Source organism: Pedococcus sp. NPDC057267 (genome assembly GCF_042668795.1).
Classification (GTDB): domain Bacteria; phylum Actinomycetota; class Actinomycetes; order Actinomycetales; family Dermatophilaceae; genus Pedococcus.
In genome coordinates this window covers 57672-115342 of record NZ_JBHUYG010000003.1, presented here as the reverse complement: position 1 = coordinate 115342, position 57671 = coordinate 57672, and the positions used below count along the sequence as shown (strand labels likewise).

The following is a 57671-nucleotide window of genomic DNA, read 5'->3' as shown; positions in this document are numbered from 1 at the left end:
TGGTTCGTGTCGTCAGCCCGAGCCGGCCGCGCGGCGCGGAACATCCACGACCGCATCGCGACGAACCGCACCAGCGTCGACAGCGCGGTCGCCGCGCCGAGCACCACCGTGACGACGGCGGTGGACGGCCGGGCGTCGAGGAGGTGCAGCAACCCCAGCGCCCCGGCCGTCATCGCCCAGGTGAGGCCGAACACCACGAGCCCCTGGGCCTGGTGCCGAACCCGGCCGGGGCCCTGCACGCCGAACGTCCAGCGCCGGTTGAGACCGGTGTTGACGAGGGTCGCGAGGAGCAGCGCCACCAGGTTGGCCGCCTGCGCGGAGCCGGTCGGGCGCACCAGCGCCGCGAACAGGCCGAGGTGCAGGACGGTGCACAGCACCCCGACGGCCGCGAACCGGCGTGCCTGCTGCCACGCGCGGCCCACCGGGAACCGGCCGATCCGCCGGGCCACGTCGGCGACGGGGAGGGCACCCCGGCGCAGGTCGCGTCGCACGCGCCGCACGCCCCGCAGGTCGTCCAGCGCCGTGGCCACGACGTCGACGCGCGAGTCCGGGTCGTCGTACCAGTCGACGGGGACCTCGTGGATCCGCAGGCCGGACCGTTCCGCGAGCACGAGCAGCTCGGTGTCGAAGAACCACGTCGGGTCCTGCACCATCGGCAGCAGCTCTGCCGCGACGTCGGCGCGGATCGCCTTGAACCCGCACTGCGCGTCGGAGAAGCGTGCGCCGAGCGTGCCCCTCAGCACCAGGTTGTAGCAGCGCGAGACCACCTCGCGCTTGAGGCCGCGGACCACCCTGGCCCCCCGCGCCAGCCGCGAGCCGATGGCCAGGTCCGAGTGCCCCGACATCAGCGGTGCGACCAGCGGCCACAGGGCGTCGAGGTCGGTCGACAGGTCGACGTCCATGTACGCCAGGATCGGCGCGTCCGAGGCCAGCCACACCTCCTTGAGCGCCCGGCCACGCCCCTTCTGCTCGAGCTCGACGACCGCGACGCCCGGCAGCTCGGCGGCGAGCCCCCGGGCCACGGCGACGGTGCCGTCGGCGCTGGCGTTGTCCGCCACCGTGACCCGGAACGGGTAGGGGAAGGTCTGCACGAGGTGCGCATGGAGCCGCCGCACGCAGGCGCCGACCGTGTGCTGCTCGTTGTGGACCGGGACGACCACGTCGAGGACGGGCGCCGCCGGCACCGAGCCGCTCATCACGAGGCCTGGGTGGTGGTCGAGGCCGTGGCGCCGGTGGACGACAGCGGCTGGGTCAGGTCGTAGAAGGTCTGCCCGCCGATGGTCACCTGCGTGTAGTTGGCCTCCACCCACTGCGAGATCTGCGACCCGGTGCCGGAGCCGCCCCCGCCGCCGGGCCCACCGCCCATGCCGCTGTTGGCCAGGAAGTAGTGCACCTGCCCGGAGGCGACGTACTGCTGGAACTGGGCGAGCGTCGGCGAGGGGTCGCTGCCGTTGAAGCCGCCGATGGCCATGACGGGCAGGCCGGTGCCGAGCTGGAGCCCCGCCGCGTTCTGCGACCCGATGGCCGCCGCCACCCACCGGTAGGACGAGGCGTTCGCCGAGAGTGCCGCCACCACCTCGGTCGACGGCGTCGTGGCATCCAGCAGGCCGCCCATGCCACCACGCGCCTGACCGGTCGTGCCGCCCGTGGTGCCGCCGGGAACGGTTCCCTGCATCGTGCCGCCCTGCGTCGTGCCGCCCTGGGCGGTGCCGCCCCGGGTGCCCCTCGCGGCGCCGAGGCTCTGGGGCGGGCCGCCGTTGCCGCCGGGGCCACCGCCGCCGGGTCCGCCCCGACCGGTGTTCGGGCCGGCGGTCACGATGGAGCCGGTGTGCGCCGTGCGCACGGTGTCGATGCTGTATGCGGCGGGGCCGGCGAGCGCCGCCACGGTCGCCCCGGCCACGACCAGCGGAACCGCCCGGCGGTGCAGCTGGGTGATCGCGAGGAGCAGGAACGCGCTCGCCAGGCCGAGGGCCAGGACGCCGACCCGCAGCACGCTGGACCAGTCGGTACGCGAGAGGAGGATGAAGGACCAGGTGGCTGCGCCAGCAGTGGCGACGGCGAGGGCCACCGACCCGACCGGTCGGCGCCGGTGCTCCCAGGCCTCGGCCGCACCCATGCCGACGAGGGCGGCGACGGCGGGGGCGAGGGCCACCGTGTAGTACTCGTGGAAGATGCCCGCCATGAACGAGAAGGTCAGCATCGTCACGAGCAGCCAGCCGCCCCACACGACGTAGGCAGCGCGGCGCAGGTCCGTGCGCGGGGCCCGCCCGCGCAGCCACAGGCCGACGCCGAGCAGGACGAGTGCGGAGGGGATGAGCCAGGAGATCTGGCCGCCGATGGCGCTGGAGAACATCCTGGTGATGCCGGTGGCACCCCAGCCGTTGCCGCCGCCGACCGAGCCGGTCTCGTTGCCGCTGATCCGGCCCAGGCCGTTGTACCCGAAGGTGACCGACAGGAACGAGTTGTCCTGCGAGCCGCCGATGTACGGCCGCATGCTGGCCGGGACCAGCTCGACGATCGCGACCCACCAGCCGGCCGACAGCACCATGGCGGCGGTCCCGGCGAGCGCCCCGGTGATGCGACGCCGCAGCGTGGTGTCCGCGAAGAGCACGTATGCCAGGCCGAAGGCCGGGACGACGAGCAGCACCTGCAGCGCCTTGGTCAGGAAGCCCAGGCCGATGAGGACGCCGACGAGCACGAACCACCGCGCCGAGCCGCGCTCGATCGACCGCAGCGTCGCCCAGGCGCCGAGCGCCATGAGCAGCACGAGGAGCGCGTCGGGGTTGTTGAACCGGAACATCAGGACGGCCACGGGCGTCAGGGCCATCACGGTGCCGGACAGCAGCCCCGCCGCCGCGCCCCAGTAGCGCTTGACCGTGGCATACACGATGCCGACGGTGGCCACGCCCATGAGGACCTCGGGCAGCAGGATGCTGAACGAGCTGAGGCCCAGCAGCCGCACGGACAGGGCCATCACCCACAGCGCGGCCGGCGGCTTGTCGACCGTGATCGAGTTGCCGGCGTCGGACGAGCCGTAGAAGAACGCCTTCCAGCTCTCGCTGCCCGCCTGGACGGCCGCCGAGTAGAACGAGTTCGCCCAGCCGTTAGCGGTCAGGCCGTAGAGGTAGAGCAGCGCTGTGGCCAGGAGCAGGCCGAGCAGCGCCGGCCGGGCCCAGGTCGGGTCGGCCTGGGGACCCTGCCACAGGCGGCGGATCCTCGAGGGCGTCCCGGGCGCGCCGGCCCGGGCTGTCGTGGGCGGCGGCACGGAAGGGGCTCCCGCGTCTGCGGTGCGGTGGAGGGTCATGGTGTCCATGGGTGACACCGTCGGGGCCGGCACTGTGGCCCTGCTGTGGCATCCCTGAGGTGCCCGGATGAGTGCCCGGACCGGACCGGGACGCGTGCCCGGGCAGGTGCCGGGCGAGTGCCGGGGCGAGTGCCCACGTCCGAAATTCGCTGGGCCGCAGGGGTGCCGGGCTGGTAGACAGCACCGGTGCGTAGCGACCTCCCCTCCAGCGACCTCGCCCCCACGGACCTTCCGTCGCCGGACCTCTCGTCCAGGGACCTCGACTTCGACGACCTGCTGCGGCTGGTCGACGAGCGGTCCGCCGCCTTCCGCGCCGCAGTCGAGGCAGCGCCGGACCTGGGCGCCCAGGTGCCCACCTGCCCGGAGTGGACGCTGCTCGACCTCGCGCACCACATCGGCACGGGACGGAGGGCCTGGGCCGCGACGGTCGCAGCCGGACCCGGGGCGACGGGCAAGACGGCTCCCGCCGACCCCACTCCGCCCCCGCGCGACCGCGGAGCGCTCGGGGAGTGGCTGGTGGAGTCGACCCGGCTCCTGCTCGACGCCCTCGCCGAGGCAGGCCCCCACCGCGGGTGCTGGACCTGGTGGGGCGACTCGCAGTCCCCGAGCACGTGCGAGGCGGTGGCCCGCCACCAGCTCCAGGAGGTCGCGGTCCACACGTACGACGCCGAGCTCACCGTCCACGGCACGGCGTCGCTGCCCACCGAGGTGGCGCTCGACGGGGTCGAGGAGTTCCTCGCGACCTGCAACGCGACGACCAGCCCCTGGCCGCACGACCCGGCGACCCTCGACTACGTCGTGACCGAGGGTCGGGCGTGGCGCCTCCACCTGTCCGGCGACGGCGCCCGCGCCGAGCGACTGGCCGCACCAGCCGGGCAGGGTGGGCCCGAGGAGCCCGCGGACGTCTCGGCCCGTGCAGGCGCCTCCGACGTCGTCCTCTTCATGTACGGCCGCCGGAGCGTGGAGGAGATGCCGATCGACGGCGACGTCGAGGTGTTCGACCAGCTGATCGCCTGGGTGCCCGAGTAACCCGGGTCAGCCGACCGGCAGGAGGACCGAGAACCGGGTCTCGCCGGGTCGGCTGGCGAGCTCGACCCGACCGCCGTGCGACTTCGCCACGGCGGCGACGATCGACAGGCCGAGGCCGGTCGAGCCGGCCGCGCGGTTGCGGGAGTCGTCGCCGCGGGTGAAGCGCTGGAACACGTTCCGCTGCAGGGACTCCGGGATGCCCGGCCCGTCGTCGGCGACGCTGATCCGCACCCACGAGTCGTCGGGCTGCACGGAGGTCACGACCTTGGTGCCGGCCGGCGTGTGGGTCCTCGCGTTGGCGAGCAGGTTCGCCACGACCTGGTGCAGGCGAGCCTGGTCGCCGCTGACCTCGACCGGCTCGTCGGGCAGGTCGAGCTCCCAGCGGTGGTCGGGGGCGGCGGCGTGCGCGTCGCTCACGGCATCCATCGCCAGCAGGGTGAGGTCCACCGGCTTGCGCTCGAGCGGTCGTCCGGCGTCGAGGCGGGCCAGCAGCAGCAGGTCCTCGACGAGTCCCTGCATCCGCAGCGCCTCGGACTCCACGCGGGAGAGCGCGTGGCTCACCGACGCCGGAACCGGCTCGCGCTCGCGGCGGGACAGCTCGGCATACCCACGGATGGACGCGAGGGGGGTCCGCAGCTCGTGCGAGGCGTCGGCGACGAACTGACGCACCCGCTGCTCGCTCTCGTGCCGCGCCTGGAGTGCGCCCTCGACGTTGTCGAGCATGCTGTTGAGGGCGAGCCCGACCTGGCCGACCTCCGTCCGCGGGTCGGTGTCGGCGTCCGGCACCCGCTGGGCGAGGGCGACGTCTCCGGAGTCGAGCTTGAGCCGCGAGACGCTGGTCGCGGTGTGGGCGACCCGCTGCAGCGGGGCGAGGTTGCGCCGCACGAGCCACAGGCCGCCGGTGCTGACGAGGACGAAGCCGATGATCGTGCCGGCAGCGACGAGCGTGACGACCTGGTTGACGGTCTCGGTGACGCTGGACAGCGGCAAGCCGGTGATGACGACGGCGCCGGTCGGGGTCTGGCGGGAGATGAGGCGGTACTCGCCGAGGCCCTTGACGTCGAGGGTCTGCGGGGCGGGGCCGATGCCCGCGCTGTCGACCTGGCGCACCTGGGCGTCGGTGAGGGTGCCGTAGTCGGAGGTGCCGGTGACGACCCTGTTCCCGACGACCGTGCCGCCGGACATGATGAGCGTGAGGAAGCGGCCGCCGCCGCCGGGTGCCGCCGGGGGTCGGCCGCGGTTGTCGCCGTCCCCGTCGTTGGGGCCGCCGCCGAGCCGGACCACGCTGGTGCGCAGGTCCTGGTCGAGCCGGTTCTCGAGGTAGCCGCGCAGGAGCAGCACCGTCAGCGACGACGTTGCCAGCGTGACGACGAGGAACAGGCCGACGACCGTGGCGACGAGCTTGGTGCCGAGCGACCAGGTGGAGGGGCGGATCCGCGCGCGGGCCGAGCCCACGGCAGCAGCGGGGCTCATGACGTGGGCTTGAGGACGTACCCGACGCCGCGCATGGTGTGGATCATGGGCTCACGACCGGCGTCGATCTTCTTGCGCAGGTAGGAGATGTAGAGCTCGACGACGTTCGCCTGGCCGCCGAAGTCGTAGTTCCAGACGCGGTCGAGGATCTGCGCCTTGGACAGCACCCGCTTGGGGTTGCGCATGAGGTAGCGCAGCAGCTCGAACTCGGTGGCGGTCAGCTGGACCTGCTCGCCGGCGCGGGTGACCTCGTGGCTGTCCTCGTCCATGGTCAGGTCGCCGACGACGAGCATCGAGGACGACTCGTCCGCGACGACGGCGGTGCGGCGCATGAGGGCGCGCAGCCGGGCGACGACCTCCTCGAGGCTGAAGGGCTTGGTGACGTAGTCGTCGCCACCCGCGGTCAGGCCGGCGACCCGGTCCTCGACGGCGTCCTTGGCCGTGAGGAACAGGACGGGGATGTTGGCGTTGTCCCCGCGCATGCGACGCAGCACCTCGAGGCCGTCGAAGTCGGGCAGCATCATGTCGAGGGCGACGGCGTCGGGCTGGAACTCGCGCGCGACCCGCACGGCCTGCTGGCCGTTGGCGGCGGTGCGCACCTCCCACCCCTCGTACCGCAGCGCCATCGAGAGCAGCTCGGTGAGGTTGCTCTCGTCGTCGACGACGAGGACCCGCACCGGTGAGCCGTCCAGGCGCTGGAGGCGCGGGTTCGTCTGCTGCTGCATGTTCATGGCCTCTAGGAAACACCCGAACCATGTGAGGCCGCGCGGCGGAGCCTGTGCGGATCCTGTGAGCCCTCTGTGCCGAGGACTCAGGACGCCGACACCCCCGGCACAGCCCTGCCACAGCACCGCGCCCGACTCTCGGTCCCACGACCGACTACCTCGTGGAGGCACCGATGACCCAGCGCACGCCGGCCCCCGACGACACCGTCCCGGTGCCGTGGGCCACCACTCGCGCCATGCCGTATGCCGGCGAGCCCGCTGCCGCGCCCGCGGCGCCGCCCGTCGAGGCGCCTGCCGAGGCACCTGCCGAGGCGCCCGCCGCGGCCGGCGCCACCACGGCCCCGGCCCTCAACCCGCCCACGTGGTCGGGCCGCAAGACGGCCATCGCCGCCGCGCTCGCGATCGGGATCTCCTCGATGGGCGGGGTGGCCGCCGCGGCCATGCTCCCGGCGGGCAGCTCGGTCCAGGACGGTCGCGGCGTCCCGGGCGGCCAGTTCGGGCCCGGCGGCCGCGGCGGCTTCGGCCAGCAGGGTCAGGGCGGGTTCGGCCAGCAGGGTCAGGGCGGCTTGGGCCAGCAGGGGCAGGGCGGGTTCGGCCAGCAGGGGCAGGGCGGCTTGGGCCAGCAGGGGACCGGCACCGGCCAGGGCGGCCTGAGCCAGCAGGGGCAGGGTGGGTTCGGCCAGCAGGGCACCGGCACGCAGCAGGGCTTCCCCGGGGCCCCGGGCGACGACGACCAGGGCGCCTCGGCGAGGACGTCGTGACCGCCCTGCTCGCCCGTGTGGCGCTGCTGCGCGGGCACCACGGTCGCGTGGCGCACCGCATCGTCCCCGGCGGGACGCCCCGCGCCAAGGACCTCAGCACGTTCCCGGTCTGCGGCGCGGTGCGACCGCTGTCGTCGCAGCGGCGGTAGCCCGGCTCAGCCGCGGGCGCCGCCGAGGCCCAGCACGACCGCCAGGCCGAGTGCGCTGCGCGGGTCGTACGGCGTGCGCCACAGCCCGCCGTGCACCGCGCCCCGGGCCTCCTCCCGCCACGGCGCCTGCAGCGGCGTCGGGGCGGTGCGCAGGTCGTGCACGAGGAGCGCGGCCATGAGCGTGTTGCTCGTCGCGGGCTCGAACACCTCGATGCCGAACCGGTGCGCCCCGGCGTACGCGCTGGCGAGCGCCCTGTTCTTGACCACCGACCGGGTGCGGGTCGGTGGTGCGACGTTGAGCGACACCGTGAGCCCGTCGCGCCGCGCCGTCGTCGCGCGCCACCGCTGCAGCCGCTTGGCCAGCGCGTAGTTGGGCCCCTGCTGGGGGATGAAGCTGTCGTTGATCCCCGGGTCCGACCCCGGGGCGTAGTTGCGGCGCAGCAGCCGCCCGGCGCTCACCGCCCGCACGGCGGGCCGCACGAGCCGCATCCCGCGCGAGGGCTCGCGGTAGGCACGGGTCGAGTGCTCGACGGCGTCGCCCGGCACCGCGAACACGTCGGTGGGGGTGGCGAGGAAGGCCAGGGCGCTGTCGGGGCGGTGCCGGACCAGCTCCTGCGTCAGCGCGTCGACGGCGGTCGACACGCGCACGTTCGTCGCCCCGTCGGCATACACGTAGTTGCCGAGCACCAGGCGTCCCTCGACCCCACGCAGCCACTGCGCGACCGCGGGCAGGGAGTGCAGCAGGTCCGCGCCGGCGTGCTCGTGCAGGTCGCCGCCGGACCACACCGTGCCGCCGGGCACGGGCAGGTGGAGGGTGCCGGCAGAGTCGCCGGCGACGTCGAGCACCCGCCGCCACAGGTCCGGCCGCGGGAGGTCGACCGCCACCACCTCGCCGCCCCACGACAGGACGCTGCGCAGCGGGCCCATCTCCGCGCCCGCGCCGAGGACCACCAGGCGCAGGTCCGACAGGTCGAGCCAGTCCGGGTTGGCGAGCACCTCGTGCACGGCCTCGGTGGCCGACGGCTCCATGATCCCGCGCCACAGCCAGTCGTCGAGCTGGCGGCGCAGCTCGTCCCCGCCCAGGCGCCGGCCGTGCAGCGGCAGGGTGAGCTCGCGCGCGGGGCGCTGGGTGCCGCGCACCGTCGCGGTCTCGAACGGGACGTCGACCGGCTGCTCGAAGACCGCGTCGAGCGGCACCTCACCCCCCGGACCGGTCGCGCGCATGCGTCCGTGCAGCGAGTCCAGCCCGGCGCGCGCGATGTCCACGGCGGCCTCGCCGTCGCGCAGCAGCCCGGCCTCGACCAGGCGGCGGAAGTGGGTCAGGTAGTCCTGCCGCCAGTTCGTCTCCCGCTCGGCGGCCGCCGCCCCGACCGGGTCGACCTCGCGCAGCGCGTCCGCGACGACGCCGCGTCCCAGCGCCGAGGTGCTGCGTCGGCCGTCGACCTCGGGGAACACCACGCCGCTGGAAGCCATGGCGCGAGTATGCCGGGTGCCGCCGGAAACGCCGAAGGGCCCGGAACCGTCTCGGTTCCGGGCCCCTCGGGCGCTCAGGTCACGTCGTGCCCTCGGGCCTACTCGATTCCTTCGGTCGCGACTCCTCGGTGCTCCGGGCCTCCCTCGGTGGCGCTCGGTCGGGTCCTCACGCCGTCGTCGTCACTCCACTCCGAGACGGGCCTTGAGGCCGTCGAGCTCCACCCGCAGCTGGGTCGGCAGGGTCTCGCCGAACTTGGCGAACCACTCCTCGATCTGCGGGATCTCGGCCTTCCACTCCTCCGCGTCGACCGCGAGCGCCTGCTCGAGCTCGGCATCGGTCATGTCCAGGCCGTCGGTGTCGAGCGACTCCGGCGTGGGGACGTGGCCGATCGGGGTCTCGACCGCTGCGGCCTTGCCCTCGATCCGCTCGATCGCCCACTTGAGCACCCGGCTGTTCTCGCCGAACCCTGGCCACAGGAAGTTGCCCTCGTCGTCGCGGCGGAACCAGTTGACGTAGAAGATCTTCGGCAGCTTGGTCGCGTCGGCGTCCTTGCCCAGGTTGATCCAGTGCTGGAAGTAGTCACCGGCGTTGTAGCCGATGAACGGCAGCATCGCCATCGGGTCGCGGCGCACGACACCGACCTGGCCGGTCGCGGCGGCGGTGGTCTCCGAGGAGAGCGTGGCGCCCATGAACGTGCCGTGCACCCAGTCGCGGGACTCGGTCACCAGCGGGACGGTCGTCTTGCGGCGGCCGCCGAAGAAGATTGCCGAGATCGGCACACCCTTGGGGTCGTAGTACTCCTCGGCGAGGATGTCGCACTGCTCGATCGGGGTGCAGTACCGGCTGTTCGGGTGGCTGGAAAGGACTCCGTCAGCTCCGTCCTGGGGGGTCCAGTCCTGCTTCTTCCAGCTCGTGGCGTGGGCCGGGGTGTTCTCCAGGCCCTCCCACCACACGTCGCCGTCGTCGGTCAGCGCGACGTTGGTGAACACCGAGTTGCCCTTGTTGATGGTCTTCATCGCGTTGGGGTTGGTGTGCTCGTTGGTGCCCGGGGCGACGCCGAAGAACCCGAACTCGGGGTTCACGGCATACAGCCGGCCGTCCTCGCCGAAGCGCATCCAGGCGATGTCGTCGCCCAGCGTCTCGACCTTCCAGCCGGGGATGGTCGGGGCGAGCATCGCCAGGTTCGTCTTGCCGCAGGCGGAGGGGAACGCGGCCGCGACGTAGTAGACCTGCTGCTCGGGGGAGATGAGCTTGAGGATGAGCATGTGCTCGGCGAGCCAGCCCTCGTCGCGCGCCATGACCGAGGCGATGCGCAGCGAGTAGCACTTCTTGCCCAGCAGCGCGTTGCCGCCGTAGCCGGAGCCGTAGGACCAGATCATCCGCTCCTCGGGGAACTGGACGATGTACTTCTCGTCGTTGCACGGCCACGGCACGTCGGCCTGGCCGGGCTCGAGCGGGGCGCCGAGGGAGTGCAGCGCCGGGACGTAGCGCGCGTCCTCGCCCAGCTCCTCGATCCGGCGCAGGACGTTCACGCCGCAGCGGGCCATGACCCGCATCGACACCACGACGTACTCGGAGTCGGTGATCTCGACGCCGAACATCGGGTTCTCGGCGTTGAGGTGGCCCATGACGAACGGGATGACGTACATCGTCCGGCCCTTCATGCAGCCCTTGTACAGGCCCCGCATGAGGTCCTTCATCTTCTCGGGGTCCATCCAGTTGTTGGTGGGCCCGGAGTCCTTCTCCTCGCGGGAGCAGATGAACGTGCGGTCCTCGACCCGGGCGACGTCGATCGGGTCGGACGCGGCGTAGAAGCTGTTGGGCTTCTTCGACTCGTCGAGGCGCACGAAGGTGCCGGCCTCGACGAGCTTGTCGGTGAGGCGGGTCCACTCGGCGTCGGAGCCGGTGACCCACTCGATGGAGTCGGGGGTGGTCAGCGCGGCCACCTCGTCGACCCACGCCTGCAGCCTGGCGTGCGTCGTCCCCCCTGCGCGCTGGTCGGTCTGAGTCGCCTCGGTCGTCATGTGATCGGCCGTCCCTTTCGTCCCGCAGATCCCTCGCCGCGGTTCGTGCGGTGGTGCGTCCACGCGACACCCGGTGGTGTCCACATGGTGAACGCTGCTGATCCGGCCAAGGTACGCCGTCCGCGGAGGGGCCCGGTACCGCAGATGCACGGCAGTGCTCGTGAAAAGCCTCACAACCGACGGGTAGCGCTCGAACTGCTGACAGGTTCTTGCAGTGCTTGCAAGAACCGAGCCGAATTCGCCTGTCGTTCGTGCAGATTCGTCACGGCAGGGTGAGCTCGGGCCGGCTCGCGCACCCGCTCGGTGTGCCGCGTGCCGGCACCCCCGACGGGTGTCCGCGGGCGTCCCCCCGCCGTGCGTGCCTGAGCCGTGTCGACGGCGTCCGGGATCCCGATTTCGTGCCGGGCGGGGGAGCCGGTAGTCTTTCCCGTCGTTGCTCCGCGCACGGACACCAGGATCCGCCGGGGCGACATCTGCGCCCGTAGCTCAACGGATAGAGCATCTGACTACGGATCAGAAGGTTAGGGGTTCGAATCCCTTCGGGCGCGCGGATCGGACACGCGGGATGACCTGCGCAAACACCGTCAGAGGCGGCCCTTGCCGTCGGATCGCGGGCCGGGCTTCGGCTCACAAATCGGCTCAAAAACTATTCACGGACCCCGGTCGGCATCAGGTCGGCCGTGGAGGCGGCCCGTCGTCTGGGCCTGGCCGCGGCGACATCGGGGGATGCTCCGGTCGCGACTTCGCCAGTGCTGTCCCCCAGGGCCGGCGGGCTGGGCATTGGGGTGTCATGGAGACCCTTACCGACACCACGACACCCACACCGGCCGCTGCCGACACGCTGCTGCTCACCCTGGACGAGGCCGCCCGACACCTGCGCTGTGCCCGGCGCAGCGTCGAACGCCACGTCGCCCGAAGCCGCCTCCGCGTGGTCCACCTCGGCCGTTCCGTACGTGTCGAGAGGCGCGAGCTGGAGCGATTCGTCGCCACCATGCGTGACGCCCGCGATGGGTAGGCCCCGCCGGCCACCCGAGCAGACGAGCCCGACGATCTATCGCGGAGCGGACGGCTCGTGGCATGCCCGCGTCACGGTAGGTCGCCTTCCGGATGGCAGGCCGCAGCGCAAGCACGTTCAGCGACGCACCAAGGCCGAGGTGCGGACAGCCGTCCGCGAGCTCGAACGCCACCGCGACACCGGGCGCCAGCTCTGGACGAACGATGACATCACCCTCGCCCAATGGCTTGACCACTGGCTGGACGCGGTCCTGCCGATGACCGCCCGATGGAAGACGTTGTCGACCTACCGCAGCCAGATGCGCTTGCACGTGATCCCCGCATTGGGGGCATGGCGACTGACGGAGCTGCGCCCCGAGCACTTCGAAGAGCACTACCGACGCATGCAGGCCGACGGCCACTCGACCCACGTGATCCGCGCCGTTCACCGCGTCCTTCGCTCCTCCTTCAACGAAGCGGTTCGCCGGCGCAGGCTCACCACCAACCCCCTCCTGGTTGCCCGGCCACCCCGAGCCGAGAACGTCGAGGTCGAGCCGCTGACCGTCGAGGAGTGCCGCCGCGTCCTCGAGGTCGCCCAAACCAGCGACCATCCGGCCCGCTGGTCAATCGCCCTGTCCCTCGGCCTCCGTCAGGGCGAGGCGCTAGGCCTGTTCTGGAGCGACATCGACCTCAGCGACGGCGTGCTGCGCGTCCGCCGATCCGTGCAACGCCACACCTGGCTCCACGGCTGCCCGACGGTCGCCGGCCAGCCGACCTGCGGTCACACCCGCGGCGCCGAATGCGAGCAACGGCACAGCGGAGGACTCCTGCTGGTCGAGCCGAAGACTCGGTCCTCCAAGCGGACCATCGTGCTCCCGCAGCCCCTCATCGATGAGCTGCGTGCACACCGAGCCGGCGTCGGCAGACGACGTCTTGCGTGCGGATCCGACTGGGACGCCACGCACGACCTCGTCTTCCCCGGCCCCACCGGGGGCCTGATCGATCCCGCGCGCGACAACGCCGAATGGAACCGCCTAGTCGCCGCAGCCGGAGTGCGAGACGTGCGGCTCCACGACGCCCGCCACACCGCCGCAACCCTCCTCCTGCTGCAGGACGTGGACCTCCGCACTGTCATGTCCATCATGGGCTGGACCGAGATGGCGACTGCCCAGCGGTACACGCACGCCGTCGACGAGCTCCGTCGGCGCGCAGCAAGCCGCATGGGTGCCCTGCTCTGGGAGGGCCAGCCAGGCCGGTAACCCCAACCGGAGCGAGGGCATGGTCTCTAGGACGGACGCCTGCGATCGGCCGTCGGGCCACGCCGCCGGCCGGCGCCGTGGGCCGAGGGTCGAAGCGACCCGCCTTGGCTGGGTGCCCAGCCCATTGCTCGACTACGTCCGCGCGGTGATGAGCACGGGTGTCGCGAACGTGACCGTCGTGCGTGCGAACCCTCCGTTGTTCGGTCACACGTGCGTCTGCTGGTGCGGATCGACGGCAGGACGCCAGAGGGCTACGCACTTCCATGGCGCCACCACCTGCACGGGGAGCATGATCGCGACGGTCCGTGACCTGAGGCGATCCGTCAGGTAGCCCCCGAGAGGGGTCACGCGCCCACCAGTGGGGCCGGTAGCGCACATCCGGTCGGCAAAGCGCGCCGATATTGGGGGAGGGTCGCCCCTCCCACAACCCTTTCGGGCAAGATGCGGGGCATGTCAGCGTCGATCTACGAAGTCCTGGACGAGCTGCGGGGGCAGTCCACCTCGGAGGCCGACAAGGGCAGCAAGTTGGAGCAGCTGATCGCCGAGTTCCTGCGGACCGACCCGGTCTATGCGGAGCAGTTCAGCGACGTCTGGCTGTGGCAGGAGTGGCCGGGGCGGGACGGCAAGCACGACACGGGCATCGACCTGGTCGCTGTCGATCGGCTCACCGGCGGCAACGTCGCGATCCAGTGCAAGTTCTACGCACCGGGCTCGACGATCGGCAAGGCCGACATCGACTCGTTCCTGTCGGCGTCGGGCAAGGAGGGGTTCGCGCAGCGGATCATCGTCTCGACCACAGACCGGTGGAATGCCCACGCCGAGGACGCGATCCAGGGCCAGCAGGTCCCGGTGCGCCGGATCGGGCTGGCCGACCTGGAGGCGTCGGTCGTCGACTGGGACGCCTTCGACTGGACCACCCCACAGGTGCTGCCGGTCACCGACAAGAAGAAGCTGCGTCCCCATCAGCAGGAAGCCGTCGAGGCGGTGCTGGCGGGCCTGGCCAACCATGACCGCGGCAAGCTCATCATGGCGTGCGGCACGGGCAAGACGTTCACCTCGCTTCGCCTCGCCGAGCAGCTGGTCGGCGCCGGCGGCAGCGTGCTGTTCCTCGTGCCGTCGATCAGCCTGCTGTCCCAGACGCTGCGCGAGTGGTCGACCGAGGCGGAGGTGCCGCTCGCGCCGATCGCGGTGTGCTCGGATCGCAAGGCCACGGCGCGCTCCAAGGCGGTCAACGAGGACATCTCGGCGGTCGACCTCGCGCTCCCGTCGACGACCAACGTCGCCGTGCTGGAGTCCCGTCTCACCCAGGCGCTGGGCGAGACCGACTCGATGACGGTGGTCTTCGCGACCTACCAGTCGATCGACGTGGTTGCCCAGGCACAGCGGCAGGGCGGGCTCGCGCCGTTCGACCTGGTCATCTGCGACGAGGCACACCGCACGACCGGCACCACCTTGGCCGGCGAGGACGAGTCGGCCTTCGTGCGAGTCCACGACGACAGCTACCTGCGCGGCACCAACCGGCTCTACATGACGGCCACGCCGCGCATCTACGACGACTCCTCCAAGGCGAAGGCTGGCGAAGCCAACGCGGTGCTCGCATCGATGGACGACGAAGCCATCTTCGGGCCCGAGCTACACCGGCTCGGGTTCGGCGAGGCCGTGTCCCGCGACCTGCTCACCGACTACAAGGTGCTCGTTCTCGCAGTGGACGAGACCAGCGTGTCCCGCACGTTCCAGCTCCAGCTTGCCGACGAGGGCAACGAGCTGCGCCTCGACGACGCCGCCAAGATCGTCGGTTGCTGGAACGGGCTTGCCAAGCGCGGCGACGCCGAGCACTCCTTCGCCGGCGACCCCGCCCCGATGCGCCGTGCCGTTGCATTCGCGGGCACCATCAAGGACTCCAAGCACATCGAGTCACTGTTCGGCCAGACGGTGCAGCAGTATGCCGCGGCGCACGACCTCGAGGACGCCGCCGGTGAGCCGGTGCTCACTTGCGAGATCCAGCACGTGGACGGCACCTTCAACGCGCTGGAGCGCAACACCCGGCTCGACTGGCTGCGCGCCGACGTCCCAGACGGCACGTGCCGCATCCTGACCAACGCCCGGTGCCTGTCTGAGGGCGTCGACGTCCCGGCGCTGGATGCGGTGATGTTCCTGTCGCCACGCAAGTCCGTCGTCGACATCGTCCAGTCGGTCGGCCGGGTGATGCGCAAGGCGCCGGGCAAGCAGTACGGCTACATCATCCTGCCCATCGGCATCCCGGCCGGACTCACCCCCGAGCAGGCGTTGCGTGACAACAAGCGGTATGCCGCGGTGTGGGAGGTGCTGCAGGCGCTGCGGGCGCACGACGAGCGGTTCAACGCCATGGTCAACCGGATCGAGCTGGTGAAGAAGCGCGACGACAAGGTCAACGTCATCGGTGTCCCCGGCCCCGACGACCGCCGCGGGGACCGGGACCGTACCGGTGACGTGGCCGCGACGCAGGGCACGCTCGGGCTGACCTGGCTCGACGAGTGGCGCGAGGCGATCTACGCCAAGGTCGTCGCCAAGGTCGGCTCCCGCACGTACTGGGAGGACTGGGCCAAGGACATCGCCGACATCGCGCAGCGGCACATCACCCGCATCACCGCCCTGCTCGACGGCGGCGACCCCAAGGTCACCGCCGAGTTCGACCGGTTCCTCGACGGGCTGCGCGGCAACCTCAACGACGGCATCACCCGCTCCGACGCGATCGACATGCTTGCCCAGCACCTCATCACCCGGCCCGTATTCGACGCACTCTTCGGCGGGTACGACTTCGCCGCGCACAACCCGGTCGCGCAGACGATGGAGCGGATGCTCGGCGTTCTCGACGAGCACCGGCTCGACGACGAGAACCACTCGCTGGAGAAGTTCTACGACTCGGTGCGGATGCGGGTCACCGGCGTGGACTCCGCCGAGGGTCGGCAGAAGCTCGTCGTGCAGCTCTACGACACGTTCTTCGCGACCGCGTTCAAGAAGACCGTGGACAAGCTCGGCATCGTCTACACGCCGGTAGAGATCGTCGACTTCATCCTGCGCTCGGCCGACGAGGTACTGCGTCAGCACTTCGGTCAAGGTCTGACCGACGAGGGCGTGCACGTGCTGGACGGGTTCACCGGCACGGGGACGTTCATCACGCGGCTGCTTCAGCTCGGCCTGATCGAGCCGCAGGACCTGGCCCGCAAGTACGCCCACGAGCTGCACGCCAACGAGATCCTGCTGCTCGCCTACTACATCGCCGCCGTGAACATCGAGACGACCTACCAGGACCTGCGCGGCAGCCTCGGCGAGTCGGCCGACTACGAGCCGTTCCCCGGGCTGATCCTCACCGACACGTTCCAGTCCTGGGAGGCGGGCGACCGGCTCGACACGACCGTCTTCGTGCAGAACAACGAGCGGCTCGAGAAGCTCAAGGCACTCGACATCCAGGTCATCGTCGGCAACCCGCCCTACTCCTCGGGCCAGGACTCGGCGAACGACAACAACGCCAACGAGAAGTACGACGACCTCGACCGGGCCATCCGCGAGACCTATGCCGCTAAATCGACCGCCACGAACAAGAACTCGCTCTACGACTCCTACATCCGCGCCATCAAGTGGGCATCATTGCGGATCGCCGAGCGCGGCGTGATCGCGTTCGTCACCAACGGCGGCTGGCTCGACTCCAACACCGCCGACGGCATGCGCCTGACCCTCGCCGAGGAGTTCAGCGACATCCACGTCCTCAACCTGCGCGGCAACCAGCGCACCGCCGGCGAGCAGTCCCGCAAAGAAGGCGGCAAGGTCTTCGGCGGCGGCTCACGCGCCACCGTGGCCATCACCATCCTCATCAAGGACGCCGGGCACGCCGGGCCGGCACGGATCCACTACACCGACATCGGCGAATACCTCTCCCGCGAGGAGAAGCTCGCCAAGGTCGCCGATGCGGAACGAGTGTCGGGACTCAGAGATGTCACCCACCTGACCCCCAACGCCCACGGCGACTGGCTCAACCAACGCCGCGACGACTTTGGTTCGTTCATGAGCCTGAAGGACGCATTCGGTGTCTTCGCGCCGGGGATTCAGACGAATCGCGATGCATGGGCTTACAACGCGAGCCGGGATGCGCTGAGGCGGTCCATGGCCCGAGCGGTCGCTGCCTACACCGCGGCCACTAGAGGCGTCCGCTCGAACGACCCCAGTGAAATCAAATGGTCGTCTTCACTCGAAGCCCGACTTACACGCGGTGAGAGCATCGCGTTGGTTGCCGAAACTGGCCCGGTGGTCATGTACCGGCCATTCGAGAAGACACATTTGTACGCAGACCTTCGATGGGTGCATCGCCCGGGTCTGCTACCGCGGTGCTTTCCTACGAACGCAACTGCCAACCTCGGCTTCTACCTGACGGCGGTTGGATCTGACAGACCCTTCGCTCTGCTCGCGAGTGGCGTTCCGACTGATCTTGCCTTCTGGGGCAGCAGCAGCGGGCAGTTCTTTGCGCGGTGGCGGTACGAGAAGGTCGATCCCGACTACGGGCTGCTGGCCTTCGACGCTGCCGATGACGGCGAGGTGGTCGACGGGTACCGTCGGATCGACAACGTCACGGACGAGGCGCAGGGACGCTTCCACGCGGCATATGGCGAATTGGTCACCAAGGACGACATCTTCTTCTACGTCTACGGGCTGCTGCACTCCCCGGACTACCGCGAGACGTACGCGGCCGACCTGAAGAAGCTGCTCCCGCGCATCCCGCTGGTCACCGACCCGTGGCCGTTCGTCGAGGCGGGACGACGGATGTCCGCGCTGCACCTGGGCTACGAGAGCGTGGAGCCGTACCCGCTGGACGGGCTCGACACACGGCCGCCCGAGGGGCGCGACCCGTACGACTTCTACGCCGCCGGGGCCCAGAAGATGGTGTTCGGCAAGCCCACGGCCGACCAGAAGGCGGCCGGCGAGAAGCGGGACCGGACCACGATCGTCTACAACGCGAACGTGACGCTGCGCGGCATACCGGAAGACGCGTATCGCTATCAGCTCGGGTCGCGGTCGGCCATCGAGTGGATCATCGACCGCTACCACGTCAGGACCGACAAGGCCTCGGGCATCGTCAACGACCCGAACGACTGGTCGCGCGAGGTCGGCGATCCGCGCTACATCCTCGACCTGCTCGCGCGGATCGTCACGGTGAGCGTGGAGACGATGAAGGTCGTCGACGCCCTGCCTCCGCTCGGCCTCATCCGCAACGCGCGATGAGTGGCGCAACGCCCGGCCAGCCTCTTGTTGACCCAACGGCGTTGCGCGTGGCCCGGGAGGCGGCGGGCATTACACAGCACGGACTTGCCCGCTTGATTGGCGTGGCCGGAGGGGAGAGGGTCTCGCGTTGGGAGCGAGGCGCCTCGGAGCCGCGTCCAGAGGCGCTACACCGGATTGCGGAGGTTCTTGAGGTTGACGTCCAAACTCTCCTGATCCCGTCTGAAAGTGGGGCAGACCTGCGGCGCCTACGCGTTCTGGCTGGTCTCAGCGCCCGGCAGGTCGCGGAGCGGACGCATGTGTCCGTCCCGACGTACGCCCGGTGGGAATCGGGCCACATCGAAAGGCTGCCCTCACAAGGCGCATTGGAGACGTTGGCCGAGACGCTGAACGTCACCGTCAGTGAGGTGAGGGCGGCTCTATCGGCTGCGCGGCGCGGCGGAGAGTGAACAGGCCGGCCGTGGTGTGCTGGTCGAGGAGCACGATGTTCGCCAGCACGTCGACAGTGAGCCAGCCCCCGCCCTCGGCCGCGAGCCGCAATTGACCGTTGGTGCGTCCTGTGCGGAGTGAGGCGGACAGCTGTTCAGCGAACTGCTGGTCGTCAGGGTGGATCCACCTGGAGTCAGGGTGCGCGGGGTCCAAGGTCCAGTGCAGGTCCGGGAGCGGGTCGTCTATCCATCGCAGGATTCTCATCGTCCTGAGGTTGAACAGTGCCCTGTGTTCGCCGGGGCGGGCCTCGCTCTCCAGCACGCGCTGCTCGAGCACGACTGGGGGAGGGGCGGCCGGAGTAGTGTCAGCTGGCCCGATGTCATGGGTGATGCCACGCAGAACCACATCGACATGGCCGTCGCGCCGCTCCTCGACCGCGCGGCAGGAGAGGTGCCCGGCGCGCATCTGCCCGTCGTCGCGGCGGATGGCCCAGACCGCCTGGTGCTCGTCGCCGGGCCGGGAGCGAATCATCAATGCCAGCGCTGCGGCGTCGTCGGTGTTGGGGACCAGCCGGGTAAATGCCTCCGCGGTGGCGCGTTCGGTCTGGCGATCCTCGGGCGCCACCCCGTACAGGTCGAGCAGGTCGTCGCTGCCGCCAATGGTGTCGGTGCTGAGGTTGAAATGCCAGGCGCCGGCGGGGCCGCGTCCTGGGGGCGTTTCCCCGATGCGACCACTCCATACCCACACGCCATGCACGTCCCCCCGGTAGGAATGCAGCGGGTAGCCCAGGACGTGCCTGCGCCCCTCGTGGGTCACGAGCTCCCGGGCCGTGCCGCTTGCCGTCACCTCGGTGACGATCTCCTCGACAGCTCGAAGCGATCGACCCCGACCCAGGATCGAGCGCAGCGGGACCATGCGCTTCGGGGTCGACCCGACCCCGATGATGCTTGGAGGGTGCTCCCCTCCGAAGGTCTCGATCAGGAGCCAGTGGTTGGACATGCCATCCCCCTTCATGAACCCTCTTGAGTCTAGGTGCGCCTCGCGCCAAGTCGGCGGGTCAGCACCTGGTACCGGCTGCCGGCGATCCGGGACAACGCGTCCGCAACCTGGGCGTCGGCGCCCACGATGATCCGACGACGACCTAGGCGAGAGCCCCGGAGAATCGCTTCGGCTGCGGCATCGGGGGAGGTACGCGCTATGACGTCGTCAAATCGCTCCACGATGCCTGCTCGGTCGGCTGGTGTTGCGTAGAGCCCGTTGCGCATGACGTCGGTTCTCACCCCACCGGGGATCGCGCAGCTCACCGTCACGTTGGCGGGGGTCTCCTGTTGCAGCGCCTCCGTGAACCCTCTGACGGCGAACTTCGCTGCGTTGTACGCGCTGTACCCAGCCACGCCCACCAGCCCGAACGCACTGGAGACGTTGACGATCCGTGCCCTGGCATGCGTGGCCAGCGCCGGGAGGAAGACTTGACAGCAGGAGATCGTGCCGAGCAGATCGACCTGGATGACCCGCTGGATGTCGGCGAAGTCGGAGTCGACGAGCAGGCCATGATGGATCAGGCCGGCGACGTTGAACAGCGCATCCGGTGGGCCGTCGTCCCCGACGACCTGCCGGGCGGCTTCGACGACAGCACCATGGTCGGCGACGTCGACATCCCAGCTGCTCACAGGGACGCGCAGGTCGCGGCAGCGACCCGCCACCCGCGCTAGGGCGTCGGGGTTGTTGTCGACCAGGACCAAGGCTGTCCCCGCGGCGGCGAGCTGCGTCGCCAACGCCGCACCGATACCTCCACCGGCCCCGGTCACCACCGCACGCCGCGGATGCATTGACTTGCCTCCGATGGATGCCAGACGAAACATCGAATATCCTTCCCTTACTGCGCCCGGGACTCTCTGTTCTCGGGATGGGTCAGCGCTAGGAACCCATCGGCCTGGTCCCCTGCAACGTATCCGCGATCCTCCACGCCGCTCGTCGGCGGACGGACAGAAGTGCAACGGACAGCAGGTTGACCAGAGCAGACAACGTCATGCATCCACCCTTGGGGTGGCCTTCGACGCGCGTCGAGGTGCCCAGGCGAGAAATATGCACTAGTCTTTACGTATCAAGTTGGGCAGCTAGTGTCCCCTCGCAGGACTGATCCGAGCCTTAGCCCAACGAGATCGAGGAGAAGCAGATGACGACCCGAAGCCGAACCCGCGCCCTTCGCGTTGCAACGAGCCTGGCCGCCGTAGTTCTGATCTCCGCCTGCAACGACGACCCCCAACCGCAGCCGCCCGTGACGAACTCGCCGACCACCACCACCTCCACGCCGACGACCACCACCTCGACGCCGACGCCCCTGACTCCCGCCGAGAAGGACATCAAGTCAGCCGAGGAGACGATCGGCCGCTATTGGAAGGTCCTCGACGATCTGGCCGCCGACCCGAAGAAGAGCCTCAACCTCGTCGCGACCGTCGCCCGCGCCCAGGCCGCCGATCAGTCACGGATCGAGCTGGGGACCCTTCAAGCAAAGGGCTGGAAGCAGGTTGGGCGATCGGTGGTGTTGTCGTCGAGGGCAACGACAAAAGACGGCAAGGCCTTCACCGTCACATCGTGCATCGATGTCAGTGGGGTGAACGTGGTGGACAAGGCCGGTAAGTCAGTCGTGCGAACTGGTCGGCCAGATCGGCAGCAGTACACCTACACCGTGGTGAAGGCGCCGCAGGGGTTCTTCGTCACGGTCGACACACTCAAGGGGAAACCATGCTGAGAAGGTTGGCGATCGTTCTGACGATCTTCGGCGCTCTCCTCGGCGGTGCGGCTCCGGCGATGGCTGCGGATCCGCCGATCAACTGCCCTCCGGGGACGGAGCCGTCGCCGAGGACGGGGGAGTGCATCATCATCATCACCGACCCTGGGGGCGGTGGGGGCGGTGGGGGTGGTGACGACGACGTGCCAGTGGTGGTTCAGAAGTGCTTCAACCGCCTCAGCACACCACCGGGCGAGGTGCCGTGCTCCTCGGACAAGGGTTGGTGGTCCAACGCCCAGAACGCCTACTGCACGGCGCTGGCCCCTCAGCCGCCGCTGAGCGACCCGGCGTGGGAGGGGAAAACCACCGGGCAGGTCTACGACTGCTACAGGCCGGTCGACGGCAGCATGGTCACGGGCATCACCTTCTGGATCTGGCTGGCCACCCCACCGGGAGGAGCGCCGCCTGACCCGCGAGTACTGGCCCAGCAGGCCATCGCAAGAATGAACCTGCGCGCCATTACCATCGGCATCGTGCCCGAGCCCGGCCCGGGCAGCATCGGGATCATCGGGATGCCGACGTGGATGTGGGCCCAGAATCCTGGCGCGACGACCTGGGGACCGCAGACGCAGACCGCCTCGGCCGGTGGGTTCACGGTCACCGCAACCGCCAAGGCGCAACGGACCGTCTGGGCGATGGGCGACGGCGCCACGGTCACCTGCACCGGACCGGGAACCCCGTACGCCGACTCCTACGGCAAGAAGTCGTCGCCGACCTGCGGGCACACCTACACCCGACAGGGGACCTACACCGTGAGGGCGACGACCTACTGGGTCGTGACCTGGGCTGGGGTCGGCCAGAGCGGCACGATCCCGCTGAACTTCACCGACACGACCACGATCACCATGGGCGAGGCCCAGGTGCTCAACAGCTGAGCGGCATCGAGGGGGCACCCATGACCATGACCACCGAGAAGGCCGACCAGACCGCCGTAATCGGGGGACGAGGGGCGCGACCGGACAGGCGACGCCGCGGCAAGGCCGCAGCCGGAGACCAGGCACCGGTGACACCCGCGCCGAAGCTTCGACGGAGGCCGGTATTCGTTGCCGCATCGGTGGCCGCGGTGATCCTCGGCGCCCTCTTGGGGGCGTGGGCATGGTCGTCGACGAGCAACACCCATGAGGTGGTCGCGTTGCGCCAGACCGTCACCCGGGGGAAGACGATCACCCAGGGCGACCTCATGACGGTCCAGGTCGGATTGGATCCCGCGCTGAGGACTATTCCGGGCGACCGGATGGGGAGCTTGGTGGGCCAGCGTGCAGCGATGGACATGGCCGCCGGCAGCCTCATCACGACCGAGAACGTGACCAAGACGGTGCTGCCCGCCGAAGGCATGTCAGTGGTGGGCGTCGCGCTCCCGCCCTCGCTGATGCCCGGCGAGGCGCTCCTCGCCGGCGATCGGGTGCGCGTCGTGGCGACGCCCGGACAGCAGGGCGACCTGGGACAGGAGCCGCCCGTGTCGATCGCGGCGACGGTCGTCGGGCTCTACCCGAACTCCGAGAACGGGCAGACCGTCGTTTCGCTCGAGGTGCCAGAGGCTCAGGCGGCCGAGCTGGCGGCCCGCGCGGCGACCGGCAAGGTGGCGCTGGTTCTGGACAGCCGGGAGCGCTGAGCGATGGCCCTCATCGCGCTGTTCTCCGCGTCCGGTTCGCCCGGCGTCACCGCCTCAGCCCTGGGCCTGGCCCTGACATGGTCCCGCCCGGTGCTTCTGGTCGAGGGCGACCCGACAGGCGGGTCCGCCGTGTTCGCCGGCTATCTTCGCGCCGAGTCGGCCCCGCCCAACTCGCTGATCGATCTGGCGCTGGCACAACGGCACGGGCAGCTGACCGAGGCGATCGCCGACGCCACCGTTCGTATGCCGGGCCCGCCCACCTCGGCGGTCTCGCTTCTGCCGGGCACCCGAGCCCACGGGCAGGCGCGCAGCCTCATGCCCATGTGGGAGACCCTGGCGTCGGAGCTAAAGGCGCTCGAGGCGATGGGGCAGGACGTGATCGTCGACGCGGGTCGGCTCGGTCTGGCGGGCAGCCCGGAACCTTTGATCTACGCGGCGGACCTTGCCCTGATGGTGACCAGGACCGACCTGGTGTCCCTGTCGGCGGCCCGCTCGTGGGCCGAGACCTTGCGCACCGGCTTCGAGGGGGTCGGGGGCGGCTCGTCCTTGGGTCTGCTGGTCGTGGGGGAGGGGGAGCCCTACTCCGCTCGGGACGTCCAGAAGGTCCTGCAGATCCCGGTGACGGCCTCACTTGCCTGGGACCCAGCCGCCGCAGACGTCTTCGCCAAGGGCGCCAAGGCGCCGCGCCGGTTCGACTCCTCGCGTCTTGTTCGGAGCCTCATCGCGGCTCGGACATCGATCCAGTCGGCGGTGATCGCGAACCGCGACCAGCTCGCCACCCAGACGACCGGAGGATTGGCATGAGCGGCGACACCACGCCCAACCGGAGCGCACAGCCGGATCCCTCCGACCCGACATCGCTTCCCTTGTTCTCCGCGACTGTGGAGCCCCAGCGCCAGCCCCGCCCCGGCCGCGTGCGGGGATCGTTCAGCATGTCGCCCACTCCCGACCCCGGCGACGCGGCGCGCCCCGGCCCACCGGCGGAGGCCTCCGACGGCGGCGACCTTGACATGCCGCGGATTCACCGGCACGGCGCCGACATCGACTGGGGGCTGGTCACCGCACTCCGAGGCCAGGCCTCGGACCGCCTCAGCGCCGCCCTCGGCGATGACCGCGGGCGGTTGAGCTCGGAGGCGCAACGAGAGCGCGGCCGGGCGATCATCCTCGACCTGCTGAACAGCGAGCACGACGAGCGGGTGAGCGCTGGCCAGGAGGCGTGGAACGCCGCCGAGCAGGACTCCCTGGCCAAGGCCATCGACGACTCTCTGTTCGGGCTTGGTCGTCTGCAACCGCTTGTCGACGATCACCGGGTCGAGAACATTCTCATCTTCGGTTGCGACTCGGTGTTCCTCGAGCTCACCGACGGCCGCTTGATCCCGGGGCCACCCGTGGCCGACTCCGACCAGGAGCTGATCGACTTCCTGGTGTTCCTGGCCTCGCGTTCGGAGGTCAACGCCCGGCCCTTCTCGGAGGCGCAGCCGCGGCTGCACCTGCGCCTGGACGGCGGCGCCCGGCTCGCTGCGGCCGCGTGGGTCACCCCGCGGCCGTCGGTGGTCATCAGGCGCCACCGGCTGCGGCAGGTCACGCTCGCCGACCTGGTCGACCGGGGAACACTCACCGAGCTGGCCGCCTCGTTCCTGTCCGCGGCCGTGAAGTCCCGTCGCAGCATCGTCGTCTCCGGAGCCCAAGGCGCCGGCAAGACCACCCTTGTCCGGGCGCTGTGCGCGGAGATCCCCAAGCACGAGATCATCGGCACCTTCGAGACCGAGTACGAGCTCCACTTGCACGAGCTCAAGGACAAGCACCCCTACGTGTTCCCCTGGGAGGCGCGACCCGGGTCGGGGGAGCGTGCCGCAGACGGCAGCCAAGCCGGCGAGTTCACCCTGAGCCAAGCCCTGTTCGACAGCTTCCGCTTCGACCTGTCCCGTCAGATCGTCGGCGAGGTCCGCGGCCAGGAGGTCCTGGCCATGCTCAAGGCCATGGAGTCCGGGTCCGGCTCAATCTCCACCACCCACGCCAAGAACGCCGAAGGGGCGATCGGCAAGCTGGTGACCTGCGCCATGGAAGCCGGCCCCCACATCACCCACGACTACGCGGTGCGCGCGATTGCCGCCAGCATCGACATCATCGTGCACGTCCACCTTGAGACCACGCCGCTGGCGGACGGCACCGCCCAGCGCTCCCGCTGGGTCGCCGAGATCCTGACGCTGACGCCCGGAGAGCGCGACAAGGGGTATGCCGTCCAGCAGGTGTTCCTTGCACCGCCTGGAGGGAGGAAGGTCGAGCCACGAGTCCTGCCCGATGAGTACCGGGACCTGGCCGCGTGGGGGTTCGCGCTCGAGGAGTTCTACGGGCAGAGCGAGGCAGCGTCGTGACCCCGCTCATTCCGGCGGTGGCTGGGGCGCTGGTCGTCGCCGGACTGCTCGGCGCGGTGGTCGGCCTGCGCTCCAGCCCTGTCCCACCCCCGGTGCCCAAGCGCGGTGCAGCCGCGAAGGGTTCCGTCCTCGGTCGGCTCACCAAGCTCGACCGACGCACTCGTCTGCTCCTGGGCGTCGGCGCGGCGGTCGGGGTTGTGGTCGCGTTGCTCACCGGGTGGATCGTCGCGATCCCGCTCGTTCCGGCCGCGGCCGCTGGACTGCCCCTCCTGCTGTCCGCACCACCATCGGCCAGCAAGATTCCCAGGCTCGAGGCGATGGAGGAGTGGACCCGTTCGCTGTCCGGCATCCTCACCGCCGGGGTCGGCCTCGAACAGGCATTGATCTCCACCCTCCGCTCGACCCCCGAGGCGATCCGCCCCGAGGTCAGCCGTCTCGCCTCACGGCTGCGCGCACGCTGGGCCACCGAGGACGCCCTGCGCGTGTTCGCCGACGAGCTCAACGACGCCACCGGAGACCTGATCGCCGGCAACCTCATCCTGGCTGCCCGCCGCCGTGGCGCCGGTGTGGCCAGCGTCCTGGAGGCGCTAGCGGAATCCACGGCGGCCGATGTCGCGGCCCGCCGAGAGATCGAGTCCGACCGGGCCAAGCCCCGGTCGACGGCCCGTTGGGTCACCCTCATCACCATCTCGGTGCTGGGCGTCCTTGCCCTGACCGGTGACTACGTCCGCCCCTTCGGCACCCCCATCGGGCAGATGCTCTTGGTCCTCCTGCTGGGCCTGTACGTGGCCACCCTGCTGTGGATGCGGAAGATGTCGACCGGCAAGCCCCTGCCCCGGTTCATCGGGGCCGCCGCCAAGGAGGCGGCACGATGATGGCGACCGGCCTCCAGCTCGCCCTCGTCGCAGGTGCCCTCGTCGGTCTCGGCGTGGCGCTGCTGGTCTGGCGCCTTGCGCCCGCCGACCCCGATCTGGACGATGCCCTGCAACGACTCTCACCAGAGCACGCCAAGCGGCGTTCCGTTGAGGCGACGCACACGGCCAGCGACACTCGCGAACGGCTGGGCGTCTGGGGCATGAAGACTCTCCCGGCGGGCGCCTGGGGCACCATCCCCGTCAAGGAGCTGGCGATCCTGCGGATGCCGATCAGCCGCTACTACGGCGAGAAGATCATGTTCGCGCTGCTCGGCCTGGCGATCCCGCCCCTGATGACCACGTTCTTCACCCTCCTGGGTGCACGTCTGCCGATCTTCATCCCGGCCGTCGCGACCCTCGGCCTGGCCACCGTGATGTTCTTCCTGCCCAACTACAACGTCCGCGACGACGCCAAGAGGGCGCGGGCCGAGTTCAGCCGTGCGCTGGGCGCCTACATCGACTTCGTCGCGCTCGAGCGCTATTCCGGGAGCGGCCCACGGCAGGCCATGGAGGTGGCCGCCGGCGTCGGAGACTCCTGGGTGTTCCGCCGCCTCAGCGAGGAGCTCGCCCGCACCCGCTGGTCCGGCCTCACGCCGTGGGATGCCCTGCACGGGCTGGCCCTCGAGCTGGGACTCCCCGAGCTCGACGACCTCGCCGACATCATGCGCCTGTCCGGCGAAGAGGGCGCTCAGATCTATCGCAGCCTGCGCGCCCGCTCCTCGGGCATGCGCAGCGCGTTGCTCGCCACCGAGAAGGGCAAGGCCAATGAGGTCGGCGAAAAGATGTCGATCCCGATGAGCCTGCTGGGGGTGATCTTCTTGGCCATCCTCGTCGCCCCGGCCCTCCTGCGCGTCATCGGAGGCACCACCTGAGGACGTCACCAGCCCTCCGACCAGACCGACCAAACCCGAACCTGTCGCGGCCCGCAGCCCGACCAAACCAAGGGGAGAAGCCCATGTACTACCTCGCAGCAGCACTGCACACCCTCGGCGTCCAGATGCGCGACACCGCCATCAGGAAGGCGACCAAGGACCCCGAGCGCGGCTCGGTGACGATCGAGAACGTCATCTGGGCGGTGGCCGTCATCGCGATCGTCGGCATCGTGGTCCTGGCGATCACCAACTACGTCCGCAACAAGGCCGCGGAGATCCGGTAACCCTTCGCATGCACCGGCTCCCGAGGTTCGCGTTCCGTGACCGCCTCCACGCGGTCACGGAACAGGAACGTGGCTCGACCTCAATCCAGATGGTGCTGCTGATGCCGGCACTGTTCGCGGTGATGTTCCTCGGGATGCAAGGGGCCCTCTTCTACCACGCCCGCACGGTCGCCCTAGCTGCCGCACAGGAAGGCGTCCGGACGGCCGCCGGACTTGGCGGCTCCGCGTCGGGCGGCGCCCGGGACGCCTACGCGTTCGTCGCCGACGCCGGTGGTGACGACGTGCTCCAAGGCACCCGGGTCCGCAGCTCACGCAGCACCACCAACGCGACCGTCACCGTCACCGGCCGCTCCCTCAGCGTGATCCCCGGCTGGACTCCCACCGTCACCCAGAGCGCCAGCGCTCCTGTCGAGAGGATCACCCAGTGAGCCGCGCAGGGCGCCTGCCGCGCTGCCGCCGACGCATCCAGAGCGAGAGGGGATCGGCGGTCATCGAGGCCGTCATCGGAGTGCCCGCGTTCATGCTGTTCGTCGGGCTCATCGTGTTCGCCGGCCGGGTCGCCATCGCTAACCAGGCCGTCGGCTCGGCCGCGACGGAGGCCGCACGGTCGGCGTCGATCTCGCGGACCCAGGGTCAAGCCACCGACACGGCACGCGCCGCGGCCGCGCAGGCCCTGAGCAACCAGAAGGTCAACTGCTTGCGGGTCTCCGTCGACGTCGACACCAGCGGCTTCGGTGCCCTCGTCGGAACCCCTGCCAGCATCTGGGTCACGGTCACCTGCGTGGTCAACCTCTCCGACCTGTCCGTGCCCGGAGTGCCAGGCACCCGAACCGTCACAGCGAGCATGTCCTCGCCGCTGGACACCTACCGGGAGCGGTGAGGACGTGCCCTGGACACACGCCAGGCACGGCGGCTCGACCCGTCAGCTCACAGCGGCGCGGGTCACGCACCGATTCCGCCGGATCGGCGGAGACGCCGCCGCGTCCGAGCGCGGGTCCATCACCATCTGGATCGTCACCTCGGCCTTCATCATGATCGTCCTCGTCGGGATGGCCGTGGACCTGGGCGGGCAGGTGTACGCGCAGCAGCATGCCCGCGACGTCGCCCGCCAAGCAGCCCGGGTCGCCGGCCAACAGCTCCAAGCCGCGCCAGCCATCCGCGGCGAAGGTGCCATCGCCGACACGGCCCGCGCAGCCGAGGCGGCCCGCACCTACCTCGCGGCCAGCGACGTCACCGGCAGCGCCCAGATCACCGGCGGCGACAGCATCGAGGTCACCACCAGCTCGGTCTACAGCACCAAGTTCCTGAGCATCATCGGGATCAACCGTGTGACCGTAACCGGCCATGCACAGGCAACCATCACCCGAGCACTGGAAGGGGCGCAGCGATGACCCTTCGGACCCGGCTCACCGGCCTGATCGCAGCCCTGGCCATCGTCGCCATCGTGATCGCCCTGCCGATCACACTGCTCGCCGTCGGCGGCAACCCCCTGCCGGAGGCGTGGCCCTCCCTCGAGCGGGTCCGTGCAGCCCTCACCAGCCCCGACGACGGGACCCTCGCCCTGGCCGCCCTCAAGATCCTCGGGTGGGCCGCCTGGGCGTTCCTCACCGGGTCCATCGCCCTGGAGGTCCTCGCCCGCGTCCGCGGCGTCAGCGTGCCGCGGCTTCGAGGCCTGCAGGCTCCCCAAGCCGCCGCGCACGGCCTCGTGGGGGCAGCGATCCTGCTGTTCGCGGCCGCCCCTCTGACCGGGACCCCCGCCCACGCCGCGCAGCTGACGGCCCCAACCGTCGCCCCCGCCACCGCCTACTCCGGCACGGTCGACGACGACCAACGGACTCCCGCGCCGGATCCGACACACGTCACCACGCGGGTCTCAACGCAGGCCCCGACCGCACCGGCCCGACCGGCGACGGTCAAGCACGTCGTCGAGCGAGGGGAGACGCTCTGGTCCCTCGCCGAGCGGTACCTGGGGGAGGGCAGCCGCTATGCCGAGCTGGCCGAGCTGAACCAGGACGTCTTGGGACCCAACCCCGGATTCCTCAGCGTCGGGGAGGTCCTCCAGATACCCGTCACGCCCCAGACCGGAGCGGACCACGCAGAGAGCCACCGGGTGACCGTCCAGCGCGGCGACACCCTGTCCGAGATTGCCGAGGAGGAGCTTGGGGACGCGGCCAAGTACCCCGAGATCTTCGAGGCATCCAAGGACACCGTGCAGCCCGGAGGGCGCCACCTCAGCGATCCAGACCTGATCCTGCCCGGCTGGGAGCTGTCCATCCCGACACATCACGCGGCAGCGCCAGCCGCCACATCCCAGGCCCATGTGCCGGCGGCCCCGGAGCAGCCCGCACCTGCGCAGCCCCCCGCCCCGTCCGCCCCCGGTTCCGTCCCGCAGTCGACAGCGGCCACACCACCGGCAAGCCGGGCCGTGGAGCAACCAGGTCCGGCCCCGGCAGCCGCCGACGACGAGGCCCAGTCCACGGCGGACGCCGATCACCAGATGGCGTCGTGGATGCTGGCGGGCCTGACCGGTGGGGGAGCCATGCTCGCCGGGGCCATGCTTCTGGCGCTCCGTAGCCGCCGCAGGGCGCAGTTCCGGGCACGCCGCCCGGGACGGACGATCGCCGCGCCAGAGCCGCTGCTGGCACCCGTCGAGAAGACACTCACCGCGGCAGGTGGTCCCGCCAGCGTCGACGTCGAGGTCATGGACGAAGCCCTACGGCGGCTCGCCATGGGCACAGCGCCCATGCCGGAACTCGCTGCCGTGGAGCTCGCCGAGCACACTCTGACCCTGCACCTGTCCACGCCGGCGCCCCTGGGATCGCCATGGGTCGGCAGCGTCGACCAGCGGCACTGGACCCTGCCCGCCGGGACCGACCTGCGCGAGGTCGGAGATCTCGCCCCCGACCAGCCGGCACCCTACCCGTTGCTGGTCACCATCGGCGCCGGCGACGACGGACACGTGTGGCTGCTCAACATCGAAGACCTCGATCTGAGCATCACCGGTGACACCACGTTCGGCCGCGACTTCGCCCGTTACCTGGCCGGCGAGATCGCCTGCAACCCGTGGTCGCACGGGGTCCGCGTCGACCTACTCGGTGTCGCCCACGAGGTCGCGCCGATGAACACCGACCGGATCCACGTCCACACCGACGTCGACAACGACCCGGCGGCGGAGGTCTTGGCCGACGCCATCACCATGATCGACCGCAGCGTGGACGCCGGCACCGACGTCACCACCGCCCGCGCCCGCCAGGTTGGGGCGGACACCTGGCCGGCGCGGCTGCTTCTGGTCGACGCGGCCAACGAGCCCGGGTCGACTGGCGAAGGGCAAGCCGCGAGCCATTCGCTGGCCGCCCTCGAGCAGCTGCTCGAGACGGTCTACCAGCACGCCGGGCAGACGGGGACCTCCGTGGTCGTCCGTGGCGACCTCGAGGGCACCCCGGGCCTGGTCCTGCACGTTACCGACAACGGCCGGGTCAGCCTCCCGCACGCCGGCCTCGACCTGGTCGCCGTCGGCCTGACCAGTGATGAGGCCCAAGGCTGTGCCGCCCTTCTGGCCCAAAGCGAGACCCTCGACGACGCGCCCATGCCGGTCGACCAGAGCGCCCTGGAGGGCTGGCGTGCCTGGTCCGACGAGGCCGGCGCCCTCCGGGAAGAGCACACCATCGCCCGTCACGACCCGGCCCTCGAGGTCGACGACCAGGCGGTCTCGCTCTTGGAGCACGACGATGAGGACTATCTGCGCAACGGCGCCACCACACAGGACGACCTCGAGGCCCTGGCCCCCAAGGTGCCTGAGCGGGTGCGGACGGCCGTGGCCGACGCCGACCCCACCCTCGACGACGACCTGGCCATGTGGTGGGACGAGGACTGCCCTCTGCCCCGGCTGACCCTGCTCGGGCCCGTCGGCACGCGAACCCGGGGCACCCCGGTCACCAAGCGCAAGCCCTACTACACGGAGGTGCTTGCATACCTGGCGACCCGGGCGCACGGCGCAACCCCCGAGGAGCTGGCCGACGCGTTCACGATCACTCCCGCCAAGGCCCGCGACTACGTCCGCATCGTGCGGGACTGGCTCGGCACCAACCCCCGGACCGGCGAAGACCACCTGCCCGACGCGCGCAAGGCTCCGGCCGCGGTCGCTAGGGGCGTCGGCGTGTACCAGGTCCTCGACCTCCTCGTCGACGCCGACCTCTTCCGCCGCCTCCGCGTCCGAGGCGAGTCCCGTGGACCCGAGGGGGTCGAGGACCTGCGCAAGGCGCTTCGACTGGTGCAGGGCCGCCCCTTCGACCGGCTGCGCGACGGCGGATGGTCCTTCCTGTCCGAGGGCGACCGCCTCGACCAGCACATGATCTGTGCCATCGTCGACGTCGCGCACCTCGTCACCACGTACAGCCTCCAGGCCGGGGATACCCGCCAAGCCCGGCTCGCGGCCGAGACAGCCTCGCTTGCCGCACCGGATGAGGAGATTCCAAGGCTGGACCTGGCCGCCGTCGCGGACGCCGAGGGACACCCCAGCGAGGCTGGCCGAATCCTGCGGGACGAGGTGTGCAACCGCACCGACGACGAGGACGCCCCACCTGAGCTCTCGGAACGGACCCAGCGAATCATCACCACCCGCGACTGGCACGAGCGGACTCGCAAGGCCGGCTGACGCAAATCACAACGACTTCGCTATCGCTGCCACGAGTCCCGAGGGCCGCGCGTGACACAGTGAGCCATGGGCGGCAGCGAGCGGGGACAACAAGCGGCGAAACGGGCTGCAGCCGCCCGGCAACGAGCCGAAGAAGCTGGGCTGCGCGTCGACCAGCTGTACGACGGAACACCGTTCACCCCAGCTGACGTGGAACGAGCACAGCAGGCGGCTTCCGCCGCGAAGGAGCGCGCGACCGCGGCCAACGCGGCCGCACACCACCGCGCGGCCAACGCCCACCGCCGCGCCGCCGCTGCCGACCGCGTCATCGGCCACGATACCGAAGCTCAAGAGCACGACGGCGCAGCAGCCAAGCACGACGAGGCCGGCGAACAGGCCGATCTCTGAACCAGCACCACCTGACGGGCTTAAGGGTGGGCGTGGTGCGGGTTAGCCCTTCGGCGGGTTCGGGTCGTTCCCGTACGAGTTCTTCTCCCCGATGGTCCCGTCCAACTTCCTGACGGTGTGCTCCACCCGGCGGTCCTGCGCCATCTTCTTGCCCACTGCCGTCTGCTCAGCCTTCGTCCCACCGGTGTGAGCAGCTCGCGAACTGCCCTCGACCTTCGACTTCCACACGCCGTCCTCGTTGTACGTGCTCACATCACCCTTGGCCATCGAAACTCCTACGCCAGTGGCGACCCCGCGCCGCCATCTGCTCGCAGCATGCCAGCGACCGAACGCTCTCGCCCATGAACCGGGCGGGCCACCTGACCCGTGTCGTGTCGCTTCCGGTTGCGCTGAACGGGACACGCACCGAGCCAGCCTCAGCGAGTGACGCCGCCCGGTTGGTCGCACAGCGCAACCCCGCCGACCGACAAGCGGCACGCCGACCGACAAGCGGCACGCCGACCGACAAGCGGCACGCCGACCGACAAGCGGCAAGCGCCCAGACGCCGTAGCGGGACAGGAAAGGAGCCGGCATGGCTCCGGAGCGCCGGTCTCCGGCCGACAACGGCTCACGACGCGGCCCGCGACCACGAACGCTAGCCCTCCGGCCGAAAGAGTTCCAAGAAGTTGGGGGACGAAGCATCGACGAAGGTCAGCGGCTTGTACCCCCACATTCTCGGGCCACGTACCCCCCATCGCGCGGCGCCCGCCGGGGACGAGTTGGGGGACGTCCACCCGAGACCTTCTGGGCCGTGTCCACACGGCGGAAGGAACTGGAGATGAGCGTCGCAACACACTTGGGGCTGGCCGACCCCGACAGCGAGGTTCTGGCCCTCGCCGGCCAGCGCTGGGCCGGCTGGCAGGTCACCCACCCCGAACTGCGGGTCGTCGGCGAGCTCGCCGACCTGCCGGCCTGGCTGCGGGCAGCCGACTGGTCCGACGCCGACCGCGTCCTTCTCGCCCTGGCGCAGCTGTCGGCACCCGACGGCGGGGACGACGTGGCGGCCACCGGAGCCCTGGCCTGGGTGCTGCTGCCCGGCGCCAGCCTGCTCGCCTTCCGCCTGGGGCGACTCAGCCCACGGGTCGACGAGATCCTCGCCGCGCAGCTGTGGGTCGAAGCCCGGACCTTCCCCTGGAAGCGCGGACACAAGGTGGCCGCCAACATCCTGATGAACACCCGCAAGGGCGTCATCCGGGACCTCGGCCTCGGCGAGCACAGCGACCGGACCATCCCCTTCCCACCCACCGCGCAGGTGTGGACGGAGACCGCGCACGACCGCCAGCCAGCCGAACCCACACCCGAACAGGAATTGCAAGAGATCCTCGAGCTCGCGACGAGCAGGGGTGCAGTGACCGGCGCCGACGGCGACCTGTTGCTGGACCTGGCGCATGCCGCGGACCTGGCCAGCCCGGCCCGCTCCGGTCGAGGGCACGCCGGGCTGATGGCGCCGGCGGCCTCCGAAGCCGTTGCCGCCGACCTCGGCGTCTCGGCCCGCACCGTGCGACGTCGTGCCGCCCGGTCCGTGTCCGCGCTGCGCACCGTGTGCGGCACCCAGCAGCGGGCCTCGGCGTGAGGCGTCCACCAGCTGTCGACGTGCCGGCTTTGGGCCACGGGGTGATGACCATGACCGACGAGACCGAACTCAGCCGCCTGCTCGACGTGGCCAACAGCGAAGGCGAGGCGCTGGCCGACCTGGCCGGGTGCGTGGACAGGCTGCAACAGGTGCAGGCCGCGCGCGTCGCCCTGGCCCGCCTGGACGCCCCAAGCCTGCGGGCCGCCCTCCAGGCCAGAAGGTCCGCGCTGGGGGAGGGGAGCGTCCCGTGACCGCTCAGACGACCCACCCCTGCCCGCCCCGGGCCGCGGTCGGCGTCGACGAGCTTCAGCGCGCCTGGCGGGCCGTGCAGGCCGGGGACTACCGGCGACACCCAGAGGCTGAGGCACCCACGACCCCGGCGACCATCTCGGCCCGACGGCAGCCCAGCGACGCGCGGGTGTGGGATCCGCACGAGGTCGTGCTTCCCGTCGTCGGGTGCGCGGGATCGGTCGGAGCTACGACCCTGGCATTGAGCCTCGCCACCGTCGGCGCCAGCGCGGGGGCGCGGGTGATCGAGTGCTGCACGGTAACCGCCTCTGGGCTCGCCCCGGCCTCCACCGCGGAGCTGGGTCAGCACCCGTCTGGCGGGTGGCTGCAAGGCACTCGAGGCACGGTCCTCCTCGAGCGGGGCAGCGACATCTTCATCAGCCCCGACGAAGTGCCACTCCCCACCGACGCAGCCGCCACGACCGGCCTCACCGTCCTGGACGTGGGCTGGGAGCTGGGTCAGCTGCTCGCGAGCCCCTGCTGGCTCGCCGACCGGGTGCTCCAGCCCTGCCCTGTCGTCGCCGTCACCACAGCCACCATTCCCGGCCTGCGGCGCCTGGAAGGGGCGCTGGCCCTGCTCGAGGGCAGCCCGGTCATCGGAGCCGTCCTCGGATCACCACGACGCAAGTGGCCCCGCGGCGTGGAGCACAGCCTCGGCGCACTGACACGCCAGCTGGACCAGCACGAAGCACTGCACGTCCTCCCGGTGGACCGAGGCCTCGCCGTGCGAGGCCTGGACTCCGAAGCACTGCCCACCCCGCTGCTCACCGCCGCGGACCACATCCTCCACGCCAGCAGCGCCGGAGACACCACGAAGGGAGACCCGTCATGAAGACACTCACTCGCCAGCTCGCCACCCTCCCGCAGGTGTGCCCCGTCGCCCCGCCCGGGGCGCAGCGGTATGCCGACCAGCTCATGGGCTACGTGTTGTGGGGCACGATCATCCTGTTCGTGCTCGGGGTCGTCGTCGGCATCGGCGCGATCGTCGCCGGCCGCATCTTCGGCATGCCGCACGCGTCCAAGGCCGGGATCGTCGGCGTGGTCGTCGTCTTCCTCGCCGTGATCGGCTACCTGGTGCTGCCCGGCATCGTGCGCGCCATGACCGGGACCGGGTGCGTCTGATGAGCTGCGCCGGCCAGAACAGCGCCAGCGACGCGTGGGGCCGGTCACGTCTGCTGGCCACCCTCGCCGCAGGGGCCGCCGCGGCCCTGCTGTTCGTTGCCGGCCTGGTCCTGGCGCTCTACTACGGCCTCAAGAGCGCGGACGCCAGCTCCACGCCGGCGACGACATCGAAGCCGACCACCACGGGCAGCGGACCGGGCTACCGCGACCAAGCAGCGGCCGCCCCGATGCTGCAGGTGGCCCCCGACGACGCCCGACGCGGCGTCCCCGCCGCCGTCACCGGGCCGGTCATCGAGGTCCCGCCCGCCACTGCTGCGGGACCTGTGCAGGTGCCGACCGGGTTCCCGCGCACGCCCGAGGGGGCGGTGGCCCAGCTGGCCGCGATCGAGACGACCGTCCTGCACGCCATGTCCATCCCCCAGGTGAACGACGTCCACGCACAGTGGGCCCTACGCGGCGCCCCCGACGTCGCCACCTGGCCCCTGACCAAGAACGTCCAGAGCTTCCTGGCCAGCGCCGGTCAGGGCCAAAGCAAGGACCCCACCGTGGCCGTGACCGCCACTCCCGCGGCCGGGCAGGTCAAGGCCACGGACGGGCCGGACTGGGTCGTGGCCTGCGTCCTGCTGGACGTCAGGGCCACGATCACCGCGCAGGCCCGGATCGGCTACGGGTACTGCGAACGCATGCAATGGCACCCCGAGCCGACCCGCGAGAACACCACCGCAGGCCGGTGGATGATCGCGCCCGGCGCGCCCGCAGCGACCGCGCCCTCGACCTGGCCTGGAACCGAGATCGCCTTCAAGGCCGGCTGGCGCACCTGGGCGAGCGACGACACCGGGAGCAGGTAACCCATGGATTTCCTCAACCCGTTCACCTATCTCGGCTCGGCCGCCGGCAAGGTCGTCGCGGACGGCTGGACCGCGGCCATGCTCGGCCTCTGGAACGCCGGGCTGTGGCTGCTGAAGCTGGTCCTGACCATCGTCGACGCCTTCACCGTCCCCGACCTGCGCGAGGGCGGGCCCGGCGCGCAGGTGTACCAGATGACGTTCTGGATCGCCGGGGCCCTCATGCTGCTGCTAGCCATGGTCCAGCTGGCCCTGACCGCGGCCCGGCGCGACGGCAAGTCCATGGCCCGGGTCTTCGTCGGAACCGGGCAGTTCGTCATGGTGTGGGCCGGCTGGATCGCTCTCGCGGTGCTCATCGTCGCGGCCTGCGGCGGCCTCACCCGTGCGCTGATGTCCAAGCTGCTGCACGTTGACAAGTGGGCACAGTTCGACCCGCTCGGCGCCCAGATCTCCACCAAGGACATCAGCGACGGCACCGTGGCCACCGTCCTGGGGTTCATGGGGATCTTCATGGTGTTCGCCGCGATCGGGCACCTGCTGGTCATGCTCACCCGAGCTGGCGCCCTGATGGTGCTGGCCGCCACCACCCCCATCGCCGCTGGCGGACTGGTCAGCGATGCCGGGCGGAGCTGGTTCTGGAAGAGCCTGCGCTGGTTCATCGCTGCGGCGTTGACCCCGGTGGTGATGATCCTGGTGCTGGGCATCGGGGTGCAGATGACCTCGGGTGTCGCCACCGGCATGACCGACAGCCTGCAGAAGGCCATCGGAACGGCGGTGCCCGGGGTGGTCCTGATCTGCATCGGCTGCTTCAGCCCCCTGGCCCTGTTCAAGCTCCTCGCCTTCGTCGACCCCGGCACGAGCTCGGGGTCCGCGCTCCGGGCCGGGCTGGCCGCACAGGGCGGCCTCAGCGGTCTGCTCGGCGGTGGCCAGGGCCGGAGCGGCTCAGAGGCCGCGTCGACGACCGACGCCAACGGCCGATCCCAGGGCGAGAGCTCCGGAGAGGACTCCACCAGCGCCCGGTTCAGCTCCAGCGCCCGCGGCCTCATGGGCCAGCTCGGCGGTGCGGTCGGGCAGGCCGCCGGTGCCGGCATGGGGGCGATGGGAAGCATCGGATCACGCGGAGCAGCCGTCGCCGCCGACGTGACCAACCAGATGGGTGTCGGTCACAACAACTACGTCCCGGACTTCAGCAAGGCCAAGAAGAACTCGAGCCAGAACCGCGGCAGCAAGCAGGCCGACGACGACAACCCCGAGATCAACGGCTCCGGACCGGACCCCACCCCCGACATCGGCATCACTCCGCCCTCCACAGCCGGGATCGCGCCGGCGCCCACCGCCGCCCCAGGCGGTGCCGGCGGCCCGGGCGGCCCCGGTGGGGCCGGGCCGGCAGGAGGAGCCGGGGCCGCAGGCGGAGAAGCGGCCGGCGCCGCGGCCGCGGTGCCGATCGTCCCGGTCTGATCACCCACCCCAACCCTTTAGGAGAGTCCCATGAGCGTCATCTACAGCGACTACAGCAGGGCCCGGATCGGGTGGTTCTTCGGGCTCTCCGGATGGCAGCTGGCCGTCGTCGCGCTCTCCGCCATGCCGGTGTTCTGGTCCATCCAGGCCGGCGCGTGGATCTCCGCGGCGCTGTTCCTCCTGCTCTGGGTCACGATCACCGCGGTAACCGTGACCCCGGTGCGGGGCCGGTCCACCTTTGGGTGGGTCGCGGCGTCGCTGTCGTTCGCGACCGGTGGCTTGGCGGGGTGGACCCGCTTCCGTTCCAAGGCAACGAGGGGGCAGGTGGACTCCCTCGATGACGCCGACCTGCCCGGAGCGCTGGGCGGCGTGCAGATCCACGACGGCCCACCGCAGGGGGCATCGTTCTCACGGGTGGCGATCATCCAGAACCACCGCACTCGAACCTGGGCAGTGACCGCCGCCGTCGTCCACCCGGGGATCGGACTGCGCGAGATCGACGAACGGCAGCGGCAGGGACGGGGCCTGAGCGAGCTGCTGGACATGGCCTCGCAGACCGAGCTGATCGACGAGATCCTGCTCCTGGTCCGCACCGTGCCCGAGGACGGCGCCGAGCGGGACCAGTGGCTCGCGCGGCATCGTCGCCCGGGCAGTTCCCGCGGTGTCCGCCAGGTCAACGACGAGCTTCAGCAGACCCTGACCCGGGCAAGCGTGCGGACCGAGTCGTTCGTGACGGTCGTCATCCCGGAGGGCCGGCTGGGCAAGCAGGCCAAGGAGTCAGGTGGCGGGCTGGAAGGTCGCGCCCGTGTCATCTACGGCGTCCTGGGCGAGATCGAGGCGCAGCTGCGCGGCGGGATGGGCATGACCAGCGTCAAGTGGCTGACCAGTCCCGAGCTCGCGCTGGCCTCCCGCACAGGGTTCGCCCCCGGTGACCGTGCCGGCATCATCGACGCACTCGGAGCCCGCGAGCACGACCCGGCCGTCAACGCCGACGTCCCGTGGGCCATGGCGGGACCCTCAGGTGCCGACCCGGCGGCCAGGCACTACAGCCACGACGCGTGGAACAGCGTCAGCTCCACCATCAAACTCCCGGTGAAGGGCGCCGCGATGGGAGCGCTGCTTCCCGTGCTGACCCCGACCGAGCCGGGGGAGCGGCGCTCCTTCATGGTGGCCTACCCGATCCTCAGCCAGTCGGCGGCCGGCCGACAGAGCGCCACCAGCGAATGGGCCGCCGACATCGGTGAGGAGCTGCGGGCCAAGGCGAAGGTGAAGCAGAACGCCAAGGCGCGGGACGAGGCGGAGAAGGTGCGGCGACTGGACACCAAGCTCGCCCGCGGCAACTCCCTGACCCGGCCGTATGCCGTCTGCACCGTCACGGTGCCCAAGACCGCCAGGGTCTCGGAGTTCGGCCGGCGGCTCGATGCGTCGGTGCGGCGAGCCGGGTTCGCGCCGCTGCGTCTGGACCTCGCCCAGGACCTCGGCTTCGCCGCGTCGACCGTCCCCCTGGGGGTCAGCCTCACCCGAAAGGCGGACTGACCCATGCATCGAGCAGCCCGCACATCGCGACGCCGGGACGAGGGGCGCACCGTCTCCCGGCTCCTGGCCGACTTCGGTCACGACCTGCCCGGGGCCCCAGTGGCGGAACCGGGAGCGAAGGAGCCGCGCCTGTTCCGGCACGCGTCGCGGCGGGGAACCCGCCGGCGCGACGCCGGCTGGGCGCCCGCGTCAGCACCGGTCTCCAACTGGCGCATGACCTCCGACCAGGCGCCGGTGCTGTGGCCGTTCATCTCAACCCCCGGGCTCCCGCCGACGGGCGCCCAGATGGGGATCGACATGCTCTCCGGGGGCGCGTTCTACGCCGACCCCAACGGCTGGGTCCTCGACGACGACGTCCCGGTCACCAACCCCAACATCTTCAGCTTCGGCAAGCCCGGCCGCGGGAAGTCCGCGAACACCAAGGCGTTCTGCCTGCGGATGACCGACTTCGGATACCGCATCCTCGTGCTCGGGGACCCCAAGGACGAGTACGAAGGGCTGTGCCGGTTCTTCGGGGTCGAGCCGTTCGCGATCGGCCACGGGCTGCCCACCCGGATCAACCCGCTGGCGTTCGGACCGTTGCTGCAAGGGTGGTCGGAGCTGGGCGCCGCCGAGGCGCAGGGTCGCGCCGCCGTCGTCTTCGGGCGGTGGCTGACCCTGGTCCGCGGCCTCGTCGGGAGCCAGCGGATCGGGGACCAGCGGGTCCCGTTCGGGCCGACTGACGAGGTGGTAGTCAAGGCGGCCCTGCAAACCCTCACCGGGTACGCCGTGGGCCAGTCCCAGCTGACCGAGACCACGATCCCGCAACTCTGGCACCGCCTGGACAACCCCACCCCAGACCTGATCACGTCATGCCGCTACGCCGACGAGCGTCACTTCCTCGACGGCACCAGACTCCTGCGCGATGCGCTCGGCCAGCTCGTCGGCGGAGCCTTGGCGGGGCTGTTCGACGACCACACCACCATCGACGTCGACTGGTCCGCACCCATCCAGTCCCTGAGCCTGTCCCGCCTCGAGCCGTTGGGGGACGAGGCGATCGGCATCGCGCTGACCTGTCTCAACTCCTGGGGCCGGGGCATGCGCGAGATGGCGGCCCCGGGCGAGCTGCGCGTGGTCGTGCGCGACGAATCCTGGAAGCAGCTGCGGCTCGGCCCCGAGGCGGTCAAGTCCTTCGACGCCGACCTGCGCCTGTCCCGGCGGGACGGAGATGTCCAGTTCGCCGTCGCCCACAAGCCATCCGATCTGCTGTCGGCCGGCGATACGGGCTCCCAGGCCGTGGCGATCGCCAAGGACCTCCTGCATCTGGCCGACGTCAAGATCCTGCACGGCCAGGACCTGGGCGTGGCCCGTGAGCTGGAGAACATGCTCGGCCTGGGGCCGATGGCGCGCGACCTGGTGACCGGGTGGGCGATGCAGGGCAAGGGCAGGGCCCTGTGGTGCGTGGGGGAGCAGCACTACAAGGTGCAGACCGTGCTGCACCCCGTCGAGCGGGAGCTCACCTTCACCAACCAGGCCATCGTCGGCGCGGCCTGACAGGGGTCGTCACCTGATGAAGAAGCTCGCGCTGGTCCTCGTCCCGGCCCTCGTGCTGATGCTGGGGCTGCCCTTGGCGGTGGCGCTGGTCGTGATGACGATGAGCGCTCCGGCGGCCGCCGAACAGCTGCGCACGGTCGCCTGCGGCGGCATCACACCGATCACCGGCGACTGGCGCCCACCGTTCGCGCAGGCCTACACCGTGGGGCAGCGGGGCTTTGGCCGTGAGTTCCACCCGATCTTCCACGAGTGGCGAATGCACACCGGGCAGGACCTGGTGTCCCAGCCGGGCCCGGGACCGGTCGTGGCGATCGGGGCCGGCAGAGTCACCTTCGCCGGCACCCGAGGTGGGTACGGCGACGTCGTCGACGTCGAACACGTCGACGAGGCCGGGGCGCATGTGGTCAGCCGCTACGCGCACCTTGCCTCCCTCAGCGTCCGCGCCGGCCAGAGCGTCGCGGCCGGGCAGCAGCTCGGGGTCGAGGGATCCACCGGCGACAGCACCGGAAACCACCTCCACTTCGAGATCCGCATCGGCGGGACACCGGTCGACCCGGTGCCCTGGATGCTTGCTCACGGCGCCCCGCTCAACGGCAAAGCCGTCGCCGGCTGGACGCCGCAGGCCGGCGAGGAGGTTCAAGAGGGCGGAGTCGGCTTCCCCCTGCCGACGCCGGGCTCACCCAGGCAGGCATCGCTGCGCAACCCGCCGCAGCCGATCCCGGCGCAGATCAAGGGCTTCTACGTCGCGGCCGCCGCGCGATACAAGATCCCGTGGACCCTGCTGGCCGGGATCGGGATGGAAGAGACCGCCCATGGCCGCCTCACCGGCACCAGTTCCTCCGGCGCCCAGGGCCTGATGCAGTTCATGCCCGCGACCTGGGCGACGATGGGCGTCGACGGCGACGGTGACGGCCGCGCCGACATCAACAACGACGCCGACAGCGCCATGTCCGCGGCGAACTACCTCACCAAGTCCGGGGTCACCAGCGGCCCGGCGGGAGTGCGGGCAGCCATCTTCGCCTACAACCACACCGACTGGTACGTCAACGATGTCCTCTTCTACGCCGCGGCCTACGGCGGCGGCACCGTCCTGGGGAGCACCAGCGAATGCGGTCCGGGACAAGGAAATCCGAACCTTCCGCCGCTCACCAACGACCGTCTGCGGACGGTCCTCACCTGGGCCGTCGGACAGGTCGGCGACCGGTATGTCATGGGGGCCAACGGGCCAGACGCCTGGGACTGCTCCTCGTTCACGCAGACCGCGTACTCCCAGATCGGCATCACCACCCCTCGGACGGCCGGTGCCCAGCGCGACTGGCTAGCGGCCGGCAACGGCTTCCGGGTCCAGCCCCAGCAGGCCCGACCAGGTGACCTGATCTTCTACGACTCCTACCTCGGACCCAACACGATCGGGCACGTCGCGATGGTCTTCGACCCGAGCAAGCAGAGCACGGTCGAGGCGATGAGCAGCGATCGCGGGGTCACCTACGGCAGCTACGCCGAGAAGGCGAGCACCAAGAACATCTTCGAGATTTGGCGGGTCGGCAACGTGTCCGACCAGCCCACTCGTGCGGCCGCCTGAAACAGGCAGCCGTCGAGGTCGAATCCCGCGGACGCCTTGAGGCTGACGCCGTGACCACCCGAAGGGGGACATCAGGGCATTGGGGGGCAGGAAGGGAGCATCACATGCAACGAGCACGCCGAACCAACCCCTACCCGTATACCTGGGAGATCCCCGTGGCTGCGGTGGTCGCCGTCGTCCTGTTGCTGGTCCTCGGAGTCCACGCCGGTCGGACCGTCGCCAACCTCCTCGCGGGCGGCGGTCTCACGCTGCCGTCACGGGACACGCTGTTCACCAGCGTGCCCGGCATCCTCGGTGGCGATGCGGGCGCGGGCCTCGGCCGCGGAGCCGCTGGCCTGGCTGGGTCGACCGCCGTCCGGGTGTGGGTCGCGGTCGTCGAGGTCCTGTTCCTCATCCTCACGGGCTGGGTGTCGAAGGTCTGCCTCGAGCGCTGGGGGCCCGGACGGATCCACGGCATGGCCACCCGGGACGAGGCCGAGAAGCTGCTCGGGCGCAGCAGGCTGAGGAAGGTCGCCGCCGTCGTCCGGCCCGACCTGTACGCGAAGGGACGCTGAGATGGCACTGCGAGTTGGCGGTTCGAGGGCGCCGTTTCGACCCGAGCAGGTCGGGTGGCGTCTGGGGCGCGGCCGGGAGCCCCGCGGCGTTGAGCTATGGGTGCCCTGGGACCGCACCGCCGGGGTCATCGGGCCGCAGGGCAGCGGCAAGACTCTCGACCTGCTGATCCCCGCCTTGCGGTGCGCCCCGGGAGCCGCCCTGGTGACGCTCACTAAGGTCGACGACCTTCTGCTCAGCTTCACCTCGAGGCAGGCCCCTCGGGCCGGTGTGGACGAGCAGCGGCCGTGCGTGGTCCTCGACCCGTTCGGTCTGGCCGTCGGCCTGCCCGAGCTGGTGTGGGACCCGATCGACGGCTGCGTCGACCCCATGGTCGCTGAGCGCCGGGCCAAGGCCTTCACCGCGGGAACCGTGAAGGGCGCCGTGGCAGGCGGGCACGGCGACGACGCGGCCCGCTTCTACGCCGCCGAGGCAGCCAAAGTGATCCAGGCGTACTTCCACGCCGCAGCGCTGACCGGACGCGACCTGGAGGACGTGCTCCGCTGGGTCGCCAACCCGCTCAGCGCCACGGACCCCACCGAGATCCTGCGTGAACACCCGCACGCCGCACCGTTCTGGCACGGGCTGCTGCACGGGGCCCTGCACGGCGACGACCGCACCGCGGGGAACACGATCACCACCGTCCAGCAGGCGCTGAGCCTGTTCTTCCAGGAACCGATCCGGCGGCGGTGCACCCCGGGTCCAGGGCGGCCAGCCACCAACATCGCGGATGTGATCCGCCGCGGCGGCACGATCTACCTGCTCGGCCGAGAGGACCCGTACGCCAGCGCCTCACCACTCATGACTGCTGTGGCCGAGCACGTGCTGGACACCGCTCTGGTCGCCGCCGACACCTCCACGTGGGGCCGGCTGTGCCCGCCCATGCTGGCCTGCCTGGACGAGCTTCCCTCCACGGCGCCGCTGCCGACGTTGCGCACCCGCATGGCCAACGAGCGCGCGTTGGGGATCTCCTTCATCTGGGCGGCGCAGACGCGACCCCAGCTGTCGGCGATCTTCGGAGACCAGGAGGCCCGCACGCTGCTCGGTCTCACCAACAACCTGGTCCTGTTCGGCGGCTCCAAGGACGTGGCGTTCAACCAGGAGATCTCCGACCTGCTCGGCCCGGTGCGGATCTCGCGCACCAGCTGGCAGACCGGGCAGATGGGAGGGCGGTCGACCACGGCCGAAGACATCCCCATCCTCACCGGAGCCGAGGTCCGCCAGCTGAAGGAACGCCACGCCCTCGTCGTCTCGGAGAACGGCAAGCCGATGATCGCCCGGCTCACCAGATGCATCGACGGCCGCGCCGGACGTGCACTCCTGGCGCAGCAGGAACACGCCAGAACCCACATCGGGCAAAGCCGACACGCCACCACGGTGTCGGCCGACGCCCGCCGCACCGCCGCCCTCGTCGAGGCCCGCCGGCGGGGGCTGTCCAACGACGTTCCTTGAGCGCGGAGACGACGACCATGAAGCCGATGAGCAGCCCAGACCGGATCCCCGGCCCGATGGTGGCGCGGTTCCCGCATCCCGGCGGACAGCTCGAGCAGGCCTACCGGGAGCTCGACATCGCCCTCAACGGGACCGACGAACAGCGCAAGGCGCTGGGCAGCCTCAAGATGCTTCCCCGGCCATGGGACCCGGACAGCCTCACCCGGCCGCAGCTGCGCCGCGAGCTCTGGGACTGGCTCGAGGCTTTCACGATCTGGCTCAACACCGAGTACGTGTGGGACGTCGCCGGCGTCGTCCCACACTGCTGGCCCCAGCACCCGCACCTGGTGCGGGAGCTCGCCGTGTTGGCTGACCAACGGCGTCGAGCAACGCTGGCGTTGGGCAGCGACGCACTCGAGGAGTGGCACCGCTACGCCCTCCCGGCGTTCGTCGACCGCATGCGACAGCGGGTCAAGAACCACTGCGAGGACGGACATCAGCAGTGGCCGGCCAAGGGCCGCCACTCACGCCACCTCGGCGAGCCGGCCGCAGCTCAGCGCGCACACGCCTACGAACAAGACGCCGCCGCTCACCACCGGCCAGCAACGGAGAGCCAAGAGCAGATAGCTCCACTGCTTCGGGTGGTCGACGGGGAGACCGTAGACACCGAAACCGGCGAGGTCGTTGACGGCTAGAAACCGCAAGACGGGTCCCAGGCCGAAGCAGGATGGCTCTCCTACGCGCGCAAGGTCTCCGAGGTCGCGATCGTCTTGCTGGTTCCAAGCGGAGCCGTCACAAGGGGCCCGGTGCCTCGTTCCCTCAGCATGCCCACGGCGCGTGCCGCCTCTGGCGAGCCTGCCTGCCTTTACTCACTTTGGGAGAGACGGAGGCCGACACGAGGTCCAACTCGTCATGAACCGTCGGGGCTCCGATTTTCAGACATATGCGCTCCCGCAGGTCAAGGCCGGTCCGCAAGGAGGCGTGCCACATCTCATGCAACATCTCAGTCTCCTCGTCCCGAGGCAGTGTCAGGCGGCTGTCCCCGGCAGTTGGCCGCGCGTCATGGCTGATGACAGATGACCGGTTCATGGCGCACGCGTTGTCCGTGCCTGACGGAGTTTTGAACATTTCTTGACCTGCGGGTGCCGTGACGATGTCTAGCGTGTCCTCGTTTTCACGTCGTCGGCGGCTACGTCCGGCGCTGTCTGCGGCGAGGAACTCGCCGCTGCCTGGAGGAGAACCACCCATGCGTGTCCGCACCCACGCCGTCGTCGTCACCGCCGCTCTTGTCGCCGCCATGGGCCTGGTCGGCGTGACCCAGCACGTGCGTGAGCCCGGGCAGGTCAGTGCCGCGGACTGCGCGCCCGGTTTCACCCCGGTTGACTCGGTGCTGAAGGAGGTCCGTGCCGAGATGGCGGCCGAGGACGCCGGCGCGAAGGGCGGCTGGGTGCGTGAGGCATTTCGCGAGCTCACGGGTGCGGAGAAGAAGGAGCTGGCGCGTGAGGCCCTCGCCGAGGTGCCGCCGCTGGCGAACGTCGACCAGGACAAGTGGTCGAGCTACTGCCTGCGCAGCAAGCGCCCCGAATCCCTCAAGGAACTGTTGGCCCTGTTCGGCGCCCGTGCGATTCCGCGGATGGCCCCGTACGGCAGCTGGGCCGACGGTGCCGCCGCCGGGGCGGCCAAGCAGCGCCAGGGCATGTCGCCCGGCACGGTCGCCGGCACCGACGGGACCGGCGCTCCCTACGGCACCGGACCGCTGATCGTGAACGACCCCAGGTACCCTGAGGTCAACGGTTTGGGCCTGGTGCACAACTCGGGTCGGATCGACTCCTTCGCCTGGGACCCGGCTGCTGGCCGCCTGTTCGCGGCTGTTGGCAACGGCGGCATCTGGCGTTCCGACGACAAGGCCAAGACCTGGACCAGCGCGAACGGGAACCTGCCTACGTCCATCACCGGGGCGGTGGCGTGGTCGCCGGCGAACAAGGGCACCCTGCTCGCGCTCACCGGTGAGCCGACGTTCGGCTCCTCTGCATTCACGGGCTTGGGCGCGTACTACTCCAGCGACCTCGGCAAGACCTGGACCAAGGCGACCGGTGTTCCGGACGGTGGGCTCGGTTTCGCCCTCGCGGTCGACCCGGGCAACCCGTTGAAGGTGTACGCCGCGACCCAGCTCGGCCTGTTCGCCTCCACCGACGGCGGCAAGACGTACGCCAACGCGAACCTGCCCACCGGTGAGTGCTCCGGGGTGACCGACATCCAAGCGCGGCCGGAGTGCGCGCTGGCCAACGTCGTCACCGATGTAGTGGTCGCCAAGGGCGGCGGCGTCGGCACCTCCACGAAGGCGGGAACGGTGGTGGCCACCGTCGGCTGGCGTGGCGGGCATAAGACCAACCCGAACGGCACCGTGCAGTCACCCAACAACGGCGTGTACCGCTCAGTCTCCGGAAGCCCGAACACGTTCACCAAGCTGGCCGCGTCGGGGTTCGCGGCCCAGGACCACATCGGCCGCGTCGAGCTCGGCAACGCCGTCGGGGCCGCTCAGGACCATGACCTGCTGTACGCCGTGGTGCAGGACGCGAAGCTGCTCAACAACGGCGGTGTCGCCGGCATCGACGTGCCCGAGGGCACCAAGCCCCCGATTGGGACGACGGTCCTGAACGGGCTGTACGTCTCGAAGGACTTCGGTGCCACCTGGACCATGCTCGCCAGCGGCACCCAGCTCGCGACCGACCCGACCACCAGTTCGGCCCTGGTGGGCTACGGCACCGCCGTGGGTTACCAGCCCGGTGTCCAGGGCTGGTACAACCTGTGGGTCCAGCCGGACCCGACGCGGCAGACCGCGTCCGGTGTCCCCACTCGGATGGCGTTCGGGCTCGAGGAGATCTGGTCCAACGAGGCCGCTGGCACCGGGCTCATCCCGCTCGACGGCACCGTCCCGGTCAAGTTCCGGGTCGTGGCCAAGTACTTCGCCGGGTCCTCCTGTCAGCTGCTGTCCACCGGGTTGCCGGCCTGCCCCACCGACCGCGAACCGACCGACGACAACCTCACCACCCACCCCGACCAGCAGGACGGCATCTGGATCGAGGACCCGACCGTCAAGGGCGGGGTGCAGCTCATCGTCGGCAACGACGGCGGCGCCTACCGGTACCGGTTCGACACCGACCCCGACAGCGAGCTGGACAACTCGCACTGGGGCCTGGGCGACAACGACGGGTTCCACACCCTCATGCCGTACTACGCCGCGATGGCCAAGGACGGCACCGTGTGGGCCGGCCTGCAGGACAACGGCAACCTCAAGATCGACCCGGTCGACGGCAAGCAGTACGAGACCTACGGCGGCGACGGGTTCTTCGCCGCCGTCGACCCGGACAACTCCAAGACGGCGTACGAGGAGTACACCAACGGCGCCATGTCGCTCACCACCGACGGCGGCACCTCGTGGAAGAGCATCGACCCGGGCCTGACCGCATCCAAGTTCGCCAACCCGTTCGCCATGGACCCCACCGACGCCCGCCACCTGCTCACGGCCGGACGTGAAGTGGTCGAGACCCTCAAGGGTGCCGACACCACCAGCGGGCAGACCGCCGCGCAGGATGCTTCCGATACGACCACGACGTGGCGCACCGTGTACAACCTCGGCACCCGGTCGCACCCCGGTGACGCAGGAGCGACCTCCAGCAGTACTGACCCGGACAACTCGATGTCCGCTGTGGACGTGCAGGGCGCAGCCGCGTACGTGGGCTTCTGCGGCCAGTGCGACACCCTGAACAAGCTCGGCCCGTCGCCGAACCTGTTCCAGAACGGCCTGGCCACCAACGTCGGTGGCGATGCGGCACCGGAAAAGGGCACGACGAAGGGGTGGCACATCGCCGCGGCGAAGGGACTGCCGAACCGGTACATCACCTCGATCGCGGTCGACCCGCGCAACACCAAGAACGTGTTCGTCACCCTCGGTGGCTACACCCGGCGTTGGGTCCCAGCCGGTGCGGTCGGTGACGCCAACGACCAGATCGGCACCGGCCACCTGTTCCGGTCGACCGACGGCGGTCAGTCCTTCACCGACGTGACCGGCAACCTGCCCGACTCCCCGACCTCGTGGGTCGAGCTGCGCGGCGACCAGCTCCTGGTCGCCACCGACGTCGGCGCCTTCGCCTCCCAGACCGGCGGAGCGTACGCGACCCCGAAGTTCGCACCGCTGAAGGACATCCCCGCCACCGCCGTGGCCAGCATCGCGCTCAAGCCAGGCGACCCGAACACCGCCGTCGTGGCGGTCTTCGGCCGCGGCGTGTGGACGTACAGCTTCAAGGACAAGCTCCCGGTCCCCGTCGACCCACCCGCCACCCCGACCCCCACGGTGGGACAGGCATACGCGTCGTGGGACTTCGAGTCCGGCGCCCAGTCCTGGACGACGGGCGGGGCACCGACATGGCTGCGGGGCACCCCCGGACACGGCACCGACGCGGCGGAGAACCCCGGCGGGAACGCCTTCGCGGTCAGCGGCCCCACCGGGTACCTGGACAACATGGACGCGACCGTGGCCTCACCCCAGGTCACGGCCGAAGCTGGCAGCGCAGTGCTCCAGTGGTGGATGCGCCTGGACACCGAGGCCGGTTTCGACACGGTGGCCGCGGAGTGGAGCACCGACGGCACCACGTGGAAGACCTTGGGCACCTTCTCCGGGAAGAACCCCGCAAGCCCGGGATGGAGCCGGTACGCGGTGCCGTTCACAGCCCCAGGCGGGCCCGTCCAGGTGCGGTTCCACTTCCTGTCCGACTCGTTGTGCTCCGGGCTCGGCGGTCCAGTCTGCGCCTCGACCACCGGCTGGGACGGCGCCCACATCGACGACGTCACCATCGGCAAACCGGCCACCTGAACGTTCACCGACGCCAGGCGCGGTCGCTGCGGGGCACCCCAAGGGCGTCACCGCAATACACGTCCCCGGGGTGACAGCCACCTGTGACGCGCCGGTCAAACCGCGAGCTGCGCCACGGCACATGCGCCTGCAGGGAATCTGATTTCGAGGAGCGCTGACGCTGTAGGTGTCAGTCGCCGTTACCCTCGCCGTCCCGGGCCTTCCCGTCCCCGATCTTGCCGTTCCCGGCCGGGGTGGTGGGGGGCGGGGACGGTGTCGGGGTGGGTTGGGCGGCCAGCGTGGCGGCGACCTTGAGGATGGCGGCGTGAACCTGAGCCTGCTTGGTGTCGGAGATCTTACCTGCGGTTCGGGCGGTGTTCAGGTCAGCTGTCAGCGTCGCAGTGGCGTCCCGGGCCGCCGCGTAATCGTGCGCGGCGGCGGCGCGGGTCAGCGTCTGGACGTCGCGTTGCAGCAAAGTCTGGGTGGCGGGGTCGATGCTGTCGCCGCGGCTGGCGCAACCGCTGCCCAGGAGGGTGGCCAGCACGACGGCGATGGTTGCGAGGGCGCGGGGTTGACGCGTCATCCGACAGCCTGCTGCAGCTGGTGAAGGTCGCGCCCGAGCTGACCGGGCACGCTGGGGTATGCCGGTGGCGGGGTCCTGGCCGTGCCGTGGTCCGTCGCGACCAACGACAGCATCAGAACTGTTGTCGCGACTGCGAGGACGGCGACCGCCGCCAGCCACCACAGCCGGCTTGCAAGCACGCGGGCCACGGGCCGCAGCCGACTCCTGTCGACCACCTGCGACGTGTCTTCCGCGGGACCAGTCGCGGCCGCAAACCTGGACGTCGCGGGGCCTAGCGGCAAGGACTTGGTGGGGGCGGGTCTCTGGTGGCCGGGCCGGTCGCTGGTCAGCGGCTGCAGGGCCGCCCGAACTTCCGCCGCAGTGGGACGAGCTTGAGGTGTCTGGGTCGTCATCGCCTCCAGCAGCTGCGCCCAGTCGGGGCCGTGCTCGGTCGGAATGGTCGGCGCCCGGTGTAGACGGGCCAGCGCCGCCTCGATGCCGCTGCCGGGGTAGGCAACCTGTCCGGTGAGGCTTTCGAGGAGGACCAAGCCCAAGGAATAGATGTCGCTGGCCGGCCCGATGTCAGCGCCTTCGACCTGTTCGGGGCTGAGGTAGTTGGCAGTGCCGATGGTGGTGCCGGCGATGGTGACCCTGGTGGCATCTAGCAGTCGGGCGATGCCGAAGTCGGCAAGTTTGGCGGTGATCGCAGCGGTGTCACCGTTTCCGCTGTCGGCCGTTGCGAGCAGGATGTTCGCCGGCTTGACGTCGCGGTGGACGATTCCGCGTGCATGCACGTGGTCCAGTCCGGCGGCCATCTGGGCGCCCAGCTCCGCCGCCTGCTGGCAGGTCATGGGCCCATCGGTGAGGCGTTCGCGCAGGCTAGGGCCGCCGATGAGCTCCATCACGATGAACGGTCGTGCGTCCGTGCTTGAGTCATCGGTGCTGGCGTCGAAGACGGTGACTAGGTTCGGGTGGCTCAGCGAGGCAAGCAGGCGCACCTCGGTCTGCATCCGGGCGCGGTCCTGGGCAGTGTCACCCCCGACGCGAAACACCTTGACGGCCACTGCACGCTCGAGCACCCGGTCTGTAGCAGCGAATACGGACGCCATGCCGCCCTGACCGATTCGGTGGTGCAGCCGGTAGCGCGCCGCAAGCAGGTAACCCGGGTCGGCGAGGTCAGCCATAACGGCTACCGGCCGGACTGGGGGAGGGGGTCGCGTCCATCACTGGCTAATGCTACGGGGTGGCAACTCCGGTGGCGCGGCCGCGCGATGTGCCCTTCAGTTGCGTCACCAAGCCAGATGTCCGCCGGTGACGAATACCTCTCGGTGGCCGTCACAGAAACGGCCGGTCTGGAGTCACCGATCCCATGAGAGCAAACGTCTGCTGCTTCGCCGTCGCCTCAGTCCTGGCCTTGGGTATGTCTGCCTGCGGGAGCTCATCGGAGAACACGGGTTCGACAACCTCGTCTTCCTCGTCGATGTCGACCCCCATGCCGTCATCGACGTCCCCCGCAGCGACTCCATCGAAGACCGCGATGGACAGCACGATCACGATCAAGGACTTCATGTTCGAGCTCCCGGCCAGCGTGAGCCCGGGAGCACAGGTGAGCATCAAGAATCTCGACGCACAGGCTCACACGGTCACGTCCAAGAAGGGGGGCTTCGACGTCAAGGTGGACCCCGATGGGACAGCCACCCTCACGGCGCCGAAGAACCCCGGTAGCTACCCGGTCGTGTGCTCGTTCCACGCGAATATGAGCGCCACGCTCGTCGTCAAGTGACCACCGCCGCCAGCCGCGCCGACCGCCGCCGCCGACAACACGAAGGCAGCCCGGTCAGTGTCCTGGTTCGCGGACTGGTGGTCCTCACCCTCGGCGTGGATGCATTCATCCACTTCCGGCTGGCTGCGGGTTACCAAAACGCTGCACCTGGTGGCATCGGCACGGGCACCGTGTTTCGTCTCGAGGCCATCGCCGCCACCCTCGTCGGTCTCTGGGTCCTTGTCCGCGGAAGCCGCGCGGCCTATGCCGCCGCCGCGGTCATCGCCTTGAGCGCGGCAGCCGCCGTGGTCCTGTACCGGTACGTGAACGTGCCGACAGTTGGGCCACTTCCCGCGATGTACGAGCCGGTTTGGTACTTCCAGAAGACGCTCAGCGCGGTCGCGGAAACCGTCGGGGGCATCACGGCCGCAGCCGCCTACCTCCGTTCCGACAAGGATCGCCCACACGAGGATTTCTGAGCAGTCTGCGCGAAAGATATTTGACAGCAAGGCAATCCGTTCGCGGCGGGTGAACGAATACCGGACACAGAGCAAGACAACGGGCGGCCATTCCTCTTGGTCGCAAGACAAGGGAGTCATTGCATGCGCACCTCCACCAAGCTCGCCGCCGTCGCACTGGGCACCACCGCGCTCATGCCGTTCCTGGCAGTGGGCGCTGCCCAGGCGGCTGACGGCACCACGACTGCCACGCTTCGCCCGGTGGCCCTCAACGGCGTCAACGCCAGCGGCACCGCCAACGTCGCGGTCCACGGCACCACCATCGACGTCACCATGGCTGCGACCGGCCTGCTGGCGAACCAGCCGCACGCCGCGCACATCCACTTCGGCGCCGACGCCCGGCACGAGTGCCCGCTGGCGACCGATGACACCAACAAGGACGGTCACCTCAACACCACCGAGGGCGGGCCCGCGTACGGTCCGATCGTCGTCTCCCTCACCAAGACCGGTGACACGTCGCCCAAGAGCGGACTTGCCGTGGACCGGTTCGACACCGCCCCCGGCGGCAAGCTGAGCTACGAGCGCGGCAGCATCACGGTGTCCCCTGAGGTCGCCTCGGCGATCAGCAGCGGCAAGGCTGTCGTCGTCGTCCACGGCGTCGACTACAACCACGACGGCAAGTACGACGGCGCCACCAAGAGCGACCTCGACCCGAGCCTGCCCACCGAGGCGACCGACCCGGCCATCTGTGGCGCCCTGCGCGCCGCCCCGGCCGGCGGCATGAACACCGGCGCGGGCGGCACGTCCACCAACAACAACGAGGGTCTGCTGGCCCTCGGCGGTGGGCTCCTGGTCGCCGCGGCCGGAACCGGCGCGTTCGCCAGCCGCAAGGTTCGCAACCGCGCCTGATGTCCCTCATCCAGAGATTCGGTGGCCGCCGCGGCATCCTTGCTGCAGCGGCCACCGTGCTTCTCCTGCTAGCCGGGGCAACCCTGATCCAGAAGGGCCTTTCGGCACCGGGTCCGCCACCCCAGCCCTCGAGCCAGTCCTCGAGTGGTTCATCGACCGCCACGTCGCCCGCGCCGACCCCGTCCCCCACGGGAACCGACGAGCCCAACGCCTCGCCGAGCTTCGGCCCGCTGATGGCAGCCAGCCCACCCACAGGACTGCAGATCCCCTCGATCGGCGTCGACACCCACCGCATAGTCGACCTGCACCTCGACTCCACGGGCAAGCTCGAAGCCCCCGCCGACTTCCAACGCGCCGGGTGGTACGCCGACGGTCCCACCCCAGGCGAGTTGGGCATCGCAGTCATCGGCGCCCACGTCGACAGCAAGGCCGGCCCCGCCGTCTTCTACCGCCTCGGCGCCCTCCACCCGGGCGCCAAAGTCACCGTGACCCGCAAGGACGGCACCACCACAACCTTCGTCGTCGACCAGGTCGCCCGGTACTCCAAGGCGAAGTTCCCCACAGCCACCGTCTACGGCAACACCCACGGCCGAGCCGAACTGCGCCTCATCACCTGCGGTGGCGCCTTCGACCACACCACCGGCCACTACGTCGACAACATCGTCGCCTTCGCCCACCTCGTGTGATCGCCGCGGCCTGCGCGGCGCATCCCCTACTTCACGTCAGACATGCTGGATTGACCTGGCGCCAGTGCCGCCGTCAGGGCGGTGGTGATGGGCACGGCAAGGACCAAACCAATGGCGCTGGCGAGGGCGCGCACCGCCTCCTCGGCGATGTCGTTGCTGGACGGGTGAAGGAAAGTGGCTGGGCGTCCAGGACGATGAGCATAACGACGCTAAGGGCAGCGCCCGGCGTAGACGAAGACGACGGTGTAGAGGGTCGACGCGGTGTGGTCGCGTCTGATGCGCGAGGTGGCCGCGCCACTGAAGTCAGCGACGTGCACGCCGCTCGCGAACAAGTGGTTTCTCTGACTCAGATTGCCCAACCGGCCGGTAGGTGAAACGACTGAACAGGACTGCTCGTCGGCCCGGCGCCAGTGTCACGCAGGATGGAGGCCACCCATCGCCTGGTCGGCAGTCTGCGCTCAGCCTGCGTTCTGGGTTGCTTCAGGCGCGGTCGTGCCCTGCCGATTGTTCGCGGGCTCGTCCAACCAGCGCACCGCGGGGAGGGCGACGAGCGCGCCTGCGGCCCAACCGCCGACGACGTCGCTGACCCAGTGGTACCCGAGGACGACGGTGCACACGCCGACGACGCCAGAAGCGGCAACCGCGAGCGGGAGCACCCACCGGCGCATGCTGGCCCGCCCTCCCCACAGCAGGGCGACAGTCAGGGTCAAACACACTACGGCAGTGGCGGCGTGCCCCGAGGGGTAGGAGTGGCCGCCGTCCAACACGGTGTTCTCGCCGGCACGCGGGGCGGTGCGACCAACCAGTACCTTCATCAGCCACAGCGACATGCTCATCGCGACCATGGCGGCACCGGTCACCACGACCGGTCGAGGGTCACGCTGGCGCACGCCCCGCCACACGGCCGTTGTGATCGCGATGGACCCGACCAGCCAGAACTGCCCTCCCATGACCAGTACCCGGGCGGTGATGTGACCGACGCCGCGGGTGTCCAAGGCGGTGAACCACGGCAACGTGGCGCCGTCGAATCGCACCGTGCTCCCGCCGACTACGGCGACTGTGAGCACGGACAACGCGATAGCGCTGATGCCCCAGGGGTCCTTGATCAGGCGTCGCGTTGGGCGCAGCTGCGCGATTAGTGACCGCAGAGTCGCTCGGGTCGCGGTACGCCGCGACAGTGCTTGTGCCCGCGCGGCTGCCGGGTCCCGGGTGAACTCGGTCAGCCGCTGCTCGGCAACGGTCGCCCACACCACCATGCCGAAGATGACGACGAAGGCCACCGCGAACAACTCGCCAATGTCGTCGTACTCGGTCAGCCGCACCCGCAGAAGTGTACGGGGGTAGATGTCACGTCCGTAACAGCGGACGACGAAAACGCCGCGGGAGAGGATGGACAGCGATGCCGGCCCTGTTACGGTTGTTACATCATGGAGGAGAACTTGATTGACGGCGCCGAACCCGTCCCGCCCGCCAGCGACGGACCCGGGCGGTGGTCCACGTGGCATGCGCTCTCGCCCGCCCAGGCACTCGAGCGCCTCCAGGTCCACCCGGGCGGCCTGACCCAGGAGGATGCCGGGGAGCGGTCGCGCCGGTACGGGCCGAACCTTGCCAAGCTGCCCAAACGCGAGTCCTGGCTCGAGGAGTTCGGCGAGTCGTTCACCGAGCCCCTGCAGCTGCTCCTGGTCGGGGTCGCCGTGCTCAGCTTCATCTTCGGCGAGGTCGTCGACGGCCTCGCCATCGCCGGGGTCATCCTGCTCGCGGCCGCAGTGGAGACGTCCACCGAGATGCGCGCCCAGCGGTCCGTCGAGGCGTTGCACGAGTTGACCGCCCCGGTGGCGCGTGTCCTTCGTGACGGCGCCGCGCGAACGATCCCGGCCGCAGACGTCGTCCCCGGCGACGTCCTGCTGCTGGAGGCGGGCGACCTTGTGCCCGCCGACGCGCGCGTCCTGACCGCGTCCGCACTGACCAGCGCCGAGGCGTCCCTGACCGGCGAACCCGGTTCCGTGCCCAAGTCCGCCGAACCGGTCGACCTGGGCGCCGGGGTGGCGGACCGGTCCAGCGTCGTGCACGCCGGGTGCGAGGTCACGGGCGGGACCGGGACCGCGGTCGTGTACGAGACCGGGGCGGGGACTGAGGTCGGGAAGGTCGCCGCCTTGACCGCGGGGCAACGTGAACCCGTCACGCCGTTGCAGCTGGGCATGGCGCGCGTGGCCAAGCTCGTCCTGGTGTTCGCGGTCGTGGTCTCCGTGGGGGTGCCGGTGCTCGGGTGGGTGTTGGGTCAGCCGGTCAAGGAGATGGTGCTGACCGCGTTGTCGATGGCGTTCGCGACCGTGCCCGAGGAGCTACCCGTCCTGGTCACGGTCCTGCTCGCTGTGGGCGGACGCGCCCTAGCGCGGCGCGGCGCGCTGCTGCGCCGGTTGTCCGTGGGAGAGGCGATCGGGTCGGTCACGACGCTGCTGACCGATAAGACCGGCACCCTGACCCGCAACGAGCTGACCGTCACGGACGTGCAGGGCGACTCCACCGCTGTCATTCGCGCCGCGCTGGCCGCCCAGGGCGCCGGTGCACCCACCGACACTGGCGTGCGTGAGCCGCTCGAGCAGGCCGTCGCGGCCCGGGCCGAGCAGCTGGGCGTGCCGAGCCCGCTGAGCGCCACCGGTGCGGTCGTCCTCGCGGCGTGGCCGTTCGACCAGGCGTCGCGGCTGCGGGTCACCGCCTGGCGCGACCCCGAGGGGCAGGCCGTGGTGGCGGTGGCCGGCGCCCCCGAGGCCGTGCTGGCCGCGTGTCGCCCGCGAGACCAGCTGGACTGGGCGACCCCGGTCACGCAGGCGCTGGAGTCCGGTCACCGCACCATCGGCTACGCCACCGGCCCCTACCCCCACGGCGCTCACCCAAATGCGGGCGCAGACAGCGAGCCAGTGCTGGGCGCAGACCTGCGTATGGTCGGGCTGGTCACGTTCACCGACCCGGTCCGCGACGGGGTGCCCGAGGCGGTCACCGAGCTGTGCGAGGCCGGCATCGCGACCATCGTCGTCACCGGCGACCACCCGTCGGCCGGTCGCGTCGTCGCCCGAACGGCCGGGTTGCCCGACGGGCCCACCTTCACCGGCGGGCATCCCCTGGCCGGGCGGGGCGATGCGGACCTGGTGGCGGACCTGGTGCACGGGACCGTTGTGGGCCGGTGCACCCCGGCCGACAAGCTCCGCCTCGTGCGGCTCCTGCAGGGGCAGGGGCAGGTGGTGGCCGTCACCGGTGACGGCGTCAACGACGCCCCCGCGTTGTCCGCCGCCGACGTCGGCATCGCCATGGGGCAGCGCGGGACGCAGATGGCGCGGCAGGCTGCCGGGCTGGTGCTGACCGACGACGCGTACCCCACGGTGGCTGCCGCGGTGGAGAAGGGGCGCAGCATCTTCTCCCAGCTGCGCCGCGGTGTGTCGTTCTACCTTGGCGCCAAGCTCGCCCTGGTGACGGCGATGGTGGCCGCGGTCCTGGCGGGGCTGCCTGTCCCGTACGCGCCGGTGCAGATCGTGCTGCTCGAGCTGTTCATGGACGTGGGCGCGTCGTTGGCGTTCGTGTCCGAACCGGGGGCCCCGGCAGCGATGCGCCAGCCCCCGCGGCCGCGCAACGCGTCGCTGGTCGACGGTGCGTTCATCACCGCCACCATCATGGTCGGGGTCGTCCTCG

At 70.4% G+C, this 57671-nt stretch carries 51 protein-coding genes and 1 tRNA gene (2 of these 52 cut by a window edge); 39 read left to right on the top strand and 13 right to left on the bottom strand.

The annotated features are described in order from the left end of the window. Together ACFUC1_RS01750 and ACFUC1_RS01745 are read right to left on the bottom strand one after the other, a co-directional pair. Positions 1-1196, bottom strand: part of the annotated coding region (locus ACFUC1_RS01750) for a glycosyltransferase (protein WP_379116179.1) (this coding region is incomplete at its 3' end). Its footprint begins 123 nt before the window's first position; 1196 of its 1319 annotated nt are in view. Then, positions 1196-3313 carry an ArnT family glycosyltransferase gene (locus ACFUC1_RS01745; protein ID WP_379116178.1) on the bottom strand — a complete coding sequence of 706 codons (2118 nt, stop codon included), beginning with the start codon at positions 3311-3313 and terminating at the stop codon, positions 1196-1198. The genes ACFUC1_RS01750 and ACFUC1_RS01745, both read right to left, overlap by 1 nt. A 177-nt stretch (positions 3314-3490) precedes the next feature. Between ACFUC1_RS01745 and ACFUC1_RS01740 the strand changes: the two genes are divergently transcribed. Beyond that, positions 3491-4333, top strand: a complete 843-nt coding sequence (locus ACFUC1_RS01740; RefSeq protein WP_379116177.1) for a maleylpyruvate isomerase N-terminal domain-containing protein — start codon at positions 3491-3493, stop codon at positions 4331-4333. Between the two features lie 6 nt (positions 4334-4339). Here ACFUC1_RS01740 and ACFUC1_RS01735 read toward each other — a convergent pair whose 3' ends face one another. Both ACFUC1_RS01735 and ACFUC1_RS01730 read right to left on the bottom strand, forming a co-directional pair. Further along, a complete protein-coding gene (locus tag ACFUC1_RS01735; protein ID WP_379116176.1) occupies positions 4340-5806 on the bottom strand; it encodes a sensor histidine kinase in 1467 nt (488 codons plus the stop codon). Then, a complete protein-coding gene (locus ACFUC1_RS01730; protein WP_379116175.1) occupies positions 5803-6537 on the bottom strand; it encodes a response regulator transcription factor in 735 nt (244 codons plus the stop codon). The genes ACFUC1_RS01735 and ACFUC1_RS01730 overlap by 4 nt, the downstream gene beginning before the upstream one ends. A 167-nt stretch (positions 6538-6704) precedes the next feature. On the opposite strand from ACFUC1_RS01730, the gene ACFUC1_RS01725 reads away from it, so the two are divergent. Both ACFUC1_RS01725 and ACFUC1_RS01720 read left to right on the top strand, forming a co-directional pair. Next, positions 6705-7292, top strand: a complete 588-nt coding sequence (locus ACFUC1_RS01725; RefSeq protein ID WP_379116174.1) for a hypothetical protein — start codon at positions 6705-6707, stop codon at positions 7290-7292. Next, positions 7289-7441, top strand: a complete 153-nt coding sequence (locus ACFUC1_RS01720) for a hypothetical protein (protein ID WP_379116173.1) — start codon at positions 7289-7291, stop codon at positions 7439-7441. The genes ACFUC1_RS01725 and ACFUC1_RS01720 overlap by 4 nt, the downstream gene beginning before the upstream one ends. A gap of 6 nt (positions 7442-7447) precedes the next feature. Here the strand turns inward: ACFUC1_RS01720 and ACFUC1_RS01715 are convergent, their stop codons facing one another. Continuing rightward, positions 7448-8914 carry a hypothetical protein gene (locus ACFUC1_RS01715; protein WP_379116172.1) on the bottom strand — a complete coding sequence of 489 codons (1467 nt, stop codon included), beginning with the start codon at positions 8912-8914 and terminating at the stop codon, positions 7448-7450. Between the two features lie 180 nt (positions 8915-9094). Further along, a complete protein-coding gene (locus ACFUC1_RS01710; protein WP_379116171.1) occupies positions 9095-10939 on the bottom strand; it encodes a phosphoenolpyruvate carboxykinase (GTP) in 1845 nt (614 codons plus the stop codon). A gap of 475 nt (positions 10940-11414) precedes the next feature. Here ACFUC1_RS01710 and ACFUC1_RS01705 point away from each other — a divergent pair. The 5 genes from ACFUC1_RS01705 (at position 11415) to ACFUC1_RS01685 (ending at position 18890) form a co-directional block, all read left to right on the top strand. Further along, positions 11415-11487 (top strand) — tRNA-Arg (locus ACFUC1_RS01705). Positions 11488-11504: 17 nt separating this feature from the next. Next, positions 11505-11954, top strand: coding sequence for a helix-turn-helix domain-containing protein (locus ACFUC1_RS01700; RefSeq protein ID WP_379116169.1), 450 nt, complete (start codon positions 11505-11507; stop codon positions 11952-11954). Beyond that, on the top strand, positions 11935-13191 hold the full coding sequence (locus tag ACFUC1_RS01695; protein WP_379116168.1) for a tyrosine-type recombinase/integrase: 1257 nt from the start codon (positions 11935-11937) through the stop codon (positions 13189-13191). Before ACFUC1_RS01700 ends, ACFUC1_RS01695 begins: the two co-directional genes overlap by 20 nt. Positions 13192-13641: 450 nt before the next feature. After that, entirely contained in the window at positions 13642-18444 is a 4803-nt protein-coding gene (locus ACFUC1_RS01690) for a DEAD/DEAH box helicase (RefSeq protein WP_379116167.1), read from the top strand. Then, positions 18441-18890: a helix-turn-helix transcriptional regulator gene (locus tag ACFUC1_RS01685; RefSeq protein ID WP_379116166.1), complete on the top strand. Its 450-nt coding sequence runs from the start codon at positions 18441-18443 to the stop codon at positions 18888-18890. Before ACFUC1_RS01690 ends, ACFUC1_RS01685 begins: the two co-directional genes overlap by 4 nt. Here the strand turns inward: ACFUC1_RS01685 and ACFUC1_RS01680 are convergent. Together ACFUC1_RS01680 and ACFUC1_RS01675 are read right to left on the bottom strand one after the other, a co-directional pair. Next, entirely contained in the window at positions 18841-19869 is a 1029-nt protein-coding gene (locus tag ACFUC1_RS01680; protein WP_379116165.1) for a GAF domain-containing protein, read from the bottom strand. The genes ACFUC1_RS01685 and ACFUC1_RS01680 overlap by 50 nt on opposite strands. Before the next feature lie 29 nt (positions 19870-19898). After that, complete coding sequence (locus tag ACFUC1_RS01675) at positions 19899-20732, bottom strand: SDR family NAD(P)-dependent oxidoreductase (protein ID WP_379116164.1); 834 nt, start codon at positions 20730-20732, stop codon at positions 19899-19901. 314 nt (positions 20733-21046) lie between these two features. Between ACFUC1_RS01675 and ACFUC1_RS01670 the strand changes: the two genes are divergently transcribed. The 13 genes from ACFUC1_RS01670 to ACFUC1_RS01610 all read left to right on the top strand — a co-directional run bounded on the left by ACFUC1_RS01670 (position 21047) and on the right by ACFUC1_RS01610 (position 32759). Beyond that, positions 21047-21622 carry a hypothetical protein gene (locus ACFUC1_RS01670; protein WP_379116163.1) on the top strand — a complete coding sequence of 192 codons (576 nt, stop codon included), beginning with the start codon at positions 21047-21049 and terminating at the stop codon, positions 21620-21622. Between the two features lie 5 nt (positions 21623-21627). Continuing rightward, the gene (locus ACFUC1_RS01665) at positions 21628-22536 is read left to right on the top strand and encodes a hypothetical protein (protein WP_379116162.1); all 909 of its coding nucleotides are present in this window, start codon (positions 21628-21630) and stop codon (positions 22534-22536) included. 20 nt (positions 22537-22556) lie between these two features. Next, entirely contained in the window at positions 22557-23273 is a 717-nt protein-coding gene (locus ACFUC1_RS01660; protein ID WP_379116161.1) for an SAF domain-containing protein, read from the top strand. 3 nt (positions 23274-23276) lie between these two features. Next, a complete protein-coding gene (locus ACFUC1_RS01655; protein WP_379116160.1) occupies positions 23277-24077 on the top strand; it encodes a hypothetical protein in 801 nt (266 codons plus the stop codon). A 128-nt stretch (positions 24078-24205) separates the two neighbouring features. Then, a complete protein-coding gene (locus tag ACFUC1_RS01650) occupies positions 24206-25648 on the top strand; it encodes a CpaF family protein (protein WP_379116159.1) in 1443 nt (480 codons plus the stop codon). After that, complete coding sequence (locus ACFUC1_RS01645; protein WP_379116158.1) at positions 25645-26523, top strand: type II secretion system F family protein; 879 nt, start codon at positions 25645-25647, stop codon at positions 26521-26523. Before ACFUC1_RS01650 ends, ACFUC1_RS01645 begins: the two co-directional genes overlap by 4 nt. Then, a complete protein-coding gene (locus tag ACFUC1_RS01640; RefSeq protein WP_379116157.1) occupies positions 26520-27434 on the top strand; it encodes a type II secretion system F family protein in 915 nt (304 codons plus the stop codon). The genes ACFUC1_RS01645 and ACFUC1_RS01640 overlap by 4 nt, the downstream gene beginning before the upstream one ends. Before the next feature lie 83 nt (positions 27435-27517). After that, the gene (locus ACFUC1_RS01635; protein ID WP_379116156.1) at positions 27518-27718 is read left to right on the top strand and encodes a hypothetical protein; all 201 of its coding nucleotides are present in this window, start codon (positions 27518-27520) and stop codon (positions 27716-27718) included. Positions 27719-27819: 101 nt separating this feature from the next. After that, complete coding sequence (locus ACFUC1_RS01630) at positions 27820-28146, top strand: TadE family protein (protein WP_379116155.1); 327 nt, start codon at positions 27820-27822, stop codon at positions 28144-28146. Further along, positions 28143-28598: a TadE/TadG family type IV pilus assembly protein gene (locus tag ACFUC1_RS01625; RefSeq protein ID WP_379116154.1), complete on the top strand. Its 456-nt coding sequence runs from the start codon at positions 28143-28145 to the stop codon at positions 28596-28598. The genes ACFUC1_RS01630 and ACFUC1_RS01625 overlap by 4 nt, the downstream gene beginning before the upstream one ends. A gap of 4 nt (positions 28599-28602) precedes the next feature. After that, complete coding sequence (locus ACFUC1_RS01620) at positions 28603-29109, top strand: TadE/TadG family type IV pilus assembly protein (RefSeq protein ID WP_379116152.1); 507 nt, start codon at positions 28603-28605, stop codon at positions 29107-29109. Continuing rightward, complete coding sequence (locus tag ACFUC1_RS01615) at positions 29106-32372, top strand: LysM peptidoglycan-binding domain-containing protein (RefSeq protein WP_379116151.1); 3267 nt, start codon at positions 29106-29108, stop codon at positions 32370-32372. Before ACFUC1_RS01620 ends, ACFUC1_RS01615 begins: the two co-directional genes overlap by 4 nt. A gap of 66 nt (positions 32373-32438) precedes the next feature. Beyond that, positions 32439-32759 (top strand): hypothetical protein, encoded by a 321-nt coding sequence (locus tag ACFUC1_RS01610; protein ID WP_379116150.1) that lies wholly within the window; start codon positions 32439-32441, stop codon positions 32757-32759. A 42-nt stretch (positions 32760-32801) separates the two neighbouring features. On the opposite strand, the gene ACFUC1_RS01605 is transcribed toward ACFUC1_RS01610, so the two are convergent. Continuing rightward, positions 32802-33026 carry a DUF2188 domain-containing protein gene (locus ACFUC1_RS01605; protein WP_379116149.1) on the bottom strand — a complete coding sequence of 75 codons (225 nt, stop codon included), beginning with the start codon at positions 33024-33026 and terminating at the stop codon, positions 32802-32804. Positions 33027-33577: 551 nt separating this feature from the next. Between ACFUC1_RS01605 and ACFUC1_RS01600 the strand changes: the two genes are divergently transcribed. The 13 genes from ACFUC1_RS01600 (at position 33578) to ACFUC1_RS01540 (ending at position 49631) form a co-directional block, all read left to right on the top strand. Further along, on the top strand, positions 33578-34372 hold the full coding sequence (locus tag ACFUC1_RS01600; RefSeq protein ID WP_379116148.1) for a hypothetical protein: 795 nt from the start codon (positions 33578-33580) through the stop codon (positions 34370-34372). Positions 34373-34422: 50 nt separating this feature from the next. After that, a complete protein-coding gene (locus ACFUC1_RS01595) occupies positions 34423-34623 on the top strand; it encodes a hypothetical protein (RefSeq protein ID WP_379116147.1) in 201 nt (66 codons plus the stop codon). Continuing rightward, on the top strand, positions 34620-35492 hold the full coding sequence (locus ACFUC1_RS01590) for a hypothetical protein (RefSeq protein WP_379116145.1): 873 nt from the start codon (positions 34620-34622) through the stop codon (positions 35490-35492). The genes ACFUC1_RS01595 and ACFUC1_RS01590 overlap by 4 nt, the downstream gene beginning before the upstream one ends. Continuing rightward, positions 35489-35782 (top strand): hypothetical protein, encoded by a 294-nt coding sequence (locus ACFUC1_RS01585; RefSeq protein ID WP_379116144.1) that lies wholly within the window; start codon positions 35489-35491, stop codon positions 35780-35782. The genes ACFUC1_RS01590 and ACFUC1_RS01585 overlap by 4 nt, the downstream gene beginning before the upstream one ends. Next, complete coding sequence (locus ACFUC1_RS01580) at positions 35782-36630, top strand: hypothetical protein (protein WP_379116142.1); 849 nt, start codon at positions 35782-35784, stop codon at positions 36628-36630. The genes ACFUC1_RS01585 and ACFUC1_RS01580 overlap by 1 nt, the downstream gene beginning before the upstream one ends. A 3-nt stretch (positions 36631-36633) precedes the next feature. Then, complete coding sequence (locus ACFUC1_RS01575) at positions 36634-38085, top strand: type IV secretion system protein (RefSeq protein ID WP_379116141.1); 1452 nt, start codon at positions 36634-36636, stop codon at positions 38083-38085. Positions 38086-38115: 30 nt separating this feature from the next. Next, positions 38116-39621: an SCO6880 family protein gene (locus ACFUC1_RS01570; protein ID WP_379116139.1), complete on the top strand. Its 1506-nt coding sequence runs from the start codon at positions 38116-38118 to the stop codon at positions 39619-39621. Between the two features lie 213 nt (positions 39622-39834). Further along, on the top strand, positions 39835-41154 hold the full coding sequence (locus ACFUC1_RS01565) for an ATP-binding protein (protein WP_379116138.1): 1320 nt from the start codon (positions 39835-39837) through the stop codon (positions 41152-41154). 16 nt (positions 41155-41170) lie between these two features. After that, entirely contained in the window at positions 41171-42736 is a 1566-nt protein-coding gene (locus tag ACFUC1_RS01560; protein ID WP_379116136.1) for a peptidoglycan DD-metalloendopeptidase family protein, read from the top strand. 104 nt (positions 42737-42840) lie between these two features. Then, positions 42841-43290 carry a hypothetical protein gene (locus tag ACFUC1_RS01555; RefSeq protein WP_379116135.1) on the top strand — a complete coding sequence of 150 codons (450 nt, stop codon included), beginning with the start codon at positions 42841-42843 and terminating at the stop codon, positions 43288-43290. Between the two features lie 100 nt (positions 43291-43390). Beyond that, positions 43391-44779 (top strand): type IV secretory system conjugative DNA transfer family protein, encoded by a 1389-nt coding sequence (locus ACFUC1_RS01550; RefSeq protein ID WP_379116133.1) that lies wholly within the window; start codon positions 43391-43393, stop codon positions 44777-44779. A gap of 26 nt (positions 44780-44805) precedes the next feature. Beyond that, on the top strand, positions 44806-45453 hold the full coding sequence (locus tag ACFUC1_RS01545; RefSeq protein WP_379116132.1) for a hypothetical protein: 648 nt from the start codon (positions 44806-44808) through the stop codon (positions 45451-45453). A 551-nt stretch (positions 45454-46004) separates the two neighbouring features. Further along, on the top strand, positions 46005-49631 hold the full coding sequence (locus tag ACFUC1_RS01540; protein WP_379116131.1) for a hypothetical protein: 3627 nt from the start codon (positions 46005-46007) through the stop codon (positions 49629-49631). Between the two features lie 169 nt (positions 49632-49800). Here ACFUC1_RS01540 and ACFUC1_RS01535 read toward each other — a convergent pair whose 3' ends face one another. The 3 genes from ACFUC1_RS01535 to ACFUC1_RS01525 all read right to left on the bottom strand — a co-directional run bounded on the left by ACFUC1_RS01535 (position 49801) and on the right by ACFUC1_RS01525 (position 51726). Next, a complete protein-coding gene (locus ACFUC1_RS01535; RefSeq protein WP_379116129.1) occupies positions 49801-50154 on the bottom strand; it encodes a hypothetical protein in 354 nt (117 codons plus the stop codon). A gap of 35 nt (positions 50155-50189) precedes the next feature. Then, positions 50190-51356 (bottom strand): serine/threonine-protein kinase, encoded by a 1167-nt coding sequence (locus tag ACFUC1_RS01530; protein WP_379116127.1) that lies wholly within the window; start codon positions 51354-51356, stop codon positions 50190-50192. A gap of 151 nt (positions 51357-51507) precedes the next feature. Further along, positions 51508-51726 carry a hypothetical protein gene (locus ACFUC1_RS01525; RefSeq protein ID WP_379116126.1) on the bottom strand — a complete coding sequence of 73 codons (219 nt, stop codon included), beginning with the start codon at positions 51724-51726 and terminating at the stop codon, positions 51508-51510. Between ACFUC1_RS01525 and ACFUC1_RS01520 the strand changes: the two genes are divergently transcribed. The 4 genes from ACFUC1_RS01520 to ACFUC1_RS01505 all read left to right on the top strand — a co-directional run bounded on the left by ACFUC1_RS01520 (position 51710) and on the right by ACFUC1_RS01505 (position 53987). Then, on the top strand, positions 51710-51955 hold the full coding sequence (locus ACFUC1_RS01520) for a cupredoxin domain-containing protein (RefSeq protein ID WP_379116125.1): 246 nt from the start codon (positions 51710-51712) through the stop codon (positions 51953-51955). The two genes, ACFUC1_RS01525 and ACFUC1_RS01520, sit on opposite strands and share 17 nt — an antisense overlap. Further along, a complete protein-coding gene (locus ACFUC1_RS01515; RefSeq protein WP_379116124.1) occupies positions 51952-52413 on the top strand; it encodes a hypothetical protein in 462 nt (153 codons plus the stop codon). Before ACFUC1_RS01520 ends, ACFUC1_RS01515 begins: the two co-directional genes overlap by 4 nt. A gap of 123 nt (positions 52414-52536) precedes the next feature. Then, complete coding sequence (locus tag ACFUC1_RS01510) at positions 52537-53301, top strand: hypothetical protein (RefSeq protein ID WP_379116123.1); 765 nt, start codon at positions 52537-52539, stop codon at positions 53299-53301. 233 nt (positions 53302-53534) lie between these two features. Further along, a complete protein-coding gene (locus tag ACFUC1_RS01505; protein WP_379116122.1) occupies positions 53535-53987 on the top strand; it encodes a class F sortase in 453 nt (150 codons plus the stop codon). A gap of 458 nt (positions 53988-54445) precedes the next feature. On the opposite strand, the gene ACFUC1_RS01500 is transcribed toward ACFUC1_RS01505, so the two are convergent. Then, positions 54446-55309, bottom strand: coding sequence for a phosphatase PAP2 family protein (locus ACFUC1_RS01500; protein ID WP_379116121.1), 864 nt, complete (start codon positions 55307-55309; stop codon positions 54446-54448). Between the two features lie 105 nt (positions 55310-55414). On the opposite strand from ACFUC1_RS01500, the gene ACFUC1_RS01495 reads away from it, so the two are divergent. Next, on the top strand, positions 55415-57671 hold the 5' portion of the coding sequence (locus tag ACFUC1_RS01495; protein WP_379116120.1) for a cation-translocating P-type ATPase. Its footprint extends 344 nt past the window's final position; only the first 2257 of its 2601 coding nucleotides appear in the window; its start codon is at positions 55415-55417; its stop codon lies off the right edge, out of view.

Excerpts from the sequence above, each read along its gene's own strand:
- ACFUC1_RS01745 (WP_379116178.1), bottom strand. The coding sequence starts at position 3,313 with ATGGACACCATGACCCTCCACCGCACCGCAGACGCGGGAGCCCCTTCC.
- ACFUC1_RS01735 (WP_379116176.1), bottom strand. The coding sequence starts at position 5,806 with ATGAGCCCCGCTGCTGCCGTGGGCTCGGCCCGCGCGCGGATCCGCCCC.
- ACFUC1_RS01730 (WP_379116175.1), bottom strand. The coding sequence starts at position 6,537 with ATGAACATGCAGCAGCAGACGAACCCGCGCCTCCAGCGCCTGGACGGC.
- ACFUC1_RS01725 (WP_379116174.1), top strand. The coding sequence starts at position 6,705 with ATGACCCAGCGCACGCCGGCCCCCGACGACACCGTCCCGGTGCCGTGG.
- ACFUC1_RS01715 (WP_379116172.1), bottom strand. The coding sequence starts at position 8,914 with ATGGCTTCCAGCGGCGTGGTGTTCCCCGAGGTCGACGGCCGACGCAGC.
- ACFUC1_RS01710 (WP_379116171.1), bottom strand. The coding sequence starts at position 10,939 with ATGACGACCGAGGCGACTCAGACCGACCAGCGCGCAGGGGGGACGACG.
- ACFUC1_RS01700 (WP_379116169.1), top strand. The coding sequence starts at position 11,505 with ATGACCTGCGCAAACACCGTCAGAGGCGGCCCTTGCCGTCGGATCGCG.
- ACFUC1_RS01690 (WP_379116167.1), top strand. The coding sequence starts at position 13,642 with ATGTCAGCGTCGATCTACGAAGTCCTGGACGAGCTGCGGGGGCAGTCC.
- ACFUC1_RS01685 (WP_379116166.1), top strand. The coding sequence starts at position 18,441 with ATGAGTGGCGCAACGCCCGGCCAGCCTCTTGTTGACCCAACGGCGTTG.
- ACFUC1_RS01680 (WP_379116165.1), bottom strand. The coding sequence starts at position 19,869 with ATGTCCAACCACTGGCTCCTGATCGAGACCTTCGGAGGGGAGCACCCT.
- ACFUC1_RS01675 (WP_379116164.1), bottom strand. The coding sequence starts at position 20,732 with ATGTTTCGTCTGGCATCCATCGGAGGCAAGTCAATGCATCCGCGGCGT.
- ACFUC1_RS01670 (WP_379116163.1), top strand. The coding sequence starts at position 21,047 with ATGACGACCCGAAGCCGAACCCGCGCCCTTCGCGTTGCAACGAGCCTG.
- ACFUC1_RS01660 (WP_379116161.1), top strand. The coding sequence starts at position 22,557 with ATGACCATGACCACCGAGAAGGCCGACCAGACCGCCGTAATCGGGGGA.
- ACFUC1_RS01655 (WP_379116160.1), top strand. The coding sequence starts at position 23,277 with ATGGCCCTCATCGCGCTGTTCTCCGCGTCCGGTTCGCCCGGCGTCACC.
- ACFUC1_RS01650 (WP_379116159.1), top strand. The coding sequence starts at position 24,206 with ATGTCGCCCACTCCCGACCCCGGCGACGCGGCGCGCCCCGGCCCACCG.
- ACFUC1_RS01640 (WP_379116157.1), top strand. The coding sequence starts at position 26,520 with ATGATGGCGACCGGCCTCCAGCTCGCCCTCGTCGCAGGTGCCCTCGTC.
- ACFUC1_RS01635 (WP_379116156.1), top strand. The coding sequence starts at position 27,518 with ATGTACTACCTCGCAGCAGCACTGCACACCCTCGGCGTCCAGATGCGC.
- ACFUC1_RS01630 (WP_379116155.1), top strand. The coding sequence starts at position 27,820 with ATGCCGGCACTGTTCGCGGTGATGTTCCTCGGGATGCAAGGGGCCCTC.
- ACFUC1_RS01615 (WP_379116151.1), top strand. The coding sequence starts at position 29,106 with ATGACCCTTCGGACCCGGCTCACCGGCCTGATCGCAGCCCTGGCCATC.
- ACFUC1_RS01610 (WP_379116150.1), top strand. The coding sequence starts at position 32,439 with ATGGGCGGCAGCGAGCGGGGACAACAAGCGGCGAAACGGGCTGCAGCC.
- ACFUC1_RS01605 (WP_379116149.1), bottom strand. The coding sequence starts at position 33,026 with ATGGCCAAGGGTGATGTGAGCACGTACAACGAGGACGGCGTGTGGAAG.
- ACFUC1_RS01600 (WP_379116148.1), top strand. The coding sequence starts at position 33,578 with ATGAGCGTCGCAACACACTTGGGGCTGGCCGACCCCGACAGCGAGGTT.
- ACFUC1_RS01595 (WP_379116147.1), top strand. The coding sequence starts at position 34,423 with ATGACCGACGAGACCGAACTCAGCCGCCTGCTCGACGTGGCCAACAGC.
- ACFUC1_RS01585 (WP_379116144.1), top strand. The coding sequence starts at position 35,489 with ATGAAGACACTCACTCGCCAGCTCGCCACCCTCCCGCAGGTGTGCCCC.
- ACFUC1_RS01580 (WP_379116142.1), top strand. The coding sequence starts at position 35,782 with ATGAGCTGCGCCGGCCAGAACAGCGCCAGCGACGCGTGGGGCCGGTCA.
- ACFUC1_RS01575 (WP_379116141.1), top strand. The coding sequence starts at position 36,634 with ATGGATTTCCTCAACCCGTTCACCTATCTCGGCTCGGCCGCCGGCAAG.
- ACFUC1_RS01570 (WP_379116139.1), top strand. The coding sequence starts at position 38,116 with ATGAGCGTCATCTACAGCGACTACAGCAGGGCCCGGATCGGGTGGTTC.
- ACFUC1_RS01565 (WP_379116138.1), top strand. The coding sequence starts at position 39,835 with ATGACCTCCGACCAGGCGCCGGTGCTGTGGCCGTTCATCTCAACCCCC.
- ACFUC1_RS01560 (WP_379116136.1), top strand. The coding sequence starts at position 41,171 with ATGAAGAAGCTCGCGCTGGTCCTCGTCCCGGCCCTCGTGCTGATGCTG.
- ACFUC1_RS01555 (WP_379116135.1), top strand. The coding sequence starts at position 42,841 with ATGCAACGAGCACGCCGAACCAACCCCTACCCGTATACCTGGGAGATC.
- ACFUC1_RS01545 (WP_379116132.1), top strand. The coding sequence starts at position 44,806 with ATGAGCAGCCCAGACCGGATCCCCGGCCCGATGGTGGCGCGGTTCCCG.
- ACFUC1_RS01540 (WP_379116131.1), top strand. The coding sequence starts at position 46,005 with ATGCGTGTCCGCACCCACGCCGTCGTCGTCACCGCCGCTCTTGTCGCC.
- ACFUC1_RS01530 (WP_379116127.1), bottom strand. The coding sequence starts at position 51,356 with ATGGCTGACCTCGCCGACCCGGGTTACCTGCTTGCGGCGCGCTACCGG.
- ACFUC1_RS01520 (WP_379116125.1), top strand. The coding sequence starts at position 51,710 with ATGGACAGCACGATCACGATCAAGGACTTCATGTTCGAGCTCCCGGCC.
- ACFUC1_RS01510 (WP_379116123.1), top strand. The coding sequence starts at position 52,537 with ATGCGCACCTCCACCAAGCTCGCCGCCGTCGCACTGGGCACCACCGCG.
- ACFUC1_RS01505 (WP_379116122.1), top strand. The coding sequence starts at position 53,535 with ATGGCAGCCAGCCCACCCACAGGACTGCAGATCCCCTCGATCGGCGTC.